Source organism: Pseudomonas sichuanensis, from assembly GCF_003231305.1.
Classification (GTDB): Bacteria; Pseudomonadota; Gammaproteobacteria; order Pseudomonadales; family Pseudomonadaceae; genus Aquipseudomonas; species Aquipseudomonas sichuanensis.
Window position 1 is genome coordinate 54,256 of record NZ_QKVM01000017.1, and the last position, 49,715, is coordinate 103,970.

Sequence of the window (49,715 nt, forward strand, 5' to 3'; positions counted from 1 at the left end):
CCGCACGCGCTATTGGGTCACCGTCACGGCACGCGAATAAGAATTGGCCCGATTTCCCAACTCGTCAGTCCTTAACTGTGGAACTGCCACACATACAAGGACAATTTCTCGATGATTCGCGCTTCATCTCCGGTCTCGACGGCCGCACTCACATTCGCCAGGCCACGCCCCTTGAACGCTCGCCGGGTACTTGCGCTGAGCGCCTTGGCCATTGCCTTGCAGGGCATCGGCGTATCGGCCTTGGCTGCCCCCGTCCAGGCCCCCCACGCCTACAGCATCGCTTCCGGTAGCCTGGCCCAGGTGCTGGCGCGGTTTGCCAGTGAAGGCGGCATCACCTTGCAATACACCTCGCAACTGACCCACGGCCTTTCCAGCCCTGGCCTGCAAGGGCGGTACGGCATCGAGGACGGCTTCCAGCAACTGCTGGCCGGTAGCGGGCTGCGGGCTGTACGACGCGGGGATGGCGTCTACGGCCTGGAGCCGCAGCCGCTGAACGCCACGTCCGGGGGCACCGCGTTGAACCTGGAGCCGCTGAACATCACAGGCCGCCAGGACTCGGCAACCACCGAGGACAGCGGCAGCTACACCAGCAACGCCGTTACCATCGGCAAGTCCACCCATCGCCTCAAGGACATCCCGCAGTCGGTCAGCGTGGTCACGCGCAAGGCGATGGACGACCAGCGCCTCGACACCCTCGACCAGGTGCTGGAGAAAACCACTGGCGTCACCACCTACCAGAGCCCGTCCGGCGGCAAGTACATCTACTCGCGCGGTTTCGAGGTGGAAACCATCCAGTACGACGGCGTCCCGCTCGACCGCCGCTACTACGCCATCGGCAGCAGCTTCACCTCCGATACCTTGCTGTACGACCGCGTGGAAGTGCTGCGCGGGGCCAACGGCCTGCTGCAGGGCAGCGGCAACCCCGGTGCGGCCATCAACCTGGTGCGCAAGCGGCCAAAAGCCGAGCCAGCGCTTTCCGTCACTGCCAGCGCTGGCTCCTGGGACACCTATCGGCAAACGCTGGACGCCAGCGCGCCGCTGACCGCTGACGGCAGGTTGCGCGGGCGCCTGGTGGCCGGCCACGAAGACCGCGACTACTTCTACGACACTGCAGAAAGTCGCAAAAACGTGCTTTACGGCATTGTCGAGTTCGACCTGAGCGATGCCACGACCCTGGCTGCCGGCGCCAGCGTCGAAGACCTGCACTCGGTGCCGTTCTTCAGCGGCCTGCCGCGCAACAAGGACGGTAGCGCGATCAACGCGGGGCGCTCCATCTTCACCGGCGCCGACTGGAACAGGTGGAACAACAAGCAGACTACTTACTTCGCCGATATCACCCATGACTTCAACGAAGACTGGCGCCTGAAGGCTTCCGGCAGCTACATCCGCGAAACCAACGACATTCTCTACAGCTTCGGCCGCGGCGCCGTCGACCCGGCAACCGGCAACGGCATGCAGTCGCGCGCCTACCTTTACGATTTCGAAAACATCAACCAGGGCGCCGACATCAACCTCACCGGCAAGTGGCGGGCCTTCGGCCTCGAGCACGAGGTGGTGGTGGGCGCCAACGCCAGTGACCTGAAGACCGACGACTTGCAGGGCGGCCTGCTCAACCTCGGGCCGATCAACCTCTACAACCCGGTGTCGCCCCGTGAGCCGAGCATGGAGGAACTGCTGGGCACCACCTACGCCGGTAGTTCCCACGGCAAGATTCGCCAGAATGGCGTCTACAGCGTGGTGCGCTACAAGCTGACCGAGCCGCTGACCCTGGTGCTGGGCGGGCGCGTCAGCAACTACCAGTACGACTACGAGCTCAGCCGGTTCACCACCAAGTCACCTGACCCGGCCCACGCCAAGCACACCGGCGAATTCACCCCGTACGGCGGCCTCATCTACGCGCTGAACGAGCAATGGTCGGCCTACGTCAGCTACGCCGACATCTTCAAGCCGCAGACCGAGCTCAGCGAAGACGTCGCCTCGCTCAAGCCCATCGAAGGCACCAACTACGAGGTCGGCCTCAAAGGCGAGTTGCTCGATGGCCGGGTGAACACCAGCCTTGCGCTGTTCCGCGTGGATCAGGAAAACCGTGCCCAGTACGACTACAACTCGGTGTGCGGGCAGAAGGGTGAGAGCAACTGCTATGTGGCCGGTGGCAAGGTCCGCGCCGAGGGCTTCGACGCCGAGATCAGCGGTGAAGTGCTGACCGGCCTGCAACTGTTCGCGGGCTATACCTACACCTCGACCAAGTTCCTCAACAACCCGGGTGACGGCACCACGGCCTCCGGTGCCACCTTCAACAGCTATACGCCGCGTCACCTGCTGCGCTTCTGGGGTGACTACAACCTGCCCGGTGACCTGGCGCCCTGGACCATTGGTGCGGGCGCCAACATCCAGAGCAGGAACTACAACACCAACTTTGGCGGTACCGGTGGGGTAGGCGATATCGAGCAAGCCGGCTATGCCATCTGGAACGCCCGCCTGGCCTACCAGATCAACCGCAACTTCAGCGTCGCGCTGAACGGCAACAACCTGTTCGACAAGAAATACTATTCCTCGATCGGTTGGCTGAACGCCAGCAACCAGTATGGCGAGCCGCGCAACTACACGGTGACCTTGAAGGCTGATTTCTGAGGCCGATTGCCTGGCTGCGGTTTCGCCGGGCAATACAGGCCAGGGGCGATTGCCCGCATGGGCGCCTTAGCCAACCTGGGCCAGTGCCACACAGCGCCGTGCGAGCACATCGGTAGGGTCGACCAAGGCCACACGGGTGATACCGATCAGCAAGTCATCGGCCTGCGCAAGCAACAACGGCAGCTCCGTGCAGCCGAGGATCAATACCGTGGCACCTCGCTGCACCAGGTGCGCCGCGGCCATGAGCAGATCGTCCTTGCACTGGCCGCTGGTGTACCCGGCTTTGACGCCCTGGGTGCCGTAGATCGAGCGCATCACCAACGCCTGCGCAGGCTCATCAGGCACCATCAGATCCAGGCCGGCCCGCTCTGCCGCGGCGTGGTACACCCGGCTTTGCAGGGTGCCGGAAGTTGCCAGCAGGCCGACCTGCCTGGAGACCCCGTACGCCTGCCGAATGAACGCGATGGTTTCCGTCGGCATGTTGATGATCGGGATCTGCAGATGCCCCTGGATACGTTCGACATAGGCATGCGCGGTGTTGCAGGGAATGGCGATGGCCTTGGCGCCTTCGCATTCCAGGCGCTTGCAGGTCGCGTACATCGCCACCGTCGGGTCCGTTTCCTGACGCAGCAGGTTGGCCGTTCGGTCGGGAATCTGGGGGTTCTGCTCGACCACCATCTTGATGTGCTCCTGGTCCCTGCTGGCCTTCGTGTTCTTGACCACCTTGGCCATGAAGTCCACGGTCGCCGCCGGGCCGACCCCGCCGACAATGCCCAGTTTGAATGGCACGGTGGCGCGTGCCGATTCGCTGGAGGTCGCGTAGTCGGCATACACCTGGTTCACATCGATACAGCGCAGGCCGCGCCGGTGCAGGTCCGCCACCACCAGGGAAATTTCAGTCATGCCCGGCAGCAGCAGGTGTGCCCCTTGGTTGTTAAGGTCCTGGCAGGCCTGGTGAAGCCGCTCCAGCGTAACCCCGTCGAAGTGACCGGCCTTGATGCCCGCGGGGCCGTATACGGCCTCCATCAGCGCTGCCTGGCTGGCCGGCGATGGATACACCAGCTCGAAGTCAGCGCCGAAGTGCTGCTCGAACAAGCCCGCAGCGCGGACGTAGTCCGAGGTCAGCACGCCAAGGCGGGCACCCGGCTCAGCCACTTCGGCCAGGTACTGCTTCAGTGCTGCCATCAAGTCGACAACCGGGATGCCCAGTTCCGCTTTCAGCTCCCCCATGAACGTCTGGCTGACGAAGCACGGAACCAGCACGGCATCCGCCTCGCTGTCGGCGTAGCCCTGACAGGCCTGGAACACGTACAGCTTGCGCGAGGTCATGTTGGCGTCAGCGCACAGTGGCAGCGACAGGTCGTTGAAGGGGTGTTGCTCGAACAGCAAGTGATAGCGGCCCTGATCCGCGAGCACAGGCGCACTCTTGAGCAACTTGAGGAACAAGTCCCCTCCCGCCAGCGAACCCAGGCCGCCAATGATGCCAAGCGTACGAGCGGATTGATGTTTTCTTGAAGGTTTCATGTTCAGTTCAACCAGGCAGTGAAGGGGGAATCAGGCGTTCTGTGGGCGGATATCGGCGGCGTGCGCTTGAGGGGTGTTGCCGTGCTTGCTCTCCAGGTTGGCAATCACTGCCGTGGCAATACTGTTACCCACCACGTTGGTGGCGGTGCGGCCCATGTCGAGGAACTGGTCGATCGCCAGGATCAACAGCAGGCCCGCTTCGGGCAGGTGAAACATGGGCAGGGTGGCTGCGACCACCACCACCGAAGCACGGGCAACGCCGGCCATGCCCTTGCTGGTGATCATCAGGGTCAGCAGGATCAGCAGTTGCTGGGCAAACGACAGCTCGACGTTGTAGGCCTGGGCGATGAACATGATGGCAAAGGCCTGATACATCATCGAACCGTCCAGGTTGAAGGAATAACCCAGTGGCAGGACGAAGCTTGAGACGCGCTTGGGGGCACCGAATTTTTCCAGTGCATCGATGGTCTTGGGGTAGGCCGACTCACTGCTGGCCGTGGAAAACGCCAGCAATACCGGTTCACGGATCAGCTTGCCGAGCTTGAATACCGGGCGGCCGAGGAAGCCGTAGCCAACCGCGAACAGTGCCAGCCAGAGCAGCAGGATGCCGATGTAGAACTGGCCGATCAGCTTGCCGTAATCGAACAGCAGGCCGATGCCTTGGGTGGTCACCGCAGCGGCGAGGGCGGCAAACACACCGACGGGGGCAAACATCATCACGTAGTCGGTAATGCGGAACATCACCTTGGCCAGGTCATCGACCAGGTCGCCGATTTTCTCGTTGCCCTGTTTCTTCACATAGGCCAGTGCCAGGCCGAAGAACAGCGAGAACACGACTATCTGCAGGATCTCGTTGTTGGCCATGGCTTCGGCAATGCTGCGCGGGAAGACATGGCTGATGAACGTCTTGAGGCTGAAATCACCGGCGTTGACGGTCACCGTGCTGGCCGCCTGGGCCTGCTGGATACTCAGGTTGAGGTCAGCCCCGGGCTGGAAGACATTGACCAGCAACATGCCCAGGGCCAGCGAGAACAACGAGGCACAGACGAACCAGGTCATCGAGCGCAGGCCGATGCGGCCTACCGAGCCGGAGTTGCCCAGGCTGCTGATGCCGGCCACCAGGGTGGCGAACACCAGGGGGGCGATGATCATCTTGATCATGCGCAGGAAGATGTCGGTGACCAGGCTGAAGTAGCCGGCAATCTCCTTGGCCGAATCAGGGCTGGCTGCAAAGGTGTTGCAACCCCAACCGACGACGATGCCAAGCATGATTGCCACGGCGATGTATTTGGGTAGTTTCTTGTTGTTCATCTCGACCTCATTGTTTTTGGGCGCGTCATCGCTCGTCCGGCGCTGTAGCTACAGCGCCAGGCCAGGTGTCGGGTCAGTCAGCGATTGGTGATCGGGCAAGCTTCGACGGCGGTCAGCGCAGGCTGAAACCGACAATCCAAAAGGCTGCGAAGGATGTTCATGGCTGCCTCGTTTCAGCCAACGCGCTCAGATTACGCCGAGTGCCTCGATGAGTTGATGAGGAAGCGCGATAGTTTGATGCGTTAATTTCATAGTTGTTGAAGAGCGGCCAATGTCGGCTAAATTTTTTCATCAGGCAGTTAAAATTCTTTATCTCCAGGCTTGCTTCTGGCTCACCGTTCAAGGCTGGCCTGGAGTGGCGCTTTGAACAGTGCAAAGCTTTCAGGGAAACGCTGTTGCCGATCGAGTCAACGTCGAACATTTGCCCGAGCCTGCCATGCAAACCAAGTGGATAGATGACCTGCTAGCGGTCGCCGAAACCAAGAACTTCTCCCGTGCCGCCGAGATCCGCTGCATCACCCAGTCGGCGTTGTCACGTCGGATCAAGTCGCTCGAGGAGTGGGTGGGCGTCGACCTCGTCGACCGCGGTACTTATCCTGTGCAGTTGACCAAGGCCGGCCAGATCTTCTGCAGCGAAGGGCGCGAAGCCCTGTCGGCCTTCATGGACCTGCGCTCCTCCTTGCGCCGTGGCGAGCGCATGCCTGGGCGCTCGATCCAGGTGATCGCCGGCCATACGCTGTCGATGACCTTCGTGCCGAAATGGTTTGCCGGGTTTCAGCGGCGCTACGGCTATTTCAACGCCCGGGTGCTGGCAGCCAACGTGCAGGAGGCGGTGATCGCTCTGGCCGAGGGTGGCTGCGACCTGATGATCGGCTACAGCCACCCGCGCGCGCCGATCGTGCTTGACCCGGACAAGTTCATCGGCCTGCGCCTGGGCCTCGATGCGTTCTTTCCGGTCTCGGCCCCCGACGCTCAAGGCCGGCCTTTATTCGAACTGCCAGGCATCCCTGACCAACCCATTCCCTATCTTGCGTACACCGCAACCTCGTTCCTCGGGCGGGTGGTCGACGTGGTTATCCAGGCTGAACAACGCCAGCCCGGGCTCAACCGTTTTTATGAAGCCGACATGGCCATGCACCTGTTGCGCATGGCGCGCGAAGGCTACGGCATCACCTGGGTCCCCGAATCGGCGGTGGAAGAGGAGATTGCCGCAGGCAAACTGGTGCGCGCGGGCGGGCCTGAATGGTCTGCGCAGCTGGAGATCTGGTCGTTTCGCTCCATCGGCAATACCAACCAGACGATGCTGGACCTGTGGAAGTCGCTGGAGAAGGACACGCGCTGACGGCTCGGCGCATGGGGCGCTGTATGCAGCAAATGCAGCCGGTCTGTATCTATCGCTGAGTGTTGCGCAGCGATACGTTCGAGCCCCTCATCAAAAGGAGTCGAACATGCAACTGACCGCCATCCCCTTCGGCACTACCGACTGGTCGCAGATCGAGCCTGTCGCGCACCCCGGCGAGGTAGGCACAGCGTACTGGCGCACCTGCCAGTTCGGCAGCATCCGTGTGCGACAGGTGGAGTACAGCGCCGGCTACGTCGCCGACCATTGGTGCAGCAAGGGCCATATCCTGCTGTGCCTGGAGGGCCAGCTGGACACCGAACTGGACGATGGTCGGCGCTTCACGCTCAAGGCCGGCATGAGCTACCAGGTGGGCGACAACGCCGAGGCGCATCGCTCATCCACCTTGACCGGGGCCAAGTTGTTCATCGTGGATTGAAAGGTTGCCGCTCGTTGGTGCGCCAGTATCATTGACGCCGGCATGCACCAGATTCAGGGAAACCATGTTCGACCACTATTTGCAGCGATGGGATCTGAGCGTCGATGGCGAGGCGTTTACCTCGCTGAACGGCCATCTCCTGCCCGTTCGCCAGCGCGGTACTCCCGCCATGTTGAAAATCTCACAGGTGCCCGAAGAGCAGGCCGGCAGCCTGCTCATGGCCTGGTGGGGCGGGGTAGGGGCGGCGCCGGTACTGGCCCACGATGGCGAAGCCTTGCTGATGGCGCGTGCGCAGGGCTCGGCCTCGCTGGTGCAGATGGTCGCGGGCGGCCAGGACGACGAGGCCACGCGCATCCTCTGTGCGGTAGCTGGCCGACTGCATGCGCCCCGTGCCAGACCGAGCCCGGCACTGGTGCCGCTGGCGCAATGGTTCGAGGCATTGTTGAGCGGGGCGGCCAGCCAGGGTGGCATTTTTGTGCACTGCGCCAGCACCGCGCGGGAGCTGCTGTCGGCGCCGCGCGATGTCAGGGTGCTGCACGGCGATATCCACCATGGCAACGTGCTGGATTTCGGCTCGCTCGGTTGGCTCGCCATCGACCCCAAGGGGCTGTATGGCGAGCGTGGCTTCGATTACGCGAACCTGTTCTGCAACCCCGACGCTGACAGCGCCCTGGCGCCCGGGCGGTTCGCGCGCCGGGTCGAGATCGTTGCACAGGCCGCCGGTATCGAGCGGCGCAGGCTCCTGCAATGGGTGCTTGCGTGGGCTGGGTTGTCGGCTATCTGGATGCTTGAAGACGGCATCACGCCTGGCAGTAACCTTGAGGTGGCGAAACGGGCGGCTTCGGCGTTGGGTATCGGTGAATAGAGGTGGCGGTAGACGCTCCATGCGCTATTGAGTCCTACAGAATTGAATCTGAATTTCCCTATTTCGAGTAGTCCATTTCCGAAGCATCCTTAGCCCGCTTTTGCACCATCGCAGTGGCGACTAGGCTCGTCCGGTCGTTGCAAATTCAACGACCGGGTCTGCAAGCCTGCGCGGTATTACGATGGTGCTCACCATGAGCTTCGGCGCTTCGCCGTGGGTCTCGTTTTATGGTGGCTACGTGCGGGTGACCTTTGGTCAGCCGGGTTTTCGCCTCGTAATGCCCCGGTCTTGCAGGCCCGTACGTAGCTGCCACCCTTTACCTGCAAGTGAAGGGCAGGCGGCCTGACTTCCGCATTACGAGGTGTTTATGCTCAAGATCGTCCCTGATCCACCCCATCCCACCGATTCCCCTCACGCCCTTGAAGACACCCTGGTCAACGCCACCGAGTACCTCATGTGCGCCCTGGCCGTCGCCCTCCATGCCTTCAGCACGCTGCCCAAATCACCCGCCACGATGATGCTGCTGACCGTGGTGCACGAGCTCGATGCTGCCCGCACACTGCTGGAGTCGGCGTTGGCGCAGGTGCAGATGAGTGCGCGACCACAGGTGGACACGCGGCACTAGGCGCAAGGCGCAAGGCTTTGCGATCCGCTGTCATTGAGCCCAAAAGCAATCATTGTGGGAGCGGGTTTATCGAGGCGTCGAACCGCCGCGAACACCGGCACAGCCGGTGCCATCCACCGCGGCGCCTGCTTCGCGGGTAAACCCGCTCCCACAGAGTTCGTGTCAGCTTCAGGAAATGAGTAAGTGCAGTACGTTCGCAATGGCAGCAATGGGTCGCAAGCCACCGGTCAGCACTGGCTGCTTTCGACCCAAAGCTGCCGGTGAGGCTGGCAGTGATTCTGTGGGAGCGGGCTTGTCCCGCGAAGAGGCCGGCTCATGAAAAGGAGTAGCCTGGCACGGGCTACGCCCGTGTTCGCGGGGCAAGCCCGCTCCCACAAGTACTCTGCTGACTTCACCGGCCGCTATGGGGCACATCGTTTCCAGTCATGCCCAACCGGTGCTTACGCGCATCAGAAGTTGTATTTGATACCCGTCATGATGTTGCGAGGCGCACCGTACATGCCGTGATCGCCGGCATAGCTGAGGTATTCGCGGTCGAACAGGTTGTTCAGGTTGATCGATGCACTCAGGTGCTGGTTGAAGTCGTAGCGCGCCAGAAGGTTGGTAACGGCGTAGCTGCCCTGGGTGAAGGTGTGCAGGTCGGCACCGGTCTTGCTCTGCCAGTTCACGCCGCCGCCTAGGGTGACCTTGTTCAGAATCCCCGGCAGGCGATAGCTGGTGAAGGTCTTGAGGCTGTGGCGCGGCAAGGTGGTAACGATGCGCTGATCATCAGCGTCGGTGCTGACCGCGTAGGCATAACCGGCGGATGCCTGCCAGCCCTCGGCAAGTTCGCCGTCCAGGGTGAATTCGACACCTTTGGTGGTGGTGCCTTGTTCGGACTTGTAGGTGTTGCCGCCCGGGGTGTCGATCCAGATCGCCAGGTTGTCCTGCTCGATCTTGAACAATGCGACGCTGGAGTTCAGCTTGCCGTCGAAGTGGCTGCCCTTGATGCCCACTTCGTAGCCGGTACCTTCCATCGGGTCCAGCGGCTTGTTGTCGATGTCGCGAACCCAGGAGGATTGCGGGTTGAAGATTTTCGTATAGCTGGCATACAGCGACCATGTGTCGTTGACGTCGTACACCACGCCGGCATACGGAATGTAGACGCCGGTTTCCGATTCCTCGGTCTTGGTGTGCGCGGCATCATAGGGTTTGTCTTCGATATCGCGATGCCAGTCGACCACGCGGCTGCCCAACAGGATGCTCAGGTCATCGGTGGCGTGCAGACGTGTGGCCAGGTAGGCGGCGTACTGGGTTTCGTCGGTGGTGGATTTACCGGTGACATTGAACGGTGGTTTCAGCGAGTCGCCATTCCAGTTCAGCAGGTTGTCGATTGCGCCAGCGGGCGAGCCCGAATAGTCGTATTTCCAGCCACCGTAGCTGGGCACGCTTTCGTAGTAGTGGGACAAGGTCACGCCAGCGATCACTTCGTGCTCGCGGCCCAGCAGGCTGAACGGGCCGGTCAGGTAGGCATCGATGTTGTTCTGTCGCGGGATGCCAGAGAAACGCACCGGCAACTGGGTGGTGCCACTGCCGTCCGGGTTGAGGCCGCCGTTGACGTAGTTGAAAACCTCGTCGAACTTGTTCTCGGTGTGGGTGAACTCGACCTTGCCGCTCCAGCCACTGGCGAACTGCTGTTCGATCGAGGTGAAAAAGCTGGTCTGTTCATGGTCGTTGTAGGACCAGGACTGCGCCGAATTGAGCGAGCGCTTGAGGTTGGCGCGCGAGCCGTCGGTGAAGCGGGTGGGCAGGCCGGAGCGCATGGGCGAGTCGACGTTGGTGCGCTGGTAGCTGAAGCCCATGGTCAGCAGGGTGTCTTCAGTCAGGTCGAATTCGGTGATGCCGTAGATCAGTTGCGAGTCCTGCTTGTAACGGTCGATCCAGGACTGTTCGGTCTTGAAGTCGGCGACCAGGCGACCGCGCACGTTGCCGGTTTCGGTCAGCGGGCCGGATACATCGAAACCTGTGCCATAGCGATCCCAGGTGCCGGCTTCGGCGCTGATGCTGGCCTGGGCCTCGGCAGTGGGGCGCTTGCGGATCAGGTTGATGGTCGCTGAAGGGCTGCCCAGGCCGCTGATCAGGCCGGTAGCCCCGCGGACCACTTCCACGCGGTCATACATGGCCATGCTCTGGGTGTAGTTGTCCATGCGCTTGACGGTGGGCACGCCGTCGATTTCGAAGTTCTGAATTTCGAAGCCGCGCGAGAAGTAGCCGTCGGATTCTGCGCCCTGGCCGTCGCGCAGCACGATGATGCCGGGGGTGGCATCGAGGGTGTCGCTGAGGTTGGTGAGGCGCTGGTCATCCAGGCGCTGGCGCGTCATGACGGTCAGCGTTTGCGGTGTTTCCTGGGGCGTGAGGTTCAGGCGGGTCGAGCTGCTGGACGAGTAGGTGGTGTAGAGCCCGGTACCCTCGGTGGTCGAGCCAGGTGCCTTGCCGGAGATCGAAATGCTCTGCAGCTCAAGGGCGCCTGACGCCTGCGCCCGCTCGATGACGTAGCGCCCATCCGGCTGGCGAACCGCAACCAGTTGGCTGCCTGCAAGCAGTGCCTGTAGAGCCTCGTCGACGGTGTAGTCACCGCGCAGGCCCTGGCTGCTTTGCCCGGCGATCAAGTCGTTGGGGAACGACAACAACAAGTGAGCTTGCTGGCCCAGGCGATTGAGCGCAGTGCCCAAAGGTGCTGGAGGGATGTCGTAGTGCTGCACGTTGCTGTCGACGGCGGCCCACACGGGTGATGCGGCGCCGGCCATGACCGCCGCGGCGCAGCCGAGGGCAGTCAGGAGCGTGGTGGTGTGGGATGACGAAATGCTGCGGTGATGCATGTGATGTCCCCGATGAGCTTGATGTATGGCCTATGAGTCTCGCCAGAAATCAAAACGGCTCATCGGGGACGACAATTTTCAAGCGGTTGCCGGCAAGGGGCGCAAGTTGACCCACAGGCGAGTGAAGCGCTGCACATCCAGTTTCAGTGTCTGGGCGACGGCATCGATGATTTGATCGCTGTCAGCCAGCGGGTAGGTGCCCCATACCCGCAGGTTGGCCAGGGCAGGGTCGCAGCCAAGATGGCCATGGCGATATCGGCCCAGTTCATCGAGGAATGCCTGAAGCGGTTGGCCGTTGGCGACGATCATGCCTTCGGCCCAGGCCGGCGCGTCGGCTTGCAGCGCACGCTGGTCGAGCATGCCGAGCGGCCCAAAACGTGCCACCTGGCCGGCTTGCAAGGCAGACCAGGTGCCGGCTTGTGTCGGGCTTGCCTGAAGCGCGCCCCGATAGACCGCCAATTGCGTTGAGCCATTGTCAAACAGGCGTACGGTGAAACGCGCCGAGGACGCCTGGGCCCGAATCTGAGCGGTATCGATAAAGAGCGTCTGGTTCGAAGCCGTGTCGATCAGCACCTCGCCGCTGAGCAGCCGCAGGCGCCAACGCTGATCTGCCTGGCGAGCATTTATCGCGCTGCGGGTATTGAGTTCGAATGACAACTCGGAGGTCAGCGCGACACGTCGCTGCTCACCGACACCCGTGGTGTAGTCGGCGCTGATGCGCGACAGCATTTCGCTGTCCCGGGCCATCCATGCACCAGCGCTTGCGCTCAGCAGCAAGGCTAGGCCCTTGATGGCCCGTCTTCTGCTCAAGCCTTCCTGCGCGGGAAGCAACAAGGCCCGGCGGGCAAGGTCGGGGTCGCCTCGGCTGCGCAATGAGTCGAGTTGCTCCCCCAGCGCCAAGGCTTTTTCCCAGGCCCTCTCATGCAAGGGGTGTGCATTGCGCCAGGCCATGAACGCGGCCTGTGCAGCTGAATCGAGATTGGCCTCCTGCATATCGAGCCACCATTCCATCGCCTCCTCGCACATTTTCGGTGTCAGCGATGGTTCTCGCGCAAAGGCATTCGTGCTGGCAGTCATCAGAGGGATTCCGTCACCAGCATGCATTTGGCACCTGCCTTGACGATGTGACGCTTGACGGTGGCGATCGAAATGCCCAACCGCGTGGCAATGTCCCCGTGGCTGAGCCCATCCAGTTGCGACCAGAGAAAGGCTTGCTTGACGGCGATATCCAGTTCGCAGAGCGCTTCGTCGAGCCGAACCAAGGTCTCGAAAACAATCAATTGGGTCGCCAGATCCGGCAGTACGCTTTGGTCTTCCATCTGCAGCGCATCCAGATAGGCTTTTTCCAGGCGTGCGCGGCGGAAGTGGTTGGACAGGACACTTCGCGCCACCTTGGCCAGGAACGGCCGAGGCTGGCGGACCTCGAGCGCCTCGTTGCTGGCCAACAGACGCATGAAGGTGTCCTGCATCATGTCGGCGGCGCGGTGCGGGCAGCTCAATTGCCGATACAGCCAGCTACGCAACCAGCGGTGTTGCTGTTCGTAGAGCGCAGTCAGCTGAGCGGTGTCGACGGATACCATGAGTTGTCACAGGTTTGTGCAAATGAGACTTAGTATCATATGCGGCCGACTGTGTGCCGACAAGGACGAAGAAGGGCGGGGTGCATCTTGTTCATTCCGATGCAAACGACGGTCGTTCCGCGAACCATGCCACCGCCAGTTCCTTGAACGCCTCGGCCGAAGGCGTCAGTGGATAGCGCTGATCATGCGCCAGTACGATGCTGTGGGTTGGCAGTTTCTCCTGGGTCGGCCGACAGACCAGCGCTTGACCATCATAACTACGGTCACCAAATGGCCGGGTGTAGATCAGCGCCACGCCAAAGCCATTGGCGACGAGGCTGCGCTGCAACTCGAAGGTGCGCACACGGTGCACAACGGCGGGTGCAAGGTCGTAAAAGCTGAACAGATCCAGCACATGCTGCCAACTGTGGACCTGATCGGTGACGACCAGGGTGTATTCGGACAGCGCTTTGAGGCTGACGCGCGACTGCTTGGCCAACGGGTGATCGGCCGACAGCAGCACCTGGGCGGTCAGCTGGCACAGCTGCGTGCAATGGGTGTTCGGCGGTAAGCCCAGGTCATAGGTGATGGCCAGTTCTATCGCGCCCTCACTGAGCCGCTTGCCAACATAATCGAAGCTGCCATCGCGCATATCGACCGTGACCCTTGGGCAGGACTCCTGCATCCGTCGCACGATTTGCGGCAAGCAATAGGGCGCCAGATCTTCAAAACAGCCGACCACCAGTTCGCCGACACACTCGCCAGCATTGGCATTGATCTCGGCAAAGGTCTGAGCCTCTGCCAGCACGCGACGGGCCTGGACCATGACGGTACGACCGAATGGGGTCAGCGATATCCCGAGGCCACGTTGGCGTATGAAGATCGATTGGCCCAGCACCTCCTCCAGTTCGGTGATGGCCGCCGAGATGGAAGGCTGTGAAACATGAAGCTCCATGGCGGCAGTGGTCAGGTTTCCGTGCTTGGCCGCTGCGAGGGCGTAGCGAAGCTGCCTGAGTGTGAACTTCATAGTTTTTTCCGAGGTGATGCATCAGGACTTATTATTTTATCCTTTTTTTATGTTGTGAAATATTTCTCCTGCGCAGTGATCATCTTGTTTGGGAGCGTCACAATGACAATTAAAAAGGCTCTGCTGACCACGACACTTTCTTTAGGGCTCCTGGCGTGCGCTGGCGCCAGCCAGGCGGCCGGTTGGTGCGAGTCTGGCAAGCCGGTGAAATTCGCCGGTTTGAACTGGGAAAGCGGGATGCTGCTCACCGAGGTGATGCAGTTCGTGTTGAAAAATGGCTACGGCTGTGACACCGACAGTCTGCCGGGTAACTCCATCTCCATGGAAAACGCCCTGAGCAGCAACGATATCCAGGTTTTCGCCGAGGAGTGGGTAGGGCGCAGCGAGGTCTGGAACAAGGCATCGGCCGCCGGCAAGGTCGTCGGCATCGGCTCGCCGGTGGTGGGCGCGGTCGAAGGCTGGTATGTGCCGCGCTATGTGATCGAAGGCGATGCCAAGCGCAAACTCGAAGCCAAGGCACCGAACCTCAAGAGCATCGCCGACCTGGGGCAATACGCCCAGGTATTCAAGGACCCGGAAGAACCGGACAAGGGGCGCTTCTACAACTGCCCGGCCGGCTGGACCTGCGAGCTGGACAACAGCGAAATGCTCAAGGGCTATGGCCTGGAAAACTCCTACACCAACTTCCGCCCGGGCACCGGCCCGGCACTGGATGCCGCCGTGCTGTCGAGCTACAAGCGTGGCGAGCCGATCCTCTTCTACTACTGGTCGCCAACCCCGCTGATGGGCCAGGCCGACCTGGTCAAGCTGGACGAGAAGCCCGGCGTGGATAAATCCGTGACCATCAAGGTGGGTGTGTCGAAGACCTTCCACGAGCAGGCGCCGGAACTGGTGGCCGTGCTGGAAAAGGTCAACCTGCCGATCGATCTGCTGAACCAGAACCTGGCGCGCATGACCAGGGATCGTATCGAGTCGGCGGAACTGGCCAAGTTGTTCCTCAAGGAGCACCCCGAAGTTTGGCACAGCTGGGTCAGCGAAGACGCAGCCAAAAAGGTCGACGCGGCACTCTGAGGGTGTGGGCGGGTCCGGCGCCTGCCGGGCATGCCACATAGCAGTCCGCTTCATGCACTTGCTCGAGATAAATCCATGTTTCCCAAAAACTTCACGTTTTCCATTGCCGACTGGGTCAATGGCTGGGTCGATGCGCTTGTCACCAACTACGGTGACCTGTTCCGGCACATTTCCGACACCCTGCTGTGGGCCATCGTCAACCTCGAAGGTTTGCTGCGCGCAACACCCTGGTGGCTGATGCTGGCCATCGTCGGCGGTATTGCCTGGCACGCCACCCGTAGAATCGTACCCACCGTGGTGATCGTCGGCTTGCTGTTCCTGGTCGGTGCGGTCGGCCTCTGGGACAAGCTGATGCAGACCCTGGCGCTGATGCTGGTGGCAACGCTGATCTCGGTCATGGTCGGCATTCCGCTGGGTATCCTGTCGGCGCGCAACGATCGCCTGCGGGCGGTACTGATGCCGCTGCTCGACATCATGCAGACCATGCCCAGCTTCGTGTACCTGATCCCGGTATTGATGCTGTTCGGCCTGGGCAAGGTGCCGGCGATCTTTGCCACCGTCATCTATGCCGCTCCGCCGCTGATTCGCCTGACCGACCTGGGCATTCGCCAGGTGGACGGCGAGGTCATGGAGGCGATCAACGCGTTCGGTGCCAATCGCCTGCAACAGCTGTTCGGCGTGCAGTTGCCACTGGCGTTGCCGAGCATCATGGCCGGCATCAACCAGACCACCATGATGGCCCTGTCGATGGTGGTCATTGCGTCGATGATCGGTGCCCGTGGCTTGGGTGAAGACGTCCTGGTCGGCATCCAGACCCTGAACGTGGGCCGTGGCCTCGAAGCGGGCCTGGCCATTGTGATCCTGGCGGTCGTGATCGACCGCATTACTCAGGCCTATGGCCGGCCACGGCATGGGGTGGGCAAATGAGCGCCAAGCAGACGATGAACAAGATCGAAGTCAAACATGTCTTCAAGATCTTCGGTGCGCGTGCCGAAGATGCCCTGAAACTGATCCGCCAGAACAAGGGCAAAGAGCAGGTGCTGGCCGAAACCGGCTGCGTGGTCGGGGTCAACGATCTCTCGTTGTCCATCGGAAGCGGCGAGATCTTCGTGATAATGGGCCTGTCGGGCTCGGGCAAGTCGACCCTGGTGCGTCACTTCAACCGCCTGATCGACCCCACCAGCGGCGAGATCCTGGTCGATGGCGAGGACATTCTGCAATACGACAGGCAAGCCCTGCGCGAATTTCGCCGGCGCAAGATCAGCATGGTGTTCCAGAGCTTCGGCCTGTTGCCCCACCGCACCGTGCTGGACAACGTCGCTTACGGCCTGAAGGTCCGTGGCGAGAACAAGGCCCTGTGCACAGAGCGTGCGCTGCACTGGATCAACACCGTGGGCCTCAAGGGTTACGAACGCTCGTACCCGCACCAGTTGTCGGGCGGCATGCGCCAGCGCGTGGGCCTGGCCCGTGCGTTGGCTGCCGACACCGACATCATCCTGATGGATGAAGCCTTCAGTGCGCTCGACCCGCTGATTCGTGCCGAGATGCAGGACCAGTTGCTGGAACTGCAAAAGACCCTGCACAAGACCATCGTCTTCATCACCCATGACCTGGACGAAGCGGTGCGCATCGGCAACCGAATTGCCATTCTCAAGGACGGTCGCCTGATCCAGGTCGGCACGCCGAAAGAAATCCTCTACCAGCCTGCGGACGAATACGTCGATCGTTTCGTGCAGCGTCGCGTAGCTTCGCTTTAAGGAACCGCATGTATGTCGTTTCCCGAAAAAATCATCATCGCCGAGGCGCCCGTTCGCTGGCAGGACGTGGTGGCTGTGGCCCGGCATGGCGCGAAGCTTGAGCTGGCCCCATCGGCCTGGGCGCGGATCGACAACGCCCAGGCGATTGTCCAGCGCATCGTTTCCAGCGGTGACCGCGCCTATGGCGTCAACACCGGGCTTGGCGCCTTGTGCAATGTCTCGTTGCAGGACGAACAACTCAGCCAGCTGTCGCACAACACCTTGCTCAGCCATGCCTGTGGCGTGGGTAGCGCGCTGTCGGACGAACAGACCCGGGCGATCATGTGCGCGGCGATCATCAACTTCTGCCAGGGCCGTTCCGGCCTTCAGCGCAAGGTGGTCGAGGCGCTGCTGACCCTGCTCAACCAGCACATCACCCCGCAGGTGCCGAAACAGGGGTCGGTGGGCTATCTGACCCACATGGCCCATATCAGCATCAGCTTGCTGGGCGTCGGCCAGGTCAGCTATCGCGGCCAGATCATGCCGGCGCAGCGAGCCTTGGCCGAGGTCGGCCTGGCGCCGGTCAAGCTGGGTGCCAAGGATGGTCTGTGCCTGGTCAACGGTACCCCGTGCATGACAGGCCTGAGCTGCCTGTCGCTGGATGACGCCACGCGTTTGAGCCAATGGGCGGACGTTATCGGCGCCATGAGCTTCGAGGCCCTGCGCGGCCAGCTCGATGCCTTCGACCCTGAAATCATCGCGCTCAAACCCCACCCCGGCATGCAGCGCGTGGGCAGCAACTTGCGGCGCCTGCTCGACGGTAGCGAAATCATTGCCAGCAGCCATGGCATTCGTACCCAGGACGCCTTGAGCATTCGTTCGATTCCGCAGGTTCATGGCGCCGCGCGCGATCAGTTGGAGCACGCCGCAAGGCAGATCGAAACCGAACTCAACTCCACCACCGACAACCCGATGTTGCTGGGTACACCGGAGTCCTATCGGGTGGTTTCCCAGGCGAATCCCCACGGCCAGTCGGTGGCCATGGCGGCCGACTTGCTGGCCATCGCGGTGGCCGAGATCGGGGCGATTGCCGAGCGCCGTCTCGATCGTCTGATCAACCCGTTGGTCAGCGGTTTGCCGGCCTTCCTGGTCAGCCAGCCGGGTGTGAATTCGGGCATGATGATTGTCCAGTACGTGGCCGCTTCACTCTGTGCCGAAAACCGTCAGTTGGCACAACCGGCCGTCATCGACAACTACGTCACCTCCGGGCTGCAGGAGGATCACCTGAGCATGGGCACCAATGCCGGGTTGAAGCTGCACCGTGCCCTGGAGAACTGCACGCAGATCCTCGCCATCGAATACCTGTTGGCGGCCCAGGCATTCGAGTTCCTCAAGGAGCAGCGCTTTGGCGCAGGTACCCACGTTGCCTGGCGGCTGTTGCGCGAACGGGTACCGGCCTATGCCCAGGACCGCTGGCTGGCCCCGGATATCGCCAGCAGTGCATCGATCCTGAAGGACCCCGGCCTGCTTGGCGCGGCCTTCCCCGAACTGCTGTGACAGGGGCAGGTACCGCCAAGGGCGGCTTTGGGTCGAGTACAGTCCCTACCAGGTAATGGCTTTGGCCATTTCCGAGGTGTCAGCCCAACCGATCTGCTCATAGACCGGTTTGCCCGTCTCGGTGGCGTGCAGGACTGCGAAGGTGATGCCTCGACGAGCGAACTCGGCGTCGGCCGCTTGCATCAAGGCCGAGGCCAGGCCGCGGCGGCGGTAGGCCGGCTGGACGTACACATTCAGCACGTAGCCACGCTTATCCAGGGTTGGGTGGGAGGGATGGGGCGGCCAATCGATGCTCATCAGGCCAATGGCTGCGACCGGTTGCTCGCCATCCAGGAGTTTGAACCCGTAATACCGACCGTCACCGAGCCGCTCTTCCAGCCATGGGCGAAAGTGCTGGGTCATGATCCTCAGTTCTTCAGGATTCCCACCTGCCTCAAGAAACATGTCCTGGCGATGGGCGCAGATCATTTCTGCGTCAGCGGGGCCAACGGGCTGGCACTCCAGACCGGAAAACGCTGTACATCCTTGTAGTTCGATCATCGGTTATCCAGTGTCAGTGGCATTGATTGATGAGGTGGCAGCCTATGGCATCTTTCGGCGTGTGTGCAATGGCTCGGCGGGGAAGGTGAGAAACCAGGCAGCAAATGCCAACAGGTAAACCGGGCGCATCATTGCTGGGGCTAACTGGATTCGCCTGCGCGAGACAAGGCTTGGAGGACATCCATGGCTTTGGCGGCATCATCCTTGGCCACGAAAATGTGGTCATGGTAGAAGGCTGCGATCACATTGCAACTGATGCCAGCCTTGCCGAGCGCGGTCGCGAATGCGGCCGTCAAACCTACCGCATCAAGAGCTGAGTGGATCGTGAGCGTGATCCAAGCTGCCACAAAATTGTACTCAAGGCCCAGTGCATCAGCGCGTTCGCGCTCAATGATTGCAGTGAGGCCTTCTTTTTCGCGGAATGTACCCAGCACATCGGTACCCTGAAGCGCGGTAGCGTGCGCCACTGTGCAGAACACAAAGTCGCCTTCATTGAGGATTGGGCTCATGCCGCGGAGCAGCGCTGAGATCGATTTTTCACCTGACATAGGGTTACTCCCGTTTGAAAGACGGCAGTGTGCATTTCAGCGGGTCATTAGTTTAATCAATACTGCTCATTACTGATTAGTGCTGCTTATGCGACTCCCCGCCCAATTCACCTTAGGCCAACCAGGCTAGACCAGGTCTGAATGGTTCGAATGGCAGCTTTCGAACCGAAGCTGCCGGTGAGCCTAACAGTAGTCTTTGTGGGAGCGGGCTTGACCCGCGAACACGGGCGTAGTCCGTGCCAGGCTACTCCTTTTCATGGGCCGGCCTCTTCGCGGGGCAAGCCCGCTCCTACAGAATCACTGCCAGCCACACCGGCAGCTTCGGGTCGGTAGTTGCCTTTCGTGAAATACGATTCCCTACGCAGGCAACCCTGCTCTGATTCCAGCCATCCCGCCATTGAAGTACAGGTCGCTCCGCTTCTCGTCTAACTACCTCCGGCAGCTGCACGATCGAATCCCCAGGCCTGAGCCATTGGACGGCCACGTGCCTTTGAGCATGGGGCAGTGTCGCACGCCGTGCTGACGGTGTTCGCCCAGAGCATGATGGGAACCGTGCAACCTGCCTACCCTGCCACCATGCCCAGGGCGTAATCCTTGAAAGCCAACCACCCGATCCCATGGGAACACTGTTCATGTCTATCGACTTCAGACCCGCCCAAGCCTCGGACGCGCACGATATTGCGCGCTTCTTTCAACTGACATCGGAGGGCATGGCCGATTACATATGGAGCAAGCTTGCCGCACCTGGAGAAGCGTTGCTGAGTGTCGGTGCGTCTCGCTATGCCAGGGAGCAGGGCGACTTCTCCTACAAGAACTGCCTGATGGCCACTTTCGAAGGGCGCGTCATCGGCATGATGCATAGCTATGCCCTGCGCGAGGCCCCTGACAGGCCTGTCGAGACAGACCCGGTCCTCGCGCCTTACGCCGACATGGAAATACCCGACACCTTGTACATATCCAGCCTGGCCCTGGATGAGGCCTGGCGCAGCCAGGGGCTGGGTGTCGAGTTTCTTCGCCACGCCCAGCAGCGCGCTGAGGACTCTGGCCTGGATGGGCTATGCCTGATCGATTATGCAGAAAACCACGGTGCACGCCGCTTCTACGAACGTCACGGTTTTCAAATTGTTAAAGCCTGCCAGATCGTTCCGCACCCGATGCTGGGCGTAACCGGTGAAGCCTATTTGATGTATCGCTCTACCCACAACGTGCTCGAGAAAAGCCATGAACAATAAACTGACCGTGTTCCGCGAACTGGATATCCAACCGATGCGCGACCTTCCTTTTTTTGAAGAGGTCTTGGAAGGCACCCCTCATACGCTGACGTCCAAGTACTATCACGATGAACAGCAAGGTCGCATTTCCGGAGAATGGCAAGCCAGCACCGGAGCGTGGCGCATCGACTACAAAGTTTGGGAGTTCTGCCATGTCCTGAGTGGATGCTGCGTCATCGAGCTTGAGGGTTGCGCCCCCATCACACTGGCCGCTGGCGACACGTTCATTATCGAACCGGGCGCCAAGGGCAAATGGACCGTGCTGGAAGACATGAAAAAGAACTTTGTGATCCTCTTGCCCGCGAACTAGGGTTGAACTGGCCTAATGATTTTGGCTCCCTTCTAAATCAGCCGATCGGAGCAGCCTGGCTCCTCAAGTTGCTTGGCCACTTTCATCGCCAGTTCGACGAAGACCCTCGCTGCAGCCGTTTGGTAAACCCCTTTTCGTTGCATCAGAACAGCAGTGCGTTGCAAGCGCTGCTGGTCTAACTCGATAGCGACCAACTGCTCGTGAGCCAGGGCGATGTTGGCCGGCAACAAGGTCGCAAGCGTGGTCCTGCTGACCACCTCGATAAGCGCACTGATGGTATTGGCCTCCACTTGTACGTGAGGGCGAATGTTGTGCTGGCGGCAGTAGCTGTCGATCTGCTCACGCGTGGCGAATTCGGCGCTCAAGAGTATCAACGATTCTGAGTTCAACGCCTCCAGGCCAATACTGCCCGTCGTGGCGAGAGGATGATGCTTGCCGACCACCAGCGCGAGAGTTTCGACCAGTAGCGCCTGGGCCTCAAGGTCCAGATGATGGCCGTTGTCGAACGCGATGCCCACATCCACCTCGTCGGCCAACAACAGTTCTTCCAGCGCCTCTTGAGCGATCTCTCGCAGCACCAGCGTGATGTTCGGGTATCGGCTATGGAACGCCTCGACCAGCGGGCCAACGAGGTAGCTGGTGAATGTTGGTGTTACCCCCACTCGAAGTGATCCGCGGCTCAGATCGCCGAGGTCATCAATGGCTCGTTTTGCCTCCTGCAGTTCCTGCGCGGCTCGTTTGGCATAGCGCAGGTACACCTCGCCGGCATCGGTCAATCGCGTGGTCCGGCCGGAACGATCGAACAACGGTGTGCCGAGGCTCTCTTCCAGTTGCCGGACCTGCTGCGACAACGCCGGTTGAGACACATGCAAGGCCGCTGCGGCGCGCGTGAAACTGAGGTGGTTTGCCACTGCGATGAAGTACTGGATGTGCCGGGCAAGCATGGGTGCACCTATAAGATTATCTGATCTGCCTGATCATAAATCAGACTTTTACCTTATTGAAGGTGCTGCGTAACCTTTGCTTCAACACATCGCGTCACTCAAGGAGTCAGCCATGAAAGACATCATCGACGGGTTTCTGAAGTTCCAGAAAGACGCCTATCCCGAGCGCGTCAAACTGTTCAAGGATCTGGCCAGCCAGCAGAGCCCACGTGCCCTGTTCATCTCATGCTCCGACAGCCGCCTGGTGCCGGAGCTGGTCACCCAGCGCGAACCCGGGGACCTGTTCGTCATCCGCAATGCAGGCAACATCGTGCCGTCCTACGGGCCCGAGCCTGGAGGCGTATCGGCCTCGGTCGAATACGCAGTGGCGGCCTTGCAGGTTTCCGACATCGTCATCTGCGGCCACTCCGATTGCGGCGCCATGACGGCCATCGCCACTTGCAAATGCCTGGACCACATGCCCGCAGTGGCCGGCTGGCTGCGCTACGCCGATTCCGCCCGAGTGGTTAACGAAGCCCGCAACCATTTCGGCCCGCAGGCCAAGGTCGAAGCCATGGTGCGCGAAAACGTGATCGCCCAGCTTGCCAACATCCAGACCCACCCCTCGGTGCGCCTGGCCCTGGAAGAAGGCCGCGTGACATTGCATGGCTGGATCTACGACATCGAAAGCGGGCTGATCGAAGCCTTCGATGGCAGCACCGGCACATTCGTGTCCCTCGCCGACAACCCCGAAGTGCACGCCGTTTCCCATCAACCCAAGCGCGTTGCCTGAACATCTTTCAACCAAGGAGAAGCACCATGATCCAATCGCAAATCAGCCAGAATGCCCGCCTTGCCCTGAGCGAAGTTATCCTTCTGGCCAAAGCCCGCAAAGACCTCTCGTTCTCGCAGATCACCGAAGGCACCGGTTTGTCCGAAGCGTTCGTCACCGCGGCACTGCTGGGCCAGCACCCATTGCCGGCGAGCGCCGCCCAGGTGGTGGGTGACAAGCTCGGCCTCGACGCGGACGGCATCGCACTGCTGCAGACCGTGCCACTGCGCGGCAGCATTCAAAATGGTATTCCGACCGACCCGACTATCTACCGCTTTTACGAGATGTTGCAGGTGTACGGCACCACCTTGAAGGCGCTGGTTCATGAAAAGTTCGGCGACGGCATCATCAGTGCCATCAATTTCAAGCTGGACATCAAGAAAGTCGAAGACCCCGAGGGCGGCTCGCGCGCAGTGATCACCTTGGATGGCAAATACCTGCCCACCAAACCGTTCTGATTTGGCTGCAACACATGGGCTGGGCCGCAACTTCGCGGCCCAGCCACAACCTGAAGGTGATCAAAATTGAAAGCGTTGTTCGCATTGATACTCGGCGCGCTGTGCAACGTGACGATGGCTGCTGACGTTGAGCAACAGGTCGAGCAGACACCGGTCGAACAGTACAGCTACACCCAGCACCTCGATATTGCCCGTGTCATTTCCATGAGCGAGGTCCCCAATGTCTGTCAGGTAGTGCCCGCTCGCATGACGTACGAAGACTCCCAAGGCAATGAGCATGTGCTTGAGTACCGCGTGATGGGCAATGGTTGCTCGAATAACTGAGCCCGGCCTTCGCAGCGCTACAGCGCTCATTATGAGGACTGAAGTTGATGGACCTTATCTTTCGAAATGTACGCATTGACGACGCCCAGCCACCGGTAGATGTGGCTGTGCAAGCAGGCAAAATCGCTGAGATCGCGCCACACATCGCCACCACGGCGGAGCGCGAAATCCAAGGCGACGGCAATGTGCTTGTCGCTGGGTTTGTCGAAGGCCACCTGCACCTGGAAAAAGCCAACGTCATGCAGCGCAAGGCCAATCGTTCCGGCACCTTGAAGGAAGCGATCGCCGTCACCGCCGAACTGAAGCCCACACTGACCCGTGAGGATATCCGCGAACGGTCGATCCAAGTGCTGCGCGCATTGGTACAAGCCGGTACCACGCATGTGCGCGCCCATGCCGAGTTCGACCCCGCCCAAGGCTTCACCGGGCTTGAAGTGGTGCTGGAGTTGCGCGAGCAGTTCCGTGAGGTGATCGACATCCAGGTCGTGGCCTTTCCGCAAGAAGGCATTCTCAAGCTGCCTGGCATGCAGGCCATGATGGCCCAGGCAATGGAGATGGGGGCCGATGTGGTGGGCGGCATTCCCTACAACGACGTGTCGCCGCAGGAGCACATTGATTTCGTCTTTGACTTGGCCAAGCGCTACGACAAAGACATCGACTTGCACCAGGACTTCGCCGATGACGCCGAGCACATGACCATCGAGTACGTGGCACGTCGAACCATTGCCGAAGGCTACCAAGGGCGGGTCTGCGTTGGGCACCTGACCAGCCTGGCCGCCGTCTCGCCAGCGCGGCAGGCACAGGTCATCGCGTTGCTACGTGAGGCCGACATCAGCGTCATGTGCCTGCCCGCCACCGACCTGCACCTGGGGGCTCGGGGTGACAGTCACAATGTAAGACGCACCCTGACACCTGTGCGTGCGCTGCGCGACGGCGGTGTCACGGTTTGCCTGGCCACCAACAACATCCGAAACGCATTCACACCCTATGGCACTGGCGACCTGTTGCACATTGCACAGCTGGCCATTCCTGCGTGCCACCTGGGCGGCGCGGATGATCAGGCCACCGTGTTGCCGATGCTCACGACAAACCCTGCCAAAGCCTTGGGGTTGAAACACCACGGTTTGGCGGTGGGCAATGATGCCGACCTGGTGCTGGTCGATTGCCGTGCCGTGGCCGATGTCATTCTCGACTTGCCGACACGGTTGATGGTGCTCAAGCGCGGCAAGGTGGTGGCAACGGCTGAGCATCGTAGGTCAGTCGCGTTTTGAGGCCATCTTGAAGATGTTGTAATCAAGCAAGCGCATTTATGGGACGGTCGCTCGTGGGAAGGCTTCTCGAACCAACCTTTCGACTTCGGCCCTGTTCACTAGGCCAAGCGAATGGCCTTGCCAGGAGGCTAGGGCGTCGGGGCATGCAGATGGGCAGGTAAGTGGGGAGTGATCAGGCCGTTGGCAATGGCGCTGGCTTCAAGCTTCGCATGCTCCGTGCTCAGCAGGACATAAGCAGCTTGCAGCGTGGCGATCTTCGTTTGAATTTCGGCCATCTTGCTGGCGACCAAGGCTAAGCCTTGTGCGCAATCGATCTTGTTGCCTCGCTTGGCTGCAAGTATTTCTCCAATCTCAGCGAGGGAGAAACCGCCACTCTGGGCGCTCTGAATAAAGGCCAGGTCAACAACCGTCTGATCGCTGTAGCTGCGGTAATTGTTGGCTTGTCGTTGTGCCACGATAAGCCCGAGCTGTTCGTAATAGCGCAATGCATGCCGGCCGACACCGCTGCGGCGCTCCAACTCTCCAACGTTCACACTAAAAACTCCTTGACTGTAGAGCGCACTCTACACCTTAGCCTGCACCCATTATCCAAACCAGGAATCAGGCATGAGCGTGGAATGCTTCGTCACCGGCGGCAGTGGATTTGTGGGCCAACACTTACTGGCCCGTCTTACTGCGACAGGGTACAAAACCTGGGTGCTTATGCGTACCCCGGGCAACATTGAGCGTCTCAGAAAACAGGTAGGACAACTGGGCGGTAATCCTGCGTATATCCATGCCGTTGAGGGCGATATCAGCAGAGAGGGGCTTGGGCTCAGCGAGGCGGACATGCAGTGCGTGTCTTCGGCCTCTGTGATCTTCCACCTCGCGGCGGAGTTTTCCTGGGGGCTGTCCATGGAGCGCGCCCGAGCAGTCAATGTGCAAGGGGCGCTGAGGGTCGCCAAGCTTGCGGCGAGCCAGCGCATCCGATTGCTGATGGTGGGCGGCTTCATGCTGCAGAACCTTAACCACCTGGCCAGTATCGGTGTTGATGATGAGTGCCCTGAAAACACAAACTGGCCCGCAGTCTACCGCCGTGTAGGTGGCTACGAAGGCAGCAAGATCGAGTCCCATTTTGCCGTCATCCGTTATATGCAGGATGCGGGCGCGGACTACACCATCGTTCATCCTGCTACGGTGTGCGGCCACAGCGAGAGTGGCCACATCCTGGAAGGACAGCCTCTGGCCGAACTCATTCGAAATCTGGCACAAGGTCGGTTCAAAGCGGTCCCCGGTTCCTCCAGGCACTGGTTGCCAATAGTCAGCGTCGACTACCTGGTGGCGATGATGACCTGTGTGGCGTTCGATCCTTCGATGGCCAACCGGCAGGCCCTGGCGCTCTATGAGCACACATTGAGCCTGCAGGGGATGCTTGAGCAGATCGCAAAAACGCTGGAGGTCAAGGCGCCCCGTCGGCATGTACCGATAAGGTTGCTCAGGTGGCTTTTGATGATCCCCGGGCTGGCAGCACGATTTGCGATCAGCGCCGAGTCATTGGATTTCATCCAGACGCAGCGCTTCGATATGAGTAATAGCGAGCAATTAGAGCTGAAGTATCAGTTAACACATCCCGATATGGCGCGGGCTCTGGAAAAGACGGTGCGCTACGTCAAGGATCACTTTCTCCACTGAGGCAGGCCATTTGTAATGGCTCAAGGCATGCGTGTGACAGCGAGTGCTTGCGACCCATTGCAGCCGGTGGGCACTCGCTAAGCACCAACCGTCTATGGAGCCAGTCAAGAGAGCTGCGACTTGGCGAAGATGCTTCGACTGCGTTGCCAACGATAAGCTAGCCCCCTGTTACACTCGCCGCCTTGGACACTGAGAATCTGCAATGAAATGGACCACAGCAGTGCTCGTTGTTGCTCTTTCGCTGGGAGGATGCGCCGTGAGCAAACCAACCTGGAGAGCGACCTCTTCGACGGACGAGTCCACCAACAAGACGACCATGATGGTCAGCACTGGCGACACATACAGTGCAAGCTGGTTCTTCACCAGACCGGTGTACTACTTCCCGGTGATTCGCAAGGACGGTGATGAGCTTTTAGTTGGAGTGATGTCCGGCGGCAGGGCCAGGCTGCCGGTCGGTACCGTGCAGCTGCTTGTCGATCGACATGAAGCCTGGACCATCACCCCGCAGGAAAACCCGGTGAGTCTCTCCCCGGCCGTTTTCCCGAAGTATGTGGCTGCCTCTGGTGAGCACGCTGAAATCGTCAAAAATGCCGAAAAGCAGGCCATTGATGCCGCTACGCAAATGATGAGCCCCTACACGCTGGCCTCCGGCGAAAAAGCAAAGCAGATCATCCGGGATCTTGTGACTGGGCAAAAGCTGCAGTACCGCATTGTGGCTATCGATCAAGCTGCCTCGACCACTGGCGAAGCTGTCATCGATCGGTCGTTCTCTCAAGCCCTTCGTGCGATCGGCATCGACCCCGACACTTTGTGAGCAAACGCTGCTCATCACACCCTGGTGCCCAGCCGACTCTGTGGTTCACGCCTACGCGCGGCACAGGAATTCGCACCTTCGTTGCAAAGCAATGGCTGCGAAGCGCTTGGGATTAATGAACAACACTCTGAACCCTTGCCGATCTAACCGTACACCTAGGTCGATCAATGCTGACGAAAATCTACCCGTGAGTGTCAGCTTCGGGTCGAAAGCAGCCGTTCGCGAGTGACCGCTTTGGAACCATTGGTTCTACCCGGACACCCGATAGCGCTGCTGGCTATTCGAAACTTGCTTTCGCTGCTGTCTTTGCCTCTAGAGCTGGCATCCTATGGGTCAAGAACGCCAGCGCACGAAGGGCTTGCGGAAAGCGTTAGTGGCAGTGACGCTCGCCCGTTTTGTGATTGGTGTGGCAACCCTTGGAGTCGGTACCGCCGCTGTGTGCGAAGGCAGCAACCGAGGAGATCGACAAGACTGCTGCGATCACGAGAGAAAGAATTTTCATCAGGCTACTCCATGCTTAGTGTTGTAATGGCAAATTGCCTCGCTGAGCATATGGCCAGGAGCATCCTCATAACAATCGTAATTGCCGCGAAGCCGATGAAAGGGATGACTGGTATGGGTCGAAAGCGACCTCTCGCGGACGGCAGCAATCGGCCAATAGCAGACATTGATCTTCCTCTATGAGAGAGGGCCTCGTTGCCCAAAAGCCTCACGTGCAAAATCCAAGAAGCTGCGCAGCTTGGGGGTCATTCTGCGGTCAGGGGCGTAGAGCATATGCATTGGGGAAGTCGGCACCGGATACTGCGGTAACAGGCGTACCAACGTCCCATCACGCAGTGCATCACCCACCAGCTCTATCGGTTGTAGAACTACACCTAGACCAGCCACAGCTGCCGCCAGCAGCGGGTCGCCCTGATTGATCGTCAATTTGCTTGTAATCGGTATATCGAGACGCCCTTCCTGGCTATCGAAACTCCAGTGCGAGCGACCGTCAGAATAGGTAAACCCCAAACACTCCTGCTGCTGTAGATCCCACGGATTCGTGATGGGAGGGCGGCGTGCAAGGTAGGACGGCGCAGCGCACAAAACCATCTGATAAGGCTCTAGTGGCATTGCCTTCAATCCACTGCTCATCAGCTCGCCGATGCGGAATACCACGTCGTAACCATGATCGACGATATCGACCAGTTCGTTCGACAGAGCTAGGTCAACAGACACTTCGGGATACCTGACCATGTACTCCAGCAGGCGTGGTGAAAGTACGCGAATCCCGAATGTAACTGGTGCGTTGATGCGAAGGCGGCCGCTTGGTGTGCCGCGCGTGGCAGCGGCCAGACTCTCGGCAGCTTGCATGTCTGCAAGGATCAGCTTTGCACGCTGATAGAAGGCGCGACCGAAGTCGGTGAGGCTCTGCTTGCGCGTAGTTCGATGCAGCAAGGAAACACCCAGGTGGTGTTCGAGCATTTTCACCTGTTTCCCCACCAGTTGAGGGGACAAGTTGAGATCGTCCGCAGCGGCGCTGAATGAACCCAACTCAACCGCTTTGACGAACGTCGCCATCTGGGTCAGACGATCCATTGAAAACATCCTGTTTCTAGTTCTGTGTCATCGTAGGCCTTTATCCACCACCTTCCAACGTCTAAATTTTCGTCACCCTTCGAGTGTCCGGAGACTTTCCGGATGCACATCGAGGCCCACTCAAAAACGAGGTATCCACGATGTCACGCATTGTCAGAATCCATGAATACGGTGACGCCAGCGTTCTGAAGCTGGAAGATTTGGACGTACCGGCACCGGCAGCAACCGAGGTGCAGATTGGCGTCAAAGCTATTGGCTTGAACCGAGCCGAAGTGATGTTTCGCAATCACGCATACTTACAGGAGGCTGAGTTCCCCAGCCGCTTGGGCTACGAGGCCGCAGGCATCGTGGTTGCAGTAGGTAGCGACGTAACCGAGATCAAGGTTGGCGATGCAGTCGCGCTGATCCCGCCTCTGGACATTGCTCGCTGGGGCACTTACGCAGAGCTGGCCAATGTGCCGGGCCACCTGGTCGTGAAGAACCCCAAGAATTTGTCCTTTGAAGAGGCGGCTGCGTCCTGGATGCAGTACGTCACCGCTTGGGGCGCACTGGTCGAACAAGCGAAATTGCGGCAAGGTGACTTTGTCATTGTCACCGCCGCATCAAGCAGTGTTGGCCTAGCCGCCTTCCAAATCGCTCGTATGGTTGGCGCCACATCGATTGCGATCACTCGAACTCGCGCCAAGAAACAAGCCCTGCTGGATGCCGGCGCTGCACACGTTATCGTCAGTGATGAAGAGAACATCGTCGAGCGCGTAATGGAGATAACTGGCGATCAAGGCGCCCGCGTAGTGTTCGATCCTGTGGGTGGGCCGTCCTTCGAACCTTTGACGCAGAGTATGGCCCGAGGCGGAATCTTGCTGGAGTACGGCGCGCTCAGTACCGAGCCGACACCATTCCCGTTGTTCACCGTGCTTGGCAAAAGCCTGACCCTCAAGGGCTATCTCTACGCAGAAATAGTGGCTGATCCAGAAGCCCTGACGCGGGCCAAGACCTTCATCCTAAAAGGGCTGGAGTCTGGTGCGTTGCGTCCGATCATCGCTAAGGTCTTCCCCCTGAGCGACATCCAGAATGCCCACCGTTTCCTTGAGGCCAATCAGCAGATCGGCAAGATCGTAGTTACTGTCTGATTAGTATTTACGGGGGCTGAGAGCGAATTCTTTCGGTCCCGAACTAACCCTCAGCCCAATGACCGCTTCTGGCCGTTAGCTGCCATCTTTTTTAAGGGCGGCTATCGGGCGAAATCCGCCTTTTCGACAGTCCGCTATGGGTCGATTGCGGCCATTCAAAACCCGCACATACCCGAGCCTTCAGGTAGAACACTCATAGCCGCCTCGGCTAAGGTGGCCTTTTCTGAAATGGATTTCGCCATGAAAGACACACGACAACCGGAAACTGCTGTTCCCCAGATCGAAGCACGACTGAACAACCGTCGATTCTCGGTAGCCAGCAACACCCAGGGGTTATCGGGTGCCGGCACGGTCTTCCACTATTCAGTCGACGATGGTGCCATCAACAGTACTTATCAAGGCGGACGGATCCGTGCAGGTAACCAGATAGGCCGTGTGACAGGCCCCGATACCATCGAGCTGCTTTTTCAGTGCCTGACCACCGAGGGCGAACTGCTTGCCGGCTGGTCCCGGGGTACGGTTGGCGTTGATCAAGCAGGCCGCACGACTCTGCACTTTGTCTGGGGTTGGTTATCTGGCGCCACTGGAGGGGGTGAATCCAATTACGTCGAGCTGATCGGGTAGGTCAGGCCCCGCATTGTGAGGGCTCGATGTTATCGGTGGCGTATTCCCTCACGCAGTAGGGCAGGGCTCAAGGTAAGTGGTCGTCATAGGACCTGAGAAAGCAAGCCTACCGAAGCAGGCTCATGGCAACTATGACGAAGGCCAGGACGACGACTAAAACGACCAGGGTGACAATAACGACCTTGACCAGACTATGGCTTTTCTCCCTGGCGGACAGTGCCCCGAATGCAATGGCCGCGACCATCGCCACCATGGCGCAGATGTAGAGGAACATCCAGATGGTTTGCCAGCGTTCCACTGTCGCAGTGGGCGTGCCCTCACCGAGACGGTGAAAAATCTGCAGGCACAGTGCGATAAATACAAGGGTTAGCACAAAGCACGCTATCGCGCGCTTACGCAGTGCAGGGATTGGCGTGTCACGGCAGATCAGGCATATGAACACAATGGTGACCGTGCCGATCGCCAGCGCCAGGCCTTGTGCCTCTTCCCGCCACTCGGGCAGCACCAGCACGGTGTTCGAAAACAATCCAAGCCATTGAGTCACCAGAGCCAGCGCTGGTGCAGGCACCACGCTGGCGATGGACTTCCAGGCGCTGTTCATTGGCGCTTCGCAGCCAAGGAAGCAGAGGATGAAACGTAAACCGGCAATTCAACCGCGCCAATCAATTCATTCTGCTGGCTGAAGATTTCATAGCGCGCATAAGTCAGTGCAGGTTGTTTGATGCCGCTCACCTCAAAGGTGATGGTGCCCTTTTGTTTAAGCCTGATCGGCTCCGGATTTTGTTTCATGAAAGATGAATAAAGGTTGTCGTCGATCCCCTTGAAGAAGGGCCTGATCGAGATGTCTTCAAGCGTGCCGGGTTTACTGTCCTTGTAAGGGCGCACTTCATAGTTGAAGACGCTGCGATAGTGGTTTTCCTGGTCAGCGTCGATGCCTACCTCGCCATCAAGCTGAATCAGGGTAGCGCCCGGTGATTTGACGTCTGAGGGGAAAAATATCTGGATCCTGAAACGGAGTTTCTCCATGACTCCTTTGCCGGGGGCGGAATGGGCGGCGATCGCTGCTCTGCACCCTTGCTCGCCTTCCGCTTTAACGATGGATTCGCTGAAACCGTCACCGAAGGAAAATGCATGCGTGGTGTCGCCTCGATTGCCATATTCCAGACACCCCTCGAGTTGTCGCGCATCATTGCTGACCTGGAGAATGGGCACAGACTCGATTTTGTTTCCGGCGGGTACCCAGCTGGTGAGGTGCGCCGCCGGCCAGTTCACACGAAGGGGATATACCTGATCGTGATTGCCGACACAGGAGATAATTTCAAACTTGTACTGGCTGACACTGGCATGTTCCTCAAGGCGTGAATTTGTTTCGAAATCGAAATTACCGACCTTGTGGGGCTGCGCCATCTCCCCAGGGCAAAGTGGATTGGTTTCGGCAAGGGCGGGTGCAGCTAGCCAGAGGTTCAGCAGCGTCAAGCTCGCCAACAGAACGATAGGTGCGGCAGGAACCGTCAAGCGCATGAGCGACCTCCGGCTGAAGTTCTATCCTGTTGACGGGAACGGCATATGGATCAAAGTAGTTCATGTTGGGCCAGGCAACACGCCTGGCGCTTGTGTGCAGATTCATCTGTCCGCGTGGACGGCGGCCTTCACCTCTCGCATCCACCGCCGATACTGCCGCGTACGCAACGCATTGGCCAATTGCTGCAACACCAATGCCCGCAACGGCGACACCTGCGGATCCGGCGCTCGCCCAAGGCTCAGCCGCCGCAGCTGGAACTTGACCGCCGCCATGTTGGCCAGCGAGGCCAGCGCCTTGTTCTTCCAGGTGATCGGCCGCAGTTGCGGCGCCGGGTCGACGCCACGCTGCCAGTCGTTGGGCAGGCTCGGGGCGATGGCCAGGGCCGAGCCGATGCCGACCATCTCCACGCCACTGGCGACCACCTGCTCGGCGACGGGCAGGCGGCGTATGCCGCCGGTGATCATCAGCGGCATCTGCGCGACCTGGCGGATGTCGCGGGCGAAGTCGAGGAAGTAGGCCTCGCGGGCGAGGGTGCGGCCGTCGCGGGCGTCGCCTTGCATGGCCGGGGCTTCGTAGCTGCCGCCGGACAGCTCGATCAGGTCGACGCCCTGGCCGTTGAGCAGTGCCACCACCTGACGTGCGTCGTCGGCGCTGAAGCCGCCGCGCTGGAAATCGGCGGAGTTGAGTTTGACCGCTACCGCGAAGTCGGGCGAGACCACCTTGCGCACTGCTTTCACCACCTCCAGCAACAGGCGTGCGCGGTTTTCCAGCGGCCCGCCCCATTCATCGGTGCGGGTGTTGCTTAGCGGGGAGAGGAACTGGCTGAGCAGGTAGCCGTGGGCGGCGTGGATTTCGACGCCGGTGAAACCGGCCTGCTCTGCCAGCTGCGCGGTGCGGGCGAAGCGGGCGATCACTTCGTCGATGATGGGGGCGGTCATTGCCCGTGGGGTCCCGAAGTGTTTGGACATGCTGCCCAGCGCCAATGGCACGGCTGAGGGTGCCCAGGTCTGCTGGCCGAGGTTGGCCTGCATCTGCCGGCCGGGGTGGTTGATCTGCAACCAGAACTGCGCGCCCCGCGAGCGGCCGATCCGTGCCCAACGTTTGAACGGCTCCAGTTGCGCGTCGTGCTCCAGCACCACGCCGCCCGGGCCGGTCATGGCGCGGCTGTCGATCATCACGTTGCCGGTGATCAGCAGGCCGGCACCACCGTCAGCCCAGGCCTGGTAAAGGCGCATCAGGCGCTCGGAGGGGGCCTGGTCGGTCTGCGCCATGTTCTCTTCCATGGCGGCCTTCGCGATACGGTTCGGCACGAGCGAACCATTGGGCAGGGTGAGCGGAGCGAACACATTCATGGCAAGGGCCTCGAGGGGGGAGTGGCTCGACCTTAAGCTTAAAGGCAACTTTAAGGTCAAGGGGTTTTGTGGGATAACTTGTCTCGGGCGATGCCATCGTCCAGTGAACGCATTCAGCGAGGTGAGTGATGAAAATCGGTGAACTGGCCAAGCGCAGTGGCCTGGCGGCGTCGCGTATCCGCTTCTACGAGGCCAGCGGGCTGATCAAGGCGGTCGAGCGCCGGGCCAATGGCTACCGCGACTATGGGCCAGAGGCGGTGTGGATCCTGGAGATCATCACCGGTGCCCAGCGCGCGGGCTTTTCACTGGAAGAGATTCGTCACCTGCTGCCGGAGGGGCCCAATGCCTGGCGCAAGGACGGCCTGCTCGACGGCCTCAAGCGCAAGGTGGCCGAGATCGAAGCCATGCAGCAGCGCCTGGCGCAGAGCAGGGCGCAGTTGCTGGTCGCCATCGACAGCATCGAGAACCGGCCCGAGGGCATGCCCTGCGACGACAACACCCAGCGGGTGCTGGAGCGCCTGCGCGAGGAAAGTGCAGGGGCGGTCAAGGCTCATCGGGTTGTGGAGTGAGCCTTGGATGAACGCTTGACCTTGAAGTTGAGTTGAACCTTAGAGTGCTTGACGCGGGCTGATCATCGGCACGCCCCTTCGGCTGCCCGGCGGGTCAATCTTCGAGAAAGGTCAAGCAGATATGGACAGGCGATACACCCAGGTCGAGTTCGGCACGCAGCAGGTCGAGGTGTTGGAAGGGGGCTACTATGACCGCTTCCGGATGAACCCCGACCTCGACCAGGTCGCGCGCGACCCGGCCGCCGGCGACATCGCGTTCTTCCGGCGCATCCCCAAGCAGCTTGTGCAGTCCCGGGTCGGGCCGGTCTGGGCGCCGAATTTCTATTACCGCTCTGCCAGCATCCAGCTGTTGTACCTGGCCCCCCTCGGGCGCCTGCGGGCAAGCCTGCCGGTGGCCCTCGAACCCTTGAGCCCGTTGCCGGGGTACGGCTTGGTGGCGCTGAATTTCTTTTCCTATGGGGTGTGCGACAACGATCCCTACGACGAGGTGTCCGTAGCCATCGTCATCCGCCGCCCTGGTGCCCGAGGGCCCCACGCGCTGGAGTTGCTCGATGCGATGCGGCGGCGCAACTTCTTCGCCCATGTGCTGGCGCTGCCGGTCAACACCGAGATCGCCCGGGTGCGTGGGGTGTTGGGCTATCAGTTGCCCAAGTGGCGCGCGCCGATCGAGGTGGCCATCGGCACCCGTGTGCAGGCGCAGGTCGCCGCCGCCGACGGCAGGCCGGACCTGAGCCTGCAGGCGCCGTTGCCCGCGCTGCGCACGGTGGCGTCGCAATCGAGGATGGGCACGACGACCATGGTCCATCAGGTCGACGGCCAATGGCACCAGACCCAGGTGCTGACCAACCCGCTGTCCTTTGCCCAGCGCCTGCTGCCGCGGGGCGTGAAACTGGTGCGCCATGGCGGCCCGTTGAGCCACTTGCTCGACGGGCTGGGGGCATCGACCCTGGTGCGGTTGGATGTGGTCAAGGAGGCGCAGGTGGTGCTGCACCTGCCCGCGCCTTTGAATGGTCTGGGGCAGGTCGGTCAGCGGCGATAGTAGCGACGGTCATCGTAGTAGCGATCTTGCCGGGCGCGGTCGTGATAACGCTCCCAGTTGTGCCGCCGTTCCATTTCGCGGCGGTATTGCTCACGGCGCCACTGCTCCTTGCGCCATTGCTCGCGGCGCCAGTCTTCGCGGCGGTCATGCCAGCGGTCGTCACGGTAGTAGCGGTCGTCATGGGCCAGCAGCGTTGCCGGCTGCACGGCGACCGTGCTGGCCAGGCTCGGCCAGGGGTTGGCGGGAGCCGAGGCCTGGGGCGCCGCCAGTTCGGCGGCGTGCACGGGGCTGGACGTCTTCATCGGCGAAGCGCTCGCCGAGCCCACTGCCACAAGGGCGAACAGGCCAAGGATCAGCATGCGTGGGGTAGGTAGTTTCATGGGTGAAGACAGCCTCTGAAAGACAGTTGAAGGTGTGGCCAGCCGCCCGCGTCAGCGTTTCGCTTCGGGCTTGTGCAGATAGACCGGCAAAAAGGAAAAAGTTCTGGGGCCGGCCGCTTTTATAGCCATGGCTGGAAACCCTTGGCACACTGGGTCGTACCCTGCAGCCAATAGAATTCCTACCGCCATGCCAACCGCATTCCCTTCGCTTCCCTCACTCAACGCCCTGCGCATGTTCGAAGTGGTCGCCCGCCACCTGAACTTCCGCCTCGCCGCCGAGGAACTGGGTGTCACCCAGGCGGCCGTGGCCCAGCAGATTCGTGGCCTGGAGGCCAGCCTGAACATCCGCCTGTTCGAGCGCCTGCCCCGTGGCCTGGGCCTGACCGACGCCGGGCGCGCCTACAGCACCAGCGTGCGCGGCGCACTGGCGATGATCGACGAAGCGACCCGGCTGCTGCGCCCTCAGCCTTCGCAGCTGACGGTCAGCGTGACACCGAGTTTTGCGGCGAAATGGCTGATCCCCAGGCTCGGCGATTTCGCCGAAAGCAATCCGGACATCGACCTGCGCCTGCTTGCCGGCGACCGGCTGTCGCACTTTCAAACCGACGGCGTCGACCTGGCCGTGCGCTATGGCCAGCCACCGTTCGGCGCGGGGCTCAATGCCGAGCTGTTGATGGAGCAGAGGCTGGTGGCGGTGGCCAGCCCGCAGTTGCTGGCGGAAAAAGGCGCGCCGGCAACCTTTGCCGCGCTGCAGGGGTTTGTCGCGCTGCACGACGCCCATGACTTCTGGCCCGCGTTCACGGCGGCGCTGTTCCCCGGGCAGGGGCCGGGGACGGCGCGCAACCTGCGCTTCAACCAGACCTCACTGTCGATTGAGGCGGCCGCAGGCGGGCAGGGCATCGCGCTGGCCAGCTATGCCTTCGTCAAGGGCGATATTGCCGCCGGCAGGCTGGTGCAGGTGTTCCCCCAGCAGCTACAGCTGGACAAGGCGTTCTACCTGGTGTGGCCGCGCAAGGCGCAGCAGCCTGCTGCACTGGCAGTGGTCAAGGCCTGGCTGAAAGAACAGGCAGGCGATAGCTGAGCTACTGGCATATGAAAGCCTGGCTGTCTCCCTCGAAGGCTGCACGGCTGCTAGGGTGAGTGAGTACCTGTAGGAGCGGCCTTGTGTCGCGAAAGGGCTGCTCCTACACAGGCGAAGAGACCAGCACGGGCCATGCGGCCTGGCGCTCTCGAATCATCATGTTCTTGTTCCATCCAGGAGGCAGCATGTCAGTACAGAAAGTGGCAATCATCACCGCCGGCGGCAGCGGCATGGGCGCGGCCGCGGCCCGGCGCCTGGCCGCCGACGGCTTCAAGGTCGGCATCCTGTCGTCGTCGGGCAAGGGCGAGGCGCTGGCCAGTGAGCTGGGCGGCATCGGCGTGACCGGCAGCAACCAGTCCGTCGAAGACCTGCAACGCCTGGTCGACGCGGTCATGGCCAAGTGGGGCCGGGTGGATGTGCTGGTCAACAGCGCCGGCCACGGCCCCCGCGCGCCGATCCTGGAAATCAGCGACGAAGACTGGCACAAGGGCATGGAAGTGTACCTGCTCAACGTGATCCGCCCGGCGCGGTTGGTGACGCCGATCATGCAGCGCCAGCAGGGCGGGGTGATCATCAACATCTCCACCGCCTGGGCCTTCGAGCCCAGCGACATGTTCCCCACCTCGGCGGTGTTCCGCTCGGGGCTGGCGGCGTTCAGCAAGGTCTTCGCCGACACCTACGCGGCCGATAACGTGCGCATCAACAACGTGCTGCCTGGCTGGATCGACAGCCTGCCGAAAACCGAGCAGCGCCGCGACATGGTGCCGATGAAGCGCTACGGCACCAGCGAGGAAATCGCCGCCACCATTGCCTTCCTGGCCAGTGACGGCGCGGCCTACATCACCGGGCAGAACATCAGGGTCGATGGTGGCTTGACCCGCAGCGTGTGAATCACGCGTCTGGATGCAAATGAATGATAAGTATTACCATGTGCGACTTTCATTCATTTGCCGCCGGAGATCCGCGCCATGAACCCAGCCAACCGCCATGTCGTCGGCGATCTCTACCTGCGGCACCACAGCTGGGTAGTGAGCGTGCTGCGCAACCGGTTGGGTAACCGCGAGCAGGCGCTGGACCTGGCCCAGGACACCTTCGTCAGGCTGTTGCGCAGCGAGCTGCCGACGCCGTTGCGTGAGCCACGCGCCTACCTGGCGACCATCGCCGGGCGCCTGTGCCTGCAGCACTTTCGCCGCCAGGCGCTGGAGCGCGCCTACCTGGACAGCCTGGCGCTGCTGGAGCCGCAGCATCAGCCCTCGGAGGAAACCCGCCTGCTGGTGCTCGAAGCGCTGGATGCGGTGGGGCAGGTGCTCGATGGCCTGGGCAGCCGCGTGCGCGAGGTGTTCCTGCTGTCGCAACTCGACGGCCTGACCTACGCGCAGATCGCCGAGCGCCAAGGGTTGACCGTAAATGTGGTGCAGAAAGCCATGCTCAAGGCCTATCGACACTGCTACGCATCGGTCTACGGCGAATGAGGCCGCAACAGGCAGATGCGCAGCGGCTGGACCCGGCCGTGGTCGAGCAGGCCATGCTGTGGATGGTGCGCCTGCAGTCGGGGGCCAGCAGCGAGGCCGAGCGCCTGGCCTGCCAGCGCTGGCGCCAGGCGAGCGCGGCCCACGAACTGGCCTGGCAGCGCCTGGATGGTCTGGGCCAGGGCCTGCGTAAGGGTACGCATGGCGTGCCGGCGGCGCGCAGCCTGCTGCTGGCGCGCACCCGTGTGTCGCGGCGGGCCTTGCTCGGCGGGCTGGCCGGGGCCGGGGTGCTGCTTGCCAGCGGCTATGGCGTGCATCAGCGCAGTGTGCTGCCGACGCTGCTCAGCGACTACGGCACTGCCACCGGCGAGCGGCGCAGCTGGCGCCTGGCCACGGGGCTGACGGTACAGCTTGATACGGGCAGTGCACTGGATGGCGATCAGGTGGACGGCCAGCACGTGCTGACGCTCAACCGTGGGCGGGTGCTGCTGGAAACAGGGCAGGGTGCAGGCCTCAGCGTGCGTGCGGGGCAGGCGCGGATCCTGGCGGGTGTGGGGGCACGGCTGGTGGTTCAGCAGCAAGTGGCCGCCACCCTGGTGCAGGTGCTCGACGGCAGGGCGCTGGTGGAAGACGGGCAGGGTGTACGAGTTGGGCTGGAAGGCGGCTGGCAGCAGCTGTTCGCGGCCACGGGCGCAGGCAGCGTGACGCCGTTGCCGGTGGGCGCAGCGGCCTGGACGCAGGGGCAACTGGTGGCCGAGCGCATGGCGCTGGGCAGTGTGTTGGCCGACCTGGACCGCTATCGCAAAGGGGTATTGCGCTGCGATCCGCAGGTGGCCGGGCTGCAGGTCAGCGGCACGTTCTCGCTGGACCAGCCGGAGGCCAGCCTGGACTTGCTGGCCGAGGTGTTGCCGGTGCGGGTGCAGCGGGTGCTGGGCTATTGGGCCACGGTAGTGCCGGCCTGAATTTCACCGCGCAAAAAATTTCGCCCATACCCGGCAGGTTTTCATTTCTCGCGCATCAGTACAGGCAAACGCGCTGAATCTGCAGCGCTTCGCCCACGCCTGTCTGCCAAGGATTGTCTCGATGCTGTGTCGCCTTACCCCTCTCGCAAGCCCGCTGTTGCTCGGCCTGGCCGTGGCCGCGTGGCACCTTCCCGCCCAGGCCGAAGTGCGCCGTTTCGATATCGCCCCCGGCAGCCTCGACAGGGTGCTCGGGCAGTTCGGCCAGCAGGCCGGGGTGATGGTCGCCGTCGACTCCCAGGCCTCCCGGGGCGTGCAGAGCCCCGGCCTGCGCGGCCAGTTCGCGGTCGAGCAGGGCCTGGCCATGCTGCTGGTCGGCACCGGGCTGCAGCCGGTGCAGGTCAGCAGCGACCGTTATCGGCTGATCCCCCGGGCAGCCGAGAACGGTGTCATGGAACTGGGCGCCACCAGCGTCAACGCCACCGGGCTCGGTGCGACCACCGAGGGCAGCGGTTCCTACACCACCGGGGTGACCAGTACCGCCACCAAGATGAACCTGTCGATACGCGAGACCCCGCAGAGCATCAGCGTGATCACCCGCCAGTTCATGGACGACCAGCAGCTCACCAGCATGTCCGACGTGCTCAAGCAAACCCCGGGCATCACCATGTCCCAGGATGGCGGCGAGCGTTTCAATATCTATTCGCGCGGCAGTGGCCTGAACACCTACCAGTTCGACGGCATCACCACCTACCAGGAAAACCAGACCCGCACCATGCCCAGTACCCTGCTGGATATGGCGATCTACGACCGGGTCGAGGTGGTGCGCGGCGCCACCGGCCTGATGACCGGCGCGGGCGACCCCAGCGGTGTGGTCAACGTGGTGCGCAAGCGCCCGACCCGGGACTTCCAGGCGTATGTGCAGGGTGGCCTGGGCTCGTGGAACTATCGGCGCCTGGAGGCCGATGTGTCCGGCCCGCTGACCCCCGAGGGCAACCTGCGCGGGCGCCTGGTAGCGGCCAAACAGACCAACCACACCTTCATGGACTGGTATAAGCAGGACAAGGACATCGCCTACGGCGCGCTGGAAGCCGACCTCACCGACACCACCCTGCTGCGGGTCAGCATCGACCACCAGCGCTATCGGCCCACCGGCGGCCAGGGTGTGCCGCTGATCTACAACAACGGCACACCAACCGACTTCTCCCGCTCCACCAGCTCCGGGGCGCGGTGGAACCTGGACCGCTTCGAGACCACCAACTACACCGTCGGCCTCGAGCAGCAACTGGCCGGCGACTGGCAGCTGAAAGTCGGCACCACCTACATGGATGTCGACCGCTACGCATTGTCGGGTGCCTATTACAGCGCATCGAACAACTCCAACATCCGCCCTGACGGCACCGCCAAGATCGACCAGAGCGACGCCACCGCCACCCAGCGCCAGCGCGCGATCGATGCCACCTTGCAAGGGCCGCTCGAACTGTTCGGGCAGACCCACGAACTGATCTTCGGCGCCAACTACTTCGACTACGTCAATCGCCATCACTCCGAGGGCACCGATGACGCGATCGTCGACTTCAACAACTGGGGCAACGAACTGCCCAAGCCGAACACCGACATGTTCACGCCGGTGCTGGACTACGATGTCGACACCCGCCAGAGCGGCTACTTCACTGCCGCGCGTTTCAACCTGAGCGACAGCCTGCACCTGATCCTCGGCTCCCGGGTCAGCAACTACCGCTATCACTACTACCTGCGCAGCCTGCCCAACGGCACCCCCAGTGCCTACAGCATGACCGAGCGCGGCGTGGTCACGCCCTACGCCGGGCTGGTCTACGACCTCACCCCCGAGCAGTCGGTGTACGTCAGCTACACCGATATCTTCAAGCCGCAGTCCGCCCGTGACCGCGATGGCAAGTACCTGGAGCCGGTGGTGGGGAAAAACTACGAGACGGGTTGGAAGGGCGAGTTCTACGACGGGCGCCTGAACAGCAGCGTGTCGCTTTACCTGGTCGAGCGCGACAACGTCGCCGAGCTCGATGGCGGCGCCAAGGTGCCGGGCACTCGCGACCAGGAAGACGCCTACCGCGCCGTCAGCGGCGCCAAGACCAAGGGCATCGACATGGAGCTGGCCGGCGAGTTGGCCGCCGGCTGGAACGTGCAGGCCGGCTACAGCCATTCGCGCACCGAAGACGCCGATAGCCAGCGGCTGACCACCCAGTTGCCGATGGACACCTTCCGGCTGTGGAACACCTATCAGCTACAGGGCGACTGGCAGCGCCTGACCTTGGGCGGCGGGGTCAATTGGAACTCCAGCAACTCGGTGTATTTCTCCCGTTACCGTACCCGCATCACCCAGGACGACTACGCCGTGGTCAACCTGATGGCACGCTACCGCTTCAACGAGCACCTGAGCAGCACGCTGAACCTCAACAACCTGTTCGACGAGAAGTACTACACCGGCTTCTCCGGCAGTTGGGGGCACTACGGCGCGCCGCGCAACGTGATGATGAACCTGCGCTACGACTTCTGACCCTCAACCCGCCGCCCGGCGCCGCCGCTTCTGCTGGTACATGTCGTCGTCGGCGCGGCTGAGCAGGGTGTCGGCGTCCTCACCGTCATCGGGGTAGCAGGCTACGCCGATGCTGCAGGTAGGCATGCCGATATCGCCGAACTCTGGGCCCAGTGGCTCGGCCATGACGGCGAGGATCTGGGCGATCTGCTCGGCAACCGCAGCGGGCGACGAGATTTCCGGCAGCAATACGGTGAACTCGTCGCCGCCCATGCGCGCCACCGTGTCGGTGGCCGCCACGCAGGCTTCCAGGCGCCGGGCAATGGTGCATAGCACGCGGTCGCCCGCCGCATGCCCGTGTACATCGTTGATGCCCTTGAAGTCGTTGATGTCCAGGAACAGCAACGCCAGTGGCCGCTGCTGGTGCCTTGCGCTGTGCAGCGCTGCTACCAGGCGGTCGTTGAACAGCGAGCGGTTGCACAGCCGGGTCAGCGGGTCGTGATGGGCAAGGAAGCGCAGCTCCTGCTCGGCCTGGGTCAGGGCGGTCACGTTGCGCGCCACGCCGATCCGCGCACCCACTTCGTCGGACCAGAACGCCGCCCACAAGATGTGCACGACTGCACCATCCTTGCGGATGTAACGGTTACGGAAATCGAAATGGGCGTGGCCGTTCATGATGCGGATGATCGAGGCGCGGGTCGCCTCCAGGTCGTCCGGGTGCATGTAGCGGGTGATTGGGGTGCCGGTGAGTTCGTCGGCGCGGTAGCCCAGCAAGGCTTCGCAGGCATTGCTGACGAACACGATGGTGTTGTCCCTGTCGACCACGAACACGGTGTCCAGCATCAGGTGGATCAGCTTGGGGTAGAGCGCTTGCAGGTCAACGGGCATGGGGCTGGGAGTCCGCTACGGTGGGCTCGATCGTGGCCTGATCGCGAAGGGCGGCGGCGAGTGGCCCGGTCGGCAGCGGGGCAGGGCCAGGCAACGGTTCGCGGCGCCGGCCAGCATACACAGTGGCGGGTGGCTGTCACCAGTAGTGGCGGACGAAATGGACGGGCGTGCAGCAGCACCTGTCGTTGATGGGCAGGTGATGTGCGGGGCAGGCCAGGGCGCCGAGCGGTGCCCCGGCCGGGATCATCAGGCCGGTACGCCGAGGATGATGTGCGAGGCCTTGATGATGGCGGTCGCATTGACGCCTGGGGCCAGGCCCAGTTCCTGCACGGCATCGCGGGTGACGATGGCGTGCACCTGGGTGCCGCCGGCGAGTTCGAGGGTCACTTCGGCGTTGACCGAACCGTCGGTGACTTTCACCACCTTGCCATTCAGGCAGTTGCGGGCCGACAGGCGAATGTCGCTGGCCTCGGTCATCAGCATCACCCAGGGTGCCTTGATCAGGGCGATGGCCTCGGCGCCTGGCTTGAGCCCCAGGCTGTTGACGCTCTCGACGGTGACCACCGCCACCAGCGTTTCACCGCCGGCCAGTTCGAGGCTGACCTCGCTGTTGACGGCGCCGGGGCGCACGTCACGGACCTTGCCTTTGAACACGTTGCGAGCACTGACTTTCATGACATTCTCCTTGGTAATGAAAAAATCTGACTGCAGTGTCAGGATTTCGTTATGTAGTTTCCAGCATAGCGACGGCAGTGAGAGCTTTTTGTATACAGAAACCGTCAGTTCTGCTTACATTGGCCGGCGCCTACGACAGCGGCAATCGCCGCTGCGTATTGCGACGGTTACCCATCATGCAACACCCAACGCTGCTCGAACCCTACGAGCCTCTTGCGCGAATCCCGTTCACCGCTGATGCAAGCTTCAGCGCTCCCACGAGCGACGGACTCGCTGCCATACCCTTCACGCCTGAAACCCGTCCATGCCTGTCAGGGCCCTTGGCCCATGCTTTGGCACGCCCGGATTCAGCCGCGGCACGGTATCGCTTGGCGTTCATCTCGACACTGCCTGCGCAGCTGCACTGAACGCTCCAACCAGGTCGTTCGACGGCGGCCTGTGCAAACATCATGTTGAATGCGACCCCTTGCGGGAGAGGAACACCCATGCCTAAGACAATGCTGGTCAAGAACGCCGAACTGCTGGTGACGATGGACGGCGAACGCCGGGAAATCAAGCGCGGCGGCCTGTACATCGAAGACAACATCATCAAGCAGGTCGGCCCCAGCGACAGCCTGCCGCAAACCGCCGATGTGGTGCTGGACATGGCCGGCAAGGTGGTCATCCCCGGCCTGGTCAACACCCACCACCACATGTACCAGAGCCTCACCCGCGTGGTGCCGGCCGCCCAGGACGGTGAGCTGTTCAACTGGCTGACCAACCTGTACCCGATCTGGGCGCGGCTGACGCCGGAAATGATCGCGGTATCGACCCAGACCGCCATGGCCGAGTTGATCCTGTCGGGCTGCACCACCTCCAGCGACCACCTCTATATCTACCCCAACGGCTGCAAGCTCGACGACAGCATCCACGCCGCCGAGGAAATCGGCATGCGTTTCCACGCCGCGCGCGGCAGCATGAGCGTAGGCCGCAGCCAGGGCGGCCTGCCGCCGGATTCGGTGGTGGAGAAGGAAAGCGACATCCTCAAGGAGTCCCAGCGCCTGATCGAGGACTACCACGACGCCAGCCATGGTTCGATGCGCCGCGTGGTGGTGGCGCCGTGCTCGCCGTTCTCGGTGAGCCGCGACCTGATGCGTGAAGCCGCGGTGCTGGCGCGCGAGTACGGTGTGTCGCTGCACACCCACCTGGCCGAGAACGTCAACGACATCGCCTACAGCCGCGAGAAGTTCGGCATGACCCCGGCTGAGTACGCCGAAGACCTCGGCTGGGTCGGCCACGATGTCTGGCACGCCCACTGTGTGCAGCTCGACCAGCACGGCATCGAACTGTTCGCCCGCACCGGCACTGGCGTGGCCCACTGCCCCTGCTCGAACATGCGCCTGGCCTCGGGCATCGCGCCGATCCGCAAGATGCGCGACCACGGCGTGCCGGTGGGTCTGGGGGTGGACGGCTCGGCCTCCAACGATGGCGCGAGCATGATCGGCGAAGTGCGCCAGGCGCTGCTGTTGCAGCGGGTCGGTTTCGGCCCCGATGCCATGACCGCGCGCGAGGCCCTGGAAATCGCCACCCTGGGCGGTGCCAAGGTGCTTAACCGTAACGACATCGGCGCCCTGGCCCCCGGCATGGTCGCCGACTTCGTCGCCTTCAGCCTGGGCCACGTGGCCTACGCAGGCGCCTTGCACGACCCGCTGGCAGCGCTGGTGTTCTGCACCCCGACCCACGTCGATACCAGCGTGATCAATGGCCGGGTGGTGGTGAAGGACGGGCATATCACCACTGTTGATCTGCCCCTGGTGCTGGAGCGTCACAACCAGCTGGCGCGGCAACTGGTCAGCGGCGAGTGACGTGAGGGGCCGTTGCGCGCCTTGTGGGGCGCAACGGCTGCTCAGCCAACCGCACATTGGCGCTTTTAATCGCGTTGGTTCAGATAACCGCTGAGCACATCGATCATGTCCTGCTGATGTTGCGTCGCCTGTGCGTCGCCCCATCGCTTGTGCGCGTAGATCAGTTTCATTTTCAACGAGTCGATGCGTTCCCTGTTGCGGTTTTCGAAATGCTTGCGCTTCTCGTTGAACGGCTTGTTGCCATACTCTGAATTGATGCCCCGCGATACCAGTGCCAGGTTGCCGAAAGTATCCAGCACCTCGCCGGAAACGGTATCAAGGTCGACGCCCTGTGCCGTCTGCGGCGAAATATGCTCGATCGAGTTTTTCGCGGTCATCCGGAACTGGGTGCGTTGCTGGGCATTCAACTGAGCGGCGTTGGTGCTCCAGAGCACGTACTCCAGCTTGTAGAACCAGTAATGCGCGAAACTCAAGCCCGAAGCCTTGTTCAACTCCTTGGCGGGGTCTATCAAAGGCATGGTGGCCGAGGCATCTTCCAGGAACACATGGCTGCGCTCGATCAGCGGCCTGGGGTCGGTGCTGCACAGCAGGTGGTTATCGAGGTGTTTGAGTTGTCGAAGGTAGCTGGCCCGGCCGGTTCGATTGGCGCGTATGTATGCCAGCAATGGAGTAAGCCAGTACTGGGTGGTGATCTGCTGTGAGTGGTAAAGCATGCTCTGCAGCAGCGCGAATGCGTGATCGCTGGCTTCTTCGCGGACCAGCGTGGTGTACGTCTTGCCGGAGGCAGCCTCGCTTGGACGCTTTCGCAGGTCGTGGATGAGGTGGTGTTCCTCGCCATCGACTTCCACCCACTTGATGACATGCTTGTCGAAGCAGTAGCGCACTTCCCACAGCAAGGCGATGAACTTCTTCGACTTGGCGCCACTGCGGGACGCTTTCAGGAAATGCGTGTCGAACAGCGACAGCAGGTCCTTGTCATTGATCCTGGGAATGTCCGGCTCACCGTGCTCGTTCAACCAGATGCGCAACGCATGCTGCAGCAGCATCGAGAAAGTGATGATGCTGCGCACCTTGCGCGTGCCCTGGAATACTTCTGGCGGTACGCTGCCCTGCTCGGAGAGTGCACTCGTCCTGCCCGCGAGGATATCGGCCAGGGACAGCAAGCGTGGATTGCGGTTGGTCGAATATTTGTCACTCAGCGCTTGCAGAACACAGTCTGACCAGGCCAGTTGCTCGTCATCGCGCAGCGCCGCTTGATTGGAGAACAGCGGGTGCACATCGAACCTGGCGATGCTGCGCAGATTGCGTTCTACATAGTCGTCCATGTAGGCGCAGGACTCCCACAGCGCTGCATAGCGCTCTCGCTCGGCGGTATTGTCGATGTGCTGGAGCAGCCTGGCCTTGAGAATCTCATGCTGCTGGAGCTGCACGCCCCGGTTGTTGATCACCTCGAAGATCTTGTTGAGGTCCATGGTTGCCGGGAAGTGGGTCATGACCACGGTTACTTTGTTCAGCACGTACTCGGCGAAAGCGGTCAGTTCGGCTTGCTCGCGCTCGTGCTTGAAGCGCTGGATGATCCCGAGCGCGGTGTCGATCTTGTCATGCTCGACGGCCGGCGCCTTGCCGGAGGCACAGCTGGCCTTGAACGCCTTCTCGATATCCGGTCGGATGGGGAAGCCCAGGCGCGGACGAAGCCCATCGTCGTGTTCGCCAGCGAGGAATGGCTTGAGTTTCTGCCCCAGGGACAGTGCCAGCAGCCATAAGGTGGTGAAGCGCTGTTGGCCGTCGATCAAGTCGTATTCGACCGTCGAGCGATCCTGTTGCCGGGTCACCACCAGGATGCCGCCCAGGTAGGCGATGGGGCGTTTGTCTTCGAATGCGGCCCACAGGTCGTCCAGCAGGGTGCGCACCTGCTCATCGCTCCACACATACAGGCGCTGATAGACCGGAATCTGGAAGAACATGCCTTGCTTGACGATCTGCTGCAGGGTGATGTCGTGCGATTGAATGGTCATGCGCATTGCTCCTCGATCCAGGCTTCACGCCCGTCCAGCGTGCCTTCCTTGCCATAGAACGCCAGCACAGCGGCTTTGTAGCGCCCTCGCACGGTCGAGTCGGGCTCGATGTCTTCCGCTGCGTAGATGGCCGCAGAGCGTGAGTCGGACAACAGGAACGCCATCACTTCGTCCGGGGTGTAGGCCTGGGCGATGACATCCAGCAAGTTCAACGATGCGTCGCGCAGGTAGACAGTGATCGCGGCGGCAAAGATGTAGCTCTTTTCAATGCGGATCGCGCCGATGACGTAATCCAGGCAGAGCGCAAAACGCAGCAGGTCGCGGGTGCCGAAACGGTCGACGAACATCAGTACCGCCAGGCAGAACAGCTCGCGCAGGTAAGGTGAGAGGCGCAGGGTCACCTCGGTGTAGAACTGCCGGAAGGCCCGCTCCTGCGTATTTGGGCCGAACAGCTGGTTGACCAGCGCTGCGTACTTTTCGACATACAGGAAAAAGCCCAGCCCGCGCTGGATGGGTTGGCGCAGCGAGAAGGGCAGGGTTGCGATGTCGTCCGGTTCGGGCAAGGCCCCGCGGCTCAACTTGACGTTGCCTGCCTGGGAAACCAGCAATTGTGCCGAGGCATAGGCGACCGGCGCGGGGGATATGCCCAACCGATGCCCCTGCTCGGGGCGCAGGGTGCGTGCCTGGAATTCGTCGATGATGCCGTCCCTGCACTCCTCGCCAAGCGTCTTCTGGCCACGCCAGCGCCGGCCGCGCCAGAGCAGTTTGCCGAACAGCAGCGCGTCGAAATCACCTGCGATGCCCTGGCACTGGTTATGTTCCTGCCAATTTTCCCAGCGCCTGGCGAACCGGGCACGCAGATTGTCCCGGTGCTCGCCCTCGATGGCGCGCAGGTGGAAGGCCTTGAGCAGGTCGGCGGCACCCAGCGGCACGCCGCGGCTGTTCTGGTTATCGAAGAAGGTGAACGCCAAGTCTTCGTTGGGCACCGTGATCACGGTGAAAACGATGTGCTGGAACAGGTCTTTGAAGCCATCCGGCAAGCCTTCGGCTTCGATGATCCGCTGGGCCTGCTGGATGTTGTTGACCGACGCTGGCGACCGGTAGGCAAAGTCGGCTCCGTCGGGCAGCTTGCCATGAAGCACGTGGTAGAGAACGCACAGCGTGGTGAGCCGCTGCTGGCCGTCAATGACGAATTGCCTGTGCTGTGCGCTGTCCTTGTGGATCAGCAACGCGCCCATGTAGTAGTCGAGCCCGCTGTCCCGCTCCAACTGGAACTCGCGAAGGTCCTTGAGCAACTGCTGAACCTTGTCCTTGTCCCAGACATAGGGGCGCTGGTAGGTATCCAGGGCCAGTGGCATCCGTTGCGAGGCAAGCAATGCCTCGAAAGGGATGACCCTGACCGCTACGGCGTTGTTCTTGCTCATCGCTGGCGAATCCTTACGCTGGGCGGCTGTTCAAAGGCGGCCAATCCTACAGCGATTGGTGAATGATGGCCATGGGCCGCCTTTTGCAGGTATTTGCCCTCCATAAACAGCGTCTGGCGCTGCCCAGCCGGCGCAGCAAGGTGTTCGAGCTGGATCAGCGTGGACTGCCGACGACGTTGTGAAGAATTGCTCGGCGCGCCGATCATTCAGTGATCACAGAGCGTTTATGCTCGCCAGAGGCGTGTAGCCGTTTTGCCACACCCTTTCAAGAATTCTCCCTCCTGCGCGCGAGACACCTTCTGACTTCTTCCTGAATACCGCCTCGGTATGGTTTCCCTCCTGCATTTTCAGGTCGCCCGACCGAGGCCATTGCACTGCACCGCCCCCTTGTGGGAGCGGGCTTGCCCCGCGATGCGTAGCCATCAGGCGACCTCCTTTCCAGCAAGGAGCGCCGAACCAAATGGCAACCATCCCCGACAAGGCCAGCCCTTCAGGCAAGGGCACCTCGCAGGTAGCGATCACACCACTCGCCGAGATCCAGGCCCAGGACGTCGGCCATGGCGCCGCCGTGTTCGACGCCTGGCTGCGGGAAGTCAGTGCCGGCCATGCCACCCTCGAGCGCCTCAAGGCCGTCGCCGGCAATGTGCCGGTGGCGGGCAACAGCATCGCCCTGATCGAAGCGCTGGGCGCTATCGCTACCCTGGCCCGTAGCAAGGTGCCCGACCCGCTCGACTGCGCCACCTTTGCCCTCAACCTGATCGGCCTGGTCACCTCGCCCGCCGGTGAAGCGCCGGCGCGCATGAGCTTGCGGCCGATGCTGTTGTTCGTGCGCCAGGAGGGTAAGCAGGTGCTCGACGATGCCTCGGTCGAACTGTTGGCCGGCCACCTCAATGCCGATATCGTCGGCAGCCTTGATAATTTCGTCAGCCAGGCCGCAGGCAAGCTCAAGGGCATCCTGGCCGAGGCCGCCACGCTCGGTGAGCGGATCATTCTCGATATTGCCAGTGGCCTGTCCGCCCTGGCCGAAGGCGCCGGCCCAAGAAACGCCCGCCCGGCATCCGCCACGAGCAGCGCGCTGATGCACAACCCGCTGGCCACGCTCGACAACTACCTCGCCGGTGCCTTCAGCGCCTACAAGCACGCTGGCAAA

Annotated in this window: 48 protein-coding genes and 1 pseudogene (1 of these 49 running past the window's edge); 29 read left to right on the top strand and 20 right to left on the bottom strand. The window is 61.6% G+C overall.

Annotated elements, in window-relative coordinates:
• Window positions 1-40, top strand: the end of a protein-coding gene (locus DM373_RS11330) for a FecR domain-containing protein (protein WP_110993653.1). The gene continues 905 nt to the left of window position 1, outside the view; 40 of the gene's 945 nt are visible here — the last part of the coding sequence; the start codon falls outside the window, past its left edge; its stop codon occupies window positions 38-40.
• Between the two features lie 131 nt (window positions 41-171).
• Window positions 172-2,631 (top strand): TonB-dependent siderophore receptor, encoded by a 2,460-nt coding sequence (locus DM373_RS11335; protein ID WP_244215062.1) that lies wholly within the window; start codon window positions 172-174, stop codon window positions 2,629-2,631.
• A gap of 66 nt (window positions 2,632-2,697) precedes the next feature.
• Here DM373_RS11335 and cuyB read toward each other — a convergent pair whose 3' ends face one another.
• Window positions 2,698-4,155 (bottom strand): cysteate racemase, encoded by a 1,458-nt coding sequence (gene cuyB, locus DM373_RS11340; RefSeq protein WP_110993655.1) that lies wholly within the window; start codon window positions 4,153-4,155, stop codon window positions 2,698-2,700.
• Between the two features lie 30 nt (window positions 4,156-4,185).
• Window positions 4,186-5,466, bottom strand: a complete 1,281-nt coding sequence (locus DM373_RS11345; protein ID WP_110993656.1) for a dicarboxylate/amino acid:cation symporter — start codon at window positions 5,464-5,466, stop codon at window positions 4,186-4,188.
• A 436-nt stretch (window positions 5,467-5,902) separates the two neighbouring features.
• On the opposite strand from DM373_RS11345, the gene DM373_RS11350 reads away from it, so the two are divergent.
• From DM373_RS11350 to DM373_RS11365, 4 genes are all read left to right on the top strand, one after another.
• The gene (locus DM373_RS11350) at window positions 5,903-6,808 is read left to right on the top strand and encodes a LysR substrate-binding domain-containing protein (protein WP_110993657.1); all 906 of its coding nucleotides are present in this window, start codon (window positions 5,903-5,905) and stop codon (window positions 6,806-6,808) included.
• A 106-nt stretch (window positions 6,809-6,914) separates the two neighbouring features.
• On the top strand, window positions 6,915-7,244 hold the full coding sequence (locus DM373_RS11355; protein WP_110993658.1) for a DHCW motif cupin fold protein: 330 nt from the start codon (window positions 6,915-6,917) through the stop codon (window positions 7,242-7,244).
• A 64-nt stretch (window positions 7,245-7,308) separates the two neighbouring features.
• The gene (locus DM373_RS11360) at window positions 7,309-8,109 is read left to right on the top strand and encodes an aminoglycoside phosphotransferase family protein (protein ID WP_110993659.1); all 801 of its coding nucleotides are present in this window, start codon (window positions 7,309-7,311) and stop codon (window positions 8,107-8,109) included.
• Between the two features lie 367 nt (window positions 8,110-8,476).
• On the top strand, window positions 8,477-8,734 hold the full coding sequence (locus DM373_RS11365; RefSeq protein WP_110993660.1) for a hypothetical protein: 258 nt from the start codon (window positions 8,477-8,479) through the stop codon (window positions 8,732-8,734).
• 449 nt (window positions 8,735-9,183) lie between these two features.
• Here DM373_RS11365 and DM373_RS11380 read toward each other — a convergent pair whose 3' ends face one another.
• From DM373_RS11380 to DM373_RS11395, 4 genes are all read right to left on the bottom strand, one after another.
• Window positions 9,184-11,592, bottom strand: coding sequence for a TonB-dependent siderophore receptor (locus tag DM373_RS11380; RefSeq protein WP_208642792.1), 2,409 nt, complete (start codon window positions 11,590-11,592; stop codon window positions 9,184-9,186).
• A 78-nt stretch (window positions 11,593-11,670) separates the two neighbouring features.
• Entirely contained in the window at window positions 11,671-12,669 is a 999-nt protein-coding gene (locus tag DM373_RS11385; protein ID WP_167409827.1) for a FecR domain-containing protein, read from the bottom strand.
• The gene (locus DM373_RS11390; protein ID WP_110993664.1) at window positions 12,669-13,172 is read right to left on the bottom strand and encodes a sigma-70 family RNA polymerase sigma factor; all 504 of its coding nucleotides are present in this window, start codon (window positions 13,170-13,172) and stop codon (window positions 12,669-12,671) included. The genes DM373_RS11385 and DM373_RS11390 overlap by 1 nt, the downstream gene beginning before the upstream one ends.
• A 91-nt stretch (window positions 13,173-13,263) precedes the next feature.
• Window positions 13,264-14,178: a LysR family transcriptional regulator gene (locus DM373_RS11395; protein ID WP_110993665.1), complete on the bottom strand. Its 915-nt coding sequence runs from the start codon at window positions 14,176-14,178 to the stop codon at window positions 13,264-13,266.
• Between the two features lie 102 nt (window positions 14,179-14,280).
• Between DM373_RS11395 and DM373_RS11400 the strand changes: the two genes are divergently transcribed.
• The 4 genes from DM373_RS11400 (at window position 14,281) to hutH (ending at window position 18,542) form a co-directional block, all read left to right on the top strand.
• The gene (locus tag DM373_RS11400; protein ID WP_110993666.1) at window positions 14,281-15,249 is read left to right on the top strand and encodes an ABC transporter substrate-binding protein; all 969 of its coding nucleotides are present in this window, start codon (window positions 14,281-14,283) and stop codon (window positions 15,247-15,249) included.
• Window positions 15,250-15,324: 75 nt separating this feature from the next.
• Entirely contained in the window at window positions 15,325-16,176 is an 852-nt protein-coding gene (locus tag DM373_RS11405) for an ABC transporter permease (RefSeq protein WP_110993667.1), read from the top strand.
• Complete coding sequence (locus DM373_RS11410) at window positions 16,173-17,006, top strand: quaternary amine ABC transporter ATP-binding protein (RefSeq protein ID WP_110993668.1); 834 nt, start codon at window positions 16,173-16,175, stop codon at window positions 17,004-17,006. Before DM373_RS11405 ends, DM373_RS11410 begins: the two co-directional genes overlap by 4 nt.
• Before the next feature lie 12 nt (window positions 17,007-17,018).
• The gene (gene hutH / locus DM373_RS11415; RefSeq protein WP_110993669.1) at window positions 17,019-18,542 is read left to right on the top strand and encodes a histidine ammonia-lyase; all 1,524 of its coding nucleotides are present in this window, start codon (window positions 17,019-17,021) and stop codon (window positions 18,540-18,542) included.
• 45 nt (window positions 18,543-18,587) lie between these two features.
• Here the strand turns inward: hutH and DM373_RS11420 are convergent, their stop codons facing one another.
• Entirely contained in the window at window positions 18,588-19,082 is a 495-nt protein-coding gene (locus tag DM373_RS11420; RefSeq protein ID WP_110993670.1) for a GNAT family N-acetyltransferase, read from the bottom strand.
• 140 nt (window positions 19,083-19,222) lie between these two features.
• Entirely contained in the window at window positions 19,223-19,630 is a 408-nt protein-coding gene (locus DM373_RS11425; RefSeq protein ID WP_110993671.1) for an ACT domain-containing protein, read from the bottom strand.
• Between the two features lie 632 nt (window positions 19,631-20,262).
• Between DM373_RS11425 and DM373_RS11435 the strand changes: the two genes are divergently transcribed.
• Window positions 20,263-20,862, top strand: a complete 600-nt coding sequence (locus DM373_RS11435) for a GNAT family N-acetyltransferase (RefSeq protein WP_244215063.1) — start codon at window positions 20,263-20,265, stop codon at window positions 20,860-20,862.
• Complete coding sequence (locus DM373_RS11440) at window positions 20,852-21,211, top strand: cupin domain-containing protein (protein WP_110993674.1); 360 nt, start codon at window positions 20,852-20,854, stop codon at window positions 21,209-21,211. Before DM373_RS11435 ends, DM373_RS11440 begins: the two co-directional genes overlap by 11 nt.
• A 32-nt stretch (window positions 21,212-21,243) precedes the next feature.
• On the opposite strand, the gene cynR is transcribed toward DM373_RS11440, so the two are convergent.
• Window positions 21,244-22,155 (bottom strand): transcriptional regulator CynR, encoded by a 912-nt coding sequence (gene cynR, locus DM373_RS11445; protein WP_110993675.1) that lies wholly within the window; start codon window positions 22,153-22,155, stop codon window positions 21,244-21,246.
• 112 nt (window positions 22,156-22,267) lie between these two features.
• Here cynR and DM373_RS11450 point away from each other — a divergent pair, with 112 nt between their 5' ends.
• The 4 genes from DM373_RS11450 to DM373_RS11465 all read left to right on the top strand — a co-directional run bounded on the left by DM373_RS11450 (window position 22,268) and on the right by DM373_RS11465 (window position 25,019).
• On the top strand, window positions 22,268-22,927 hold the full coding sequence (locus DM373_RS11450) for a carbonic anhydrase (protein ID WP_110993676.1): 660 nt from the start codon (window positions 22,268-22,270) through the stop codon (window positions 22,925-22,927).
• 26 nt (window positions 22,928-22,953) lie between these two features.
• Window positions 22,954-23,424 (top strand): cyanase, encoded by a 471-nt coding sequence (gene cynS / locus DM373_RS11455; RefSeq protein ID WP_110993677.1) that lies wholly within the window; start codon window positions 22,954-22,956, stop codon window positions 23,422-23,424.
• 66 nt (window positions 23,425-23,490) lie between these two features.
• Entirely contained in the window at window positions 23,491-23,748 is a 258-nt protein-coding gene (locus DM373_RS11460; RefSeq protein WP_110993678.1) for a DUF2790 domain-containing protein, read from the top strand.
• 47 nt (window positions 23,749-23,795) lie between these two features.
• Entirely contained in the window at window positions 23,796-25,019 is a 1,224-nt protein-coding gene (locus DM373_RS11465) for an amidohydrolase family protein (protein WP_110993679.1), read from the top strand.
• A gap of 128 nt (window positions 25,020-25,147) precedes the next feature.
• Here DM373_RS11465 and DM373_RS11470 read toward each other — a convergent pair whose 3' ends face one another.
• A complete protein-coding gene (locus tag DM373_RS11470; protein WP_110993680.1) occupies window positions 25,148-25,552 on the bottom strand; it encodes a MerR family transcriptional regulator in 405 nt (134 codons plus the stop codon).
• A 73-nt stretch (window positions 25,553-25,625) separates the two neighbouring features.
• Between DM373_RS11470 and DM373_RS11475 the strand changes: the two genes are divergently transcribed.
• On the top strand, window positions 25,626-26,690 hold the full coding sequence (locus DM373_RS11475; RefSeq protein ID WP_110993681.1) for an SDR family oxidoreductase: 1,065 nt from the start codon (window positions 25,626-25,628) through the stop codon (window positions 26,688-26,690).
• 256 nt (window positions 26,691-26,946) lie between these two features.
• Window positions 26,947-27,504: a hypothetical protein gene (locus DM373_RS11480; protein ID WP_244215064.1), complete on the top strand. Its 558-nt coding sequence runs from the start codon at window positions 26,947-26,949 to the stop codon at window positions 27,502-27,504.
• Window positions 27,505-27,874: 370 nt separating this feature from the next.
• Here DM373_RS11480 and DM373_RS29635 read toward each other — a convergent pair whose 3' ends face one another.
• Window positions 27,875-28,006 carry a YHYH domain-containing protein gene (locus tag DM373_RS29635; RefSeq protein ID WP_110993683.1) on the bottom strand — a complete coding sequence of 44 codons (132 nt, stop codon included), beginning with the start codon at window positions 28,004-28,006 and terminating at the stop codon, window positions 27,875-27,877.
• A gap of 176 nt (window positions 28,007-28,182) precedes the next feature.
• The gene (locus DM373_RS11490) at window positions 28,183-29,082 is read right to left on the bottom strand and encodes a LysR family transcriptional regulator (protein ID WP_110993684.1); all 900 of its coding nucleotides are present in this window, start codon (window positions 29,080-29,082) and stop codon (window positions 28,183-28,185) included.
• Window positions 29,083-29,222: 140 nt separating this feature from the next.
• Here DM373_RS11490 and DM373_RS11495 point away from each other — a divergent pair, with 140 nt between their 5' ends.
• Together DM373_RS11495 and DM373_RS11500 are read left to right on the top strand one after the other, a co-directional pair.
• The gene (locus DM373_RS11495) at window positions 29,223-30,212 is read left to right on the top strand and encodes a zinc-dependent alcohol dehydrogenase family protein (protein WP_110993685.1); all 990 of its coding nucleotides are present in this window, start codon (window positions 29,223-29,225) and stop codon (window positions 30,210-30,212) included.
• Between the two features lie 240 nt (window positions 30,213-30,452).
• Window positions 30,453-30,836 (top strand): avidin-fold protein, encoded by a 384-nt coding sequence (locus tag DM373_RS11500; RefSeq protein WP_110993712.1) that lies wholly within the window; start codon window positions 30,453-30,455, stop codon window positions 30,834-30,836.
• Window positions 30,837-30,942: 106 nt separating this feature from the next.
• On the opposite strand, the gene DM373_RS11505 is transcribed toward DM373_RS11500, so the two are convergent.
• The 3 genes from DM373_RS11505 to DM373_RS11520 all read right to left on the bottom strand — a co-directional run bounded on the left by DM373_RS11505 (window position 30,943) and on the right by DM373_RS11520 (window position 33,710).
• Window positions 30,943-31,437: a hypothetical protein gene (locus DM373_RS11505; RefSeq protein ID WP_110993686.1), complete on the bottom strand. Its 495-nt coding sequence runs from the start codon at window positions 31,435-31,437 to the stop codon at window positions 30,943-30,945.
• Complete coding sequence (locus DM373_RS28715; RefSeq protein ID WP_157966837.1) at window positions 31,434-32,357, bottom strand: hypothetical protein; 924 nt, start codon at window positions 32,355-32,357, stop codon at window positions 31,434-31,436. Before DM373_RS28715 ends, DM373_RS11505 begins: the two co-directional genes overlap by 4 nt.
• A gap of 102 nt (window positions 32,358-32,459) precedes the next feature.
• Window positions 32,460-33,710 (bottom strand): NADH:flavin oxidoreductase/NADH oxidase family protein, encoded by a 1,251-nt coding sequence (locus DM373_RS11520; protein ID WP_110993689.1) that lies wholly within the window; start codon window positions 33,708-33,710, stop codon window positions 32,460-32,462.
• A 128-nt stretch (window positions 33,711-33,838) separates the two neighbouring features.
• On the opposite strand from DM373_RS11520, the gene DM373_RS11525 reads away from it, so the two are divergent.
• Together DM373_RS11525 and DM373_RS11530 are read left to right on the top strand one after the other, a co-directional pair.
• Window positions 33,839-34,279, top strand: a complete 441-nt coding sequence (locus DM373_RS11525; protein WP_110993690.1) for a MerR family transcriptional regulator — start codon at window positions 33,839-33,841, stop codon at window positions 34,277-34,279.
• A 121-nt stretch (window positions 34,280-34,400) separates the two neighbouring features.
• Window positions 34,401-35,318, top strand: a complete 918-nt coding sequence (locus DM373_RS11530; protein WP_110993691.1) for an acetoacetate decarboxylase — start codon at window positions 34,401-34,403, stop codon at window positions 35,316-35,318.
• Here the strand turns inward: DM373_RS11530 and DM373_RS11535 are convergent.
• Complete coding sequence (locus DM373_RS11535) at window positions 35,306-35,698, bottom strand: hypothetical protein (RefSeq protein ID WP_110993692.1); 393 nt, start codon at window positions 35,696-35,698, stop codon at window positions 35,306-35,308. The two genes, DM373_RS11530 and DM373_RS11535, sit on opposite strands and share 13 nt — an antisense overlap.
• Before the next feature lie 187 nt (window positions 35,699-35,885).
• Between DM373_RS11535 and DM373_RS11540 the strand changes: the two genes are divergently transcribed.
• From DM373_RS11540 to DM373_RS11560, 5 genes are all read left to right on the top strand, one after another.
• Window positions 35,886-36,779, top strand: coding sequence for a LysR substrate-binding domain-containing protein (locus tag DM373_RS11540; RefSeq protein WP_110993693.1), 894 nt, complete (start codon window positions 35,886-35,888; stop codon window positions 36,777-36,779).
• 185 nt (window positions 36,780-36,964) lie between these two features.
• On the top strand, window positions 36,965-37,669 hold the full coding sequence (locus DM373_RS11545; protein ID WP_110993694.1) for an SDR family oxidoreductase: 705 nt from the start codon (window positions 36,965-36,967) through the stop codon (window positions 37,667-37,669).
• A gap of 78 nt (window positions 37,670-37,747) precedes the next feature.
• Complete coding sequence (locus tag DM373_RS11550; protein ID WP_110993695.1) at window positions 37,748-38,251, top strand: sigma-70 family RNA polymerase sigma factor; 504 nt, start codon at window positions 37,748-37,750, stop codon at window positions 38,249-38,251.
• Window positions 38,248-39,210 (top strand): DUF4880 domain-containing protein, encoded by a 963-nt coding sequence (locus tag DM373_RS11555; protein ID WP_110993696.1) that lies wholly within the window; start codon window positions 38,248-38,250, stop codon window positions 39,208-39,210. Before DM373_RS11550 ends, DM373_RS11555 begins: the two co-directional genes overlap by 4 nt.
• Before the next feature lie 121 nt (window positions 39,211-39,331).
• Complete coding sequence (locus tag DM373_RS11560; RefSeq protein ID WP_110993697.1) at window positions 39,332-41,740, top strand: TonB-dependent siderophore receptor; 2,409 nt, start codon at window positions 39,332-39,334, stop codon at window positions 41,738-41,740.
• A gap of 3 nt (window positions 41,741-41,743) precedes the next feature.
• On the opposite strand, the gene DM373_RS11565 is transcribed toward DM373_RS11560, so the two are convergent.
• Both DM373_RS11565 and DM373_RS11570 read right to left on the bottom strand, forming a co-directional pair.
• The gene (locus DM373_RS11565; RefSeq protein WP_110993698.1) at window positions 41,744-42,607 is read right to left on the bottom strand and encodes a sensor domain-containing diguanylate cyclase; all 864 of its coding nucleotides are present in this window, start codon (window positions 42,605-42,607) and stop codon (window positions 41,744-41,746) included.
• Window positions 42,608-42,853: 246 nt separating this feature from the next.
• On the bottom strand, window positions 42,854-43,282 hold the full coding sequence (locus DM373_RS11570; RefSeq protein ID WP_110993699.1) for a TOBE domain-containing protein: 429 nt from the start codon (window positions 43,280-43,282) through the stop codon (window positions 42,854-42,856).
• A gap of 485 nt (window positions 43,283-43,767) precedes the next feature.
• Here DM373_RS11570 and DM373_RS11575 point away from each other — a divergent pair, with 485 nt between their 5' ends.
• The gene (locus DM373_RS11575; protein ID WP_110993700.1) at window positions 43,768-45,126 is read left to right on the top strand and encodes an 8-oxoguanine deaminase; all 1,359 of its coding nucleotides are present in this window, start codon (window positions 43,768-43,770) and stop codon (window positions 45,124-45,126) included.
• A gap of 65 nt (window positions 45,127-45,191) precedes the next feature.
• On the opposite strand, the gene DM373_RS11580 is transcribed toward DM373_RS11575, so the two are convergent.
• Together DM373_RS11580 and DM373_RS11585 are read right to left on the bottom strand one after the other, a co-directional pair.
• The gene (locus DM373_RS11580; RefSeq protein ID WP_167409828.1) at window positions 45,192-47,141 is read right to left on the bottom strand and encodes a DUF262 domain-containing protein; all 1,950 of its coding nucleotides are present in this window, start codon (window positions 47,139-47,141) and stop codon (window positions 45,192-45,194) included.
• Window positions 47,138-48,565 carry a DUF262 domain-containing protein gene (locus DM373_RS11585; protein ID WP_110993702.1) on the bottom strand — a complete coding sequence of 476 codons (1,428 nt, stop codon included), beginning with the start codon at window positions 48,563-48,565 and terminating at the stop codon, window positions 47,138-47,140. Before DM373_RS11585 ends, DM373_RS11580 begins: the two co-directional genes overlap by 4 nt.
• Window positions 48,566-49,025: 460 nt before the next feature.
• Between DM373_RS11585 and DM373_RS11590 the strand changes: the two are divergent.
• Window positions 49,026-49,715: pseudogene (locus DM373_RS11590) on the top strand (RHS repeat-associated core domain-containing protein); the annotation flags it as partial.

Bases quoted from the DNA above. Each gene is read 5' to 3' on its own strand.
- DM373_RS11555 (WP_110993696.1), top strand. From the start codon at position 38,248: ATGAGGCCGCAACAGGCAGATGCGCAGCGGCTGGACCCGGCCGTGGTC.
- DM373_RS11500 (WP_110993712.1), top strand. From the start codon at position 30,453: ATGAAAGACACACGACAACCGGAAACTGCTGTTCCCCAGATCGAAGCA.
- DM373_RS11535 (WP_110993692.1), bottom strand. From the start codon at position 35,698: ATGAAACTACCTACCCCACGCATGCTGATCCTTGGCCTGTTCGCCCTT.
- DM373_RS11565 (WP_110993698.1), bottom strand. From the start codon at position 42,607: ATGCCCGTTGACCTGCAAGCGCTCTACCCCAAGCTGATCCACCTGATG.
- DM373_RS11580 (WP_167409828.1), bottom strand. From the start codon at position 47,141: ATGACCATTCAATCGCACGACATCACCCTGCAGCAGATCGTCAAGCAA.
- DM373_RS11450 (WP_110993676.1), top strand. From the start codon at position 22,268: ATGAAAGACATCATCGACGGGTTTCTGAAGTTCCAGAAAGACGCCTAT.
- DM373_RS11540 (WP_110993693.1), top strand. From the start codon at position 35,886: ATGCCAACCGCATTCCCTTCGCTTCCCTCACTCAACGCCCTGCGCATG.
- DM373_RS11380 (WP_208642792.1), bottom strand. From the start codon at position 11,592: ATGCATCACCGCAGCATTTCGTCATCCCACACCACCACGCTCCTGACT.
- DM373_RS11520 (WP_110993689.1), bottom strand. From the start codon at position 33,710: ATGAATGTGTTCGCTCCGCTCACCCTGCCCAATGGTTCGCTCGTGCCG.
- DM373_RS11560 (WP_110993697.1), top strand. From the start codon at position 39,332: ATGCTGTGTCGCCTTACCCCTCTCGCAAGCCCGCTGTTGCTCGGCCTG.
- DM373_RS11575 (WP_110993700.1), top strand. From the start codon at position 43,768: ATGCCTAAGACAATGCTGGTCAAGAACGCCGAACTGCTGGTGACGATG.
- DM373_RS11390 (WP_110993664.1), bottom strand. From the start codon at position 13,172: ATGGTATCCGTCGACACCGCTCAGCTGACTGCGCTCTACGAACAGCAA.
- cynS (WP_110993677.1), top strand. From the start codon at position 22,954: ATGATCCAATCGCAAATCAGCCAGAATGCCCGCCTTGCCCTGAGCGAA.
- DM373_RS11425 (WP_110993671.1), bottom strand. From the start codon at position 19,630: ATGTCAGGTGAAAAATCGATCTCAGCGCTGCTCCGCGGCATGAGCCCA.
- DM373_RS11550 (WP_110993695.1), top strand. From the start codon at position 37,748: ATGAACCCAGCCAACCGCCATGTCGTCGGCGATCTCTACCTGCGGCAC.
- DM373_RS11355 (WP_110993658.1), top strand. From the start codon at position 6,915: ATGCAACTGACCGCCATCCCCTTCGGCACTACCGACTGGTCGCAGATC.
- DM373_RS28715 (WP_157966837.1), bottom strand. From the start codon at position 32,357: ATGCGCTTGACGGTTCCTGCCGCACCTATCGTTCTGTTGGCGAGCTTG.
- DM373_RS29635 (WP_110993683.1), bottom strand. From the start codon at position 28,006: ATGAAAATTCTTTCTCTCGTGATCGCAGCAGTCTTGTCGATCTCCTCG.
- DM373_RS11350 (WP_110993657.1), top strand. From the start codon at position 5,903: ATGCAAACCAAGTGGATAGATGACCTGCTAGCGGTCGCCGAAACCAAG.
- DM373_RS11525 (WP_110993690.1), top strand. From the start codon at position 33,839: ATGAAAATCGGTGAACTGGCCAAGCGCAGTGGCCTGGCGGCGTCGCGT.
- DM373_RS11410 (WP_110993668.1), top strand. From the start codon at position 16,173: ATGAGCGCCAAGCAGACGATGAACAAGATCGAAGTCAAACATGTCTTC.
- DM373_RS11490 (WP_110993684.1), bottom strand. From the start codon at position 29,082: ATGGATCGTCTGACCCAGATGGCGACGTTCGTCAAAGCGGTTGAGTTG.
- DM373_RS11570 (WP_110993699.1), bottom strand. From the start codon at position 43,282: ATGAAAGTCAGTGCTCGCAACGTGTTCAAAGGCAAGGTCCGTGACGTG.
- hutH (WP_110993669.1), top strand. From the start codon at position 17,019: ATGTCGTTTCCCGAAAAAATCATCATCGCCGAGGCGCCCGTTCGCTGG.
- DM373_RS11585 (WP_110993702.1), bottom strand. From the start codon at position 48,565: ATGAGCAAGAACAACGCCGTAGCGGTCAGGGTCATCCCTTTCGAGGCA.
- DM373_RS11435 (WP_244215063.1), top strand. From the start codon at position 20,263: ATGTCTATCGACTTCAGACCCGCCCAAGCCTCGGACGCGCACGATATT.
- DM373_RS11475 (WP_110993681.1), top strand. From the start codon at position 25,626: ATGAGCGTGGAATGCTTCGTCACCGGCGGCAGTGGATTTGTGGGCCAA.
- DM373_RS11420 (WP_110993670.1), bottom strand. From the start codon at position 19,082: ATGATCGAACTACAAGGATGTACAGCGTTTTCCGGTCTGGAGTGCCAG.
- DM373_RS11495 (WP_110993685.1), top strand. From the start codon at position 29,223: ATGTCACGCATTGTCAGAATCCATGAATACGGTGACGCCAGCGTTCTG.
- DM373_RS11440 (WP_110993674.1), top strand. From the start codon at position 20,852: ATGAACAATAAACTGACCGTGTTCCGCGAACTGGATATCCAACCGATG.
- DM373_RS11385 (WP_167409827.1), bottom strand. From the start codon at position 12,669: ATGACTGCCAGCACGAATGCCTTTGCGCGAGAACCATCGCTGACACCG.
- DM373_RS11505 (WP_110993686.1), bottom strand. From the start codon at position 31,437: ATGAACAGCGCCTGGAAGTCCATCGCCAGCGTGGTGCCTGCACCAGCG.
- cynR (WP_110993675.1), bottom strand. From the start codon at position 22,155: ATGCTTGCCCGGCACATCCAGTACTTCATCGCAGTGGCAAACCACCTC.
- cuyB (WP_110993655.1), bottom strand. From the start codon at position 4,155: ATGAAACCTTCAAGAAAACATCAATCCGCTCGTACGCTTGGCATCATT.
- DM373_RS11365 (WP_110993660.1), top strand. From the start codon at position 8,477: ATGCTCAAGATCGTCCCTGATCCACCCCATCCCACCGATTCCCCTCAC.
- DM373_RS11405 (WP_110993667.1), top strand. From the start codon at position 15,325: ATGTTTCCCAAAAACTTCACGTTTTCCATTGCCGACTGGGTCAATGGC.
- DM373_RS11465 (WP_110993679.1), top strand. From the start codon at position 23,796: ATGGACCTTATCTTTCGAAATGTACGCATTGACGACGCCCAGCCACCG.
- DM373_RS11395 (WP_110993665.1), bottom strand. From the start codon at position 14,178: ATGAAGTTCACACTCAGGCAGCTTCGCTACGCCCTCGCAGCGGCCAAG.
- DM373_RS11530 (WP_110993691.1), top strand. From the start codon at position 34,401: ATGGACAGGCGATACACCCAGGTCGAGTTCGGCACGCAGCAGGTCGAG.
- DM373_RS11360 (WP_110993659.1), top strand. From the start codon at position 7,309: ATGTTCGACCACTATTTGCAGCGATGGGATCTGAGCGTCGATGGCGAG.
- DM373_RS11400 (WP_110993666.1), top strand. From the start codon at position 14,281: ATGACAATTAAAAAGGCTCTGCTGACCACGACACTTTCTTTAGGGCTC.
- DM373_RS11545 (WP_110993694.1), top strand. From the start codon at position 36,965: ATGTCAGTACAGAAAGTGGCAATCATCACCGCCGGCGGCAGCGGCATG.
- DM373_RS11345 (WP_110993656.1), bottom strand. From the start codon at position 5,466: ATGAACAACAAGAAACTACCCAAATACATCGCCGTGGCAATCATGCTT.